This is a genomic window from Chitinophaga sp., assembly GCF_035538455.1.
Lineage (GTDB): Bacteria > Bacteroidota > Bacteroidia > Chitinophagales > Chitinophagaceae > Chitinophaga.
In genome coordinates, this window is the sequence record NZ_DATLKJ010000118.1 from 1 (window position 1) to 43,031 (window position 43,031).

A 43,031-nucleotide genomic window follows, 5' to 3' on the forward strand; every position below is an offset into this window, starting at 1 on the left:
ATCAATGGTAGTGTGGAACATGGCCCCCCTGATGCTCTGGATAGCAGGTCTGGCATAATCTGCCGGCAGGTTCAGTGTTTCCACGCCTGCCAGTTGTTTCATCCAGTAAGACTGTTGCTGCTGTAATACACCATCGTTTACATAGTTTCTTTGCCATATAGCAAAGTCGGCATATTGCACAGGCAGCGGTGGCAGCGCCACGGGCGTATTGTGGAGGTAAGCGCTATAGAGCGAAGTAAACTCCCGGACAATCACTTCTGCCGACCAGCCATCAGCAGCGATGTGATGCAGACAAATCACCAGCAGATGTTCTTCTGTGGAAACTGTGCTGACCGCCGCCCTCAGCATGTAGTCAGCTGAGAGATCAAAAGGTGTTGCAATAAAGGAAGCAACGGCGGTCTTCAGATCAGTGGCAGTATCCAACGCCGTAAATGTCCATTGTGCGGCATCACGTATCACCTGGCAAACGGTTTCCTCTTCCTGGCGGTATACCGTGCGCAGCACTTCATGCCGCTCCACTATTGTCTGCAACGCATGATGTAACGCTGTTTCATTCAGCGGACCTTTCATCCGCAATACCAGTGGTATATGATAATGCAGCGTACCTTCCAGGCGGTCAATGAACCACAGGCGCTCCTGGCTGAAAGACAACGGGAGCTGCAATGGTCTGGTCCCTGCTGTAATAGCTGGCAGTAAAACATGGCCGCCCTTCAGCTCACCGCTCTCCGATAAAGCGGCGATAGTGGGATACCTGAACAGGGCTTTCATTTCCAGCTCGGCGGTTAACTCTTTCCTGATTGCAGCCAGCAGCCTGAGGGCGAGTAATGAATGTCCGCCCAGCTCAAAGAAATTATCGTATATCCCTATCCGTTCTATTCTCAATAATTGCTGCCAGATAGCGGCAAGCGTTGCTTCGGTTTCATTACGCGGCGCAGTATATGCCGTCGTCTTCAATGCGGCAGGATCTGCATCTGGTAAAGCTTTTCTGTCTACCTTACCATTCACGGTCAGCGGCAATTCTTCCAGCACTACCCAGGCGGCAGGTATCATGTAGGCAGGCAGCTGTTGCTTCAGCCAGGCTTCTGTAGCGGCTTTATCGAAGTCATGCTCCGTCACTACATAACCTGCCAGGTATTTAATACCACGGTTATCGTGCCTTGCTGTTACCGCACACTGACGGATGCCCGGCGCCTGTTTCAGGATGTTTTCAATCTCTCCCAACTCAATACGATAGCCGCGGATCTTCACCTGATCGTCAAGCCGGTCTATAAATTCAATGTTGCCATCACCGCGGCGGCGCACCAGGTCACCGGTGCGGTACAGGCGTGCTCCCTTGATGAAAGGATGGGGTACAAATTTTTCTGCGGTCAGCTCCGGTAAATTCAGGTACCCTCTTGCCAGCTGCGCCCCACCCACACAAAGCTCTCCGGGCACGCCCACAGGCGCCAGATCCAGGTTGGCGTTGAGGACATACGTATTGGTATTGGAAACAGCGCGGCCTATCGGTGGCAGCGTTTCGTCCGCTTCTTCACCAAGGAAATAAGAGGTGGTTACAACGGTATTCTCCGTAGGCCCGTAGTTGTTACTCAGTACAAAAGACAATCCGGTTGTATCCACACGCTGCAACCTGTCTCCGCCTGTGAGCAGATATTGCAGGTCTGTTGTGCGGTGACGCAAAGCATCCAGCACATCCTCTACCAGGCCGGTAGCGATAAAGCTATGGGTGATTTGCTCGTTGGCATAAAACGCTGCAAGGCGTTGCGGTGCTGTTTTTATCTGATCATCGAGCAGCCAGAGACTACTGCCTGCGCAAAGGTAGGGCCACACTTCCCAGCCGAAGGCGTCGAAGCCTACGCTGGCCATTGCGGTAGCGCGGCTTTCCGGCAACACTTCATGGCTGTCGATATGCCAGTGCACAAGGTTCACCAGGTTCCGGTGCTCTATCATCACGCCTTTGGGGCGGCCGGTGGAGCCGGATGTATAGATAATGTAAGCGAGTTGCGTAACGGCCGGACGATCATTCACCGCATGCACCGGATGCTGCAACAGCACATCTGACGGTGCATCCAGGCAGATGACATTCATATCATTTTCTGCAAAGAAGTCAGCCGTGGAAGTCAGTGCAATAACCTGCCTACACTTACAATCGTTGAGAATATACTGGATACGATCCTGCGGATAGCCTGGATCAACCGGTACGTAGGCTGCTCCCGCCTTGAGGATGCCCAGCATCGCCACCAGCATTTCCGGGCGTCTGCCGATACACACTACGATCAGGTCCTCCGGTACAGTACCGGATGCTTTGAGATAATGCGCCAGCCGGTTCGACTGTTCATCCAATGTTTTATAACTCCATCGCTCGTTGTCACATACAAGCGCTGTAGCCTCAGGCGCCAGGACTGCCTTTTCTTCAAACAGGTCAAGCACTGTCTTATCTTCCGGATAATGCACGGATTCGCCGGCGAAGGTGCGCAGCAGCGGATAATGTTCTGCTGCCGGTAACACAGGGCAATCACTGATTTTCCTGTCCGGCTGTTCCAGGTAGAACAGCAGCGCATTGCTGAAATATTCTTCAAGCTGCTCCAGCGTTTTTTCCGATCTTAGTTTTTTCCTGAGACTATAGCTCACGGCAAATACACCGCCAGTGAGGTTCACCGTACAATCCAGGAACGTGTTGGTCAACTCATGGCCACTGAGTGCAATATTGTCTTCCTCATTTTCACCGGCGCCGCTTTCACCCAGCTTGCCATAGACGTGGAAGTTTACGAAGTTGAACAACGCATCGAAGAATGGATTACCTGCGTTCCCCTGTTCTCTAGTAATTTCAGCGATGGTCAGCAAACTGGTACGATCCACTTCTTTCAGCCGCAATAATTTTCTTTCTATCTCTTCAAAATACGATTGCCAGGTAGAACTGTTGACCATTGTAAACCTGAAGGGAACCGTATTGAGGAAACATCCGATCAGCCGGTCGCCATCTTCAGATAAGGGCCGGCTGTTGGTTACCAGCCCGATGGTAACATCGTTCTCATAAGTCAGTGCACTTAATGAATACAGGTAAGCGCCGAAGAAAATTGCTTTGAGGGAGATATTTTCCCTGCCTGCTTTCTCTCTCAGCTTATACAGGAAAGTATCTGCATAACGGCGGCTGAAGCGCTCCTGACAAGTCTCTTCTGTAAATATATCCAGGCGTTTGTATGCAGCCAGCTCCTGCTTCCAGAAAGCATGCGTGGCAGTGTTCCGCTTCGTAGCGATGCTTTCAATAATGTAATCGCGGTAGGAACTTTTAAGCGGCGGCACTACAGGAAGCGGCCTTCCTGCATGTATTTCAGTACACAGCTGATACAGTTCCGTATTGAGTGATGCCACGCTCCAACCGTCGAGTATAGCATGATGAAACTGGAAGACGTAGATATTATGCTGTTTTAACTCGAAGACCGTCGCTCTCCACAACGGTGCTTCATGAAAAACGAAAGGCTTGCTGCGCTCCTGTTCGAGGAATGCGCCGATCGTTTCTTCCACTTCACTGCTGGTCATCATGGTCAGATCAAAACTGCCCACCTTCACATCAACAGACCTGTATACTACCTGGAGATCGTGCCCGGCGGTATTCAGCCTGAAAGCTGTTCTCAGTATACTGTGCCTGGAAACGATGGCGGCGAAGGCTTCGCGGACAATCTCTGCGCTGAATGCAGCGGGAATGTTATATACAAACTGACCATGGTACAATGCTTCATCCGGATTCAGTACAGAAGAATATACCATTCCCTGTTCGATGTCGCTCATCGGGTATACATCTTCGATGAGCGCTGCATTTTCCAGCTGCGGCATTACCTCTTCCCTGATACCGGCGATTTCTGCGCCGATGGCAGCGTGCAGGTTATCTTCCGTATTGCCGGATACCGCCGCTTTTTCAAGCAGGGCAGCCAGATCAGCGATAGTAGCGGATTGGTACACGTCAAATACTTTCAGGTTTCTTCCGAAAGCCTGTTTAACCCGGCTCACTACTTTTATCACGCGGATGGAGTCTCCGCCGCGTTCAAAGAAATTATCGTATATGCCTGCCTGTTGTATGCCCAGCAGTTCTTCCCAGATGGCGGCCAGTTGCTGTTCTGTTTCATTGCGCGGCGCTACATATGCAGTGGTGTTAACGATTACGTCTTCCGGATCGGGTAAGGCTTTGCGGTCTACTTTACCGTTAACTGTCAGCGGGATCTTTTCCAGCGGCACCCACGCTGCCGGTACCATGTATTCCGGCAGATGCTCTCTCAGCCAGGATTGCAACGCCTCTTTATTAAACTCCGCTTTGGGTACTACATAACCCACCAGCTGCTTGTTGCCCGTTTTATCCGTTTTGGCGATAATCACACAGCTCTGCACCAGGTTACTTTTCTGTAATACGCTCTCAATCTCACCCAGCTCAATACGGAAGCCGCGGATCTTCACCTGGTCATCGATACGGCCAAGGTATTCCAGGTTGCCGTCTGGCAGCCACCTGGCGAGGTCGCCGGTCTTATATAACCGTTCACCTGCGATAAACGGACTGGGAATAAATCTTTCTGCCGTGAGCGCCGGTAAATTGAGGTAGCCCCTTGCGAGCCCGGCCCCGCTGATATACAGCTCTCCTGACACTCCCACCGGCACAGGCGTTCTGTTATTGTTCAATATATAGGCGTATAGTGTAGGGATTGTATGTCCTATCACACTCGCCGGATGTTCAAGATGTACAGGCAGCATCTCCTGGAAAGTCACGTGCACCGTGGTTTCTGTGATACCGTACATATTAATGAGGCGGCACGCAGGATAATGTTGCTTCCAGGCTTTGATCCTTACAGGATTCAGCGCCTCGCCGCCGAATATTACATATCGTACCGGTACAGCGTCTGCATGGCTCACCATATAATCCTGCAACACATAAAAAGAGGAAGGCGTCTGATTCAGTACAGTTACCTGCTCTTCCAGCAGTAACTGCCCGAACAGGGAACTGTCGATTGTTACCTGTTTCGGCACTACCACCAGGCGGCCGCCATAGAATAATGCGCCATACATCTCCCATACAGAGAAATCGAAGCAGAAGGAATGGAACATCGTCCATACATCTGATTCGTTAAAATCATACAACATAATGTCTGTCTCAAACAGACGCACTACGTTGTAATGCTCTATCAGCACGCCTTTAGGGCGTCCTGTAGATCCGGAGGTATAGATTACGTAAGCCACATGTTGCGGCGAACGTTGTATATCGGGATTGATAACAGGTTGCTGGCGGATGATCTCCTGATCGGTATCCAGCTCAATCATCCTGGCAGCTGAATAGTTGCATACAGCGCTGCAGCGGCTGTTGCTCACCACCACTGTTGCCTTTGTATCTTCCAGCATGTAGCGGATACGGTCTTCCGGATAGGCCGGGTCCATTGGCACATAGGCGCCACCGGCTTTCATGATGCCGAGTATCCCTACAATCATGTCCGTTCCGCGGTCGATGCAAAGTGGTACAAGCGTTTCTTCCTGCACGCCATGCGAACGCAGGTAGTGTCCCAGCTGCGTAGCTTTCCTGTCAAGCTCACCGTAGGTGAGGCTTTCATTTTCATAGGTCACGGCAATTGCATCCGGACGCTCCGCCACCTGTTTTTCAATGAGGTCGAGGATGGTGGTATGCTGCGGATAATTGACCCTGACGCCGGGGAAGTCCTGCAACAGCTGTTTTTCTTCCGCAGGCGTGATCATCGGCAGGCTGCCGGTCAGCTGTGAAGGTGCTGCCACCACAGATTTCAGCAGCTGCTCATAGTGTGCTGCCATGCGGGCAATAGTAGCTGCATTGAACAGGTCTGTACAGTATTCTATATCCAGCTGCAACCGTTTCTTCTCTTCAGTAATAGTGAAGGTCAGTTCAAACTTTGCCGTTTTATTTTCCGGCGCCACCATCGAGATAGTGGTATCACCCAGCGTTGCCGCTGTCATTTCAGGAATATTCTGCAATACGAACATCACCTGGAACAGCGGATGACGGCTGCGGTCGCGGTCCCTGGCCGCTACGTCCACTACTTTTTCAAAAGGAATATCCTGGTGGTCATAGCCTCCCAGCAAAGTATCTTTCACCTGTTGCAGCAATGCAGTAAATGGCTGGTCGTTGCTCAGGTCACTACGCAGCGCAAGAGTATTGGCGAAGAAGCCGATCAGGTCTTCCGTCTCGCGGCGGCGGCGGCCAGCTATCGGCGTCCCCACGCAGATCACTTCCTGACCGCTGTAGCGATACAACAACACCTTATACACAGATAAAAGGGTCATGAACAAAGTCGCGTTCTGTTCCTGGCTGAACCGGTGCAGATCCGCTGTCAAACCAGCGTCTATAACCATATGATGCATGGCGCCCCGGGTGCTTTGCACGGCAGGCCGCGGATAATCCAGCGGCAGGTTCAGCGGCTCCACACCTGCAAGTTGCTGCTCCCAGTAACGCTCCAGCTTATGCAATACCTCTCCCGACATGTAGGAGCGTTGCCACACCGCATAGTCCGCATACTGTACAGGCAATGGCTGCAAATCAGGCAGACGTTGTGTGGCATAAGCGCTGTATAATTCCACCAGTTCGCGCACCAGCACATTACCCGACCAACCGTCGGATGCAATGTGGTGCATCACCATCACCAGCAGGTATGCTGAAGGACCATCGTTCAGCAATGCGGCACGCAGCATATGATCCTGCGAGAGATCAAACGGCGCATGCAGTAATGTATGGATGGCCTCTTCCCTGCCGGCGCTTTCATCGATGGCCGACAAATGCCAACTGTCTTTTTCCAGGAAGTGCTGCCAGGCTTGTCCATCCTCTTCCCGCATCACGGTGCGCAACACTTCATGACGGTTCACCACTTCGCGGAATGCCTGTTCCAGCGCTGTGCTGTCAAGTACGCCCCGGAATTTCAGGACGGTAGGAATATGATAATGTACGCTTCCCTCCAGCTTGTCAATGAACCAAAGACGCTCCTGGCTGAATGATAACGGGATAGCCTCTCCGTCACGTTTCACAGGCGCGATAGTGGCGGTGAGACTGTCAGTAACTTTTTTATTCCGGAGATGATCAATGATGATACGTTTATACTCTTTGATCTCTTCTATGATCGTTTCATCTATATCCCTGTCTTCATCCGCTTCCATCACCAGCTTACCGTTTTCCAGTAACACAGTGATCCCGGAACGGCTGGCCTTTTCCAGCAGTTCATCAACATTAATTACATTCAGGTTAATCATACCAATATTTTTAGGGTCGCTTAATCCAGTATTATTCTTTTCCGTTTTTTTGTTTCAGCCGCTTGCTTTGTGATGATGAAGGCGGCAAGCGATTCGAGCGTAGGATGTTCGAAAAGCGTACGTACCGTCAGCTCTGTGCGCAGTGTTTCCAATATCGCCGCAGCCATGCGCATCACCAGCAGGGAGTGCCCGCCGAGGTCGAAGAAATTATCGTGTACCCCTACCCGTTCTACACGCAACAGCTCTCTCCAGATACCAGCCAGTGCTTCTTCTGTTTCATTGCGCGGCGCTACATATGCCACGGTAACGGTTTCTCCGGCTGCTATATCCGACAGGAATTTCTTATCGATCTTACCATTGGGGGTAAGCGGCATCTCCGCCAGCTCCATCAATGCAGGCACCATGTATTCCGGCAGCTGCTCCCTGAGATAAAGGGCAATTGCTTCCCTGTCGAACTGCCCCTGCGCCGGCACTACAAATCCTGCCAGCCATTTGATACCCTGCTGATCAGATTTAGCGATCACCGCACATTGCTGCACGCCCTCATGTTGTTGCAGGATGTTCTCTATCTCACCCAACTCTATACGATAACCACGGATCTTCACCTGTTCATCGATACGGCCCAGGTACTCAATAGTACCGTCTTCCAGCCAGCGGCCCAGGTCCCCTGTGCGGTACATCTTCTCCCCAACACGGAACGGATCTTTTACGAACCGGTCGGCAGTGAGGTCAGGCCGGTTCAAATAACCGCGCGACACCCCAATACCAGATACACAGATCTCGCCCGCTATACCCGGCGCGCACAACTGACCATAGCGGCCCAGCACATAGATATGCAGGTTCTGCACCGGACGGCCCAGCGGCACAATATGGCCTGCCGGCGCCTCATACATCAAGTGATGCGTAATATCATCCGATGCTTCCGTCGGGCCATAAGCATTTACCACCGGGATGCGCTGGTAATGCGGATGACTAAACCAATCTGTAAGCAGCGAAGGACTCACCGCCCCCCTGTTACCAGCAGGTAACGGAGACAGCTCAACGTAACGGAAGGATTTTCCTGTAATACAGCTGCGAGATAGGAAGGCACAAGTTCCAGTATGTTCACCTGGTCATCTTCTACCTGTTTTATCAGTGCGGATGGATGAAGAATATGATGATCGCCATAGATCACCGTCCGGCCGCCGCACAGCAAAGCGCTGAACATCTGCCATACCGATATATCAAATGTATATGACGCCGTGTAAGCCAGTATGGTAGCCTCGTTCATCTCCAGGTCGTTGATCTTCGCATACAGGTGGTTCAACATACCAGCATGTTCTACCAGCACGCCTTTAGGTTTGCCGGTGGAACCGGAGGTATAGATCACATAAGAAAGATCACCGGCAGCAGGCTGATAAGACAGTGACGTAGCGGGATAATCAGCCAATGCCGCTGCATCATCCAGGTTGATGATCAGCCCGGACCAATCCTGCGGGATGTTACCCTTGCTCTGGTCACTGCTCAGTATAATGTTAGTGCCGGTATCACTCAGCATGTAGCGCATACGTTCAGCAGGATACGCCGGATCAAACGGTATATAAGCGCCGCCAGCCTTCCATACGCCAAGGATACCAAGCAACATATTCAGTCCTTTCTCCAGGCAGATGCCCACCAAGGTATCTGCGTGCACGTTATGATGTTGTAACAGGTGCGCAATGCGGTTAGCTGCTTCATCCACGTCCCTGTAGGTCATGGTGCGGCTTTCATATACCAGCGCCACCGCATCCGGCCTGGCTTTCACCTGTTCTTCGAAGATCGTCACAACGTTCTTCTCATGCGGATAAGCTACCTGCTTCGCATTGAAGGTTTCCAGCAGCAGGGTTTGTTCTGCTGCCGTGAGCGGGTTAAGGTCGCCGATGGTCAGGTGGCTCTGTAAAGTAATCTGCGACAACAGCTGCTCAAAGTGTCCGGCAATAACTTTCACGGCGGATGTTGACAGCACGCTGTCGTTGTACTTGAATATCACCGTGATCTCATCTGCTACTCCAACGATCACTTCCAGCGGGAAGTTCGTCTGCTCGCTGATCACCACCTGCTCTACCTGCAACTGCCAGTTGTTGGATGCGATGATCGCATTTACCGGGTAGTTCTCAAATACCAGCAGTGTATTGAAAAGCTCTCCTCTCAGACCTGCCCACAGCTGGATCTCTTCCAGTGTAGCATATTGGAACCGCCTGCTTTGCAGCTGTTCCAGCTGCAACTGTTGCAACCAATCTGTTACAGCAGCATGTTTGTTGATGCCTGAACGGAATGGCAACGTATTGATGTACATACCTACCGCCTGCTCGATACCCGGCAGCTCTTCCGGTCTTCCGGAAACGGTAACGCCATAGGTAATATGTTCATTGCCGGTATAATAATGCAGGAGATAAGCCCAGATGCCCTGTATCAGCGTGTTTACGGTCAGGCGCTGCTGTTGTGCATACCGGATGATCTTATCGCTGAACGCTTTCCCGAATGGTTTTATCTCTTCTCTGAAGATGCCATCGTTACCGGCAGCATCGTCGGCGGCCTGCACAAACGGCAGCAATGTATTTTCTGTTACGTCTTTCAGGTATTGACGCCAGTAGGCTTCTTCCTGTTCTTTGTCCCTCGCTTCGAGATAACGGATGTGAGGTTCGAAGCGGTCTTCCTGTTGTTGCGGTACCTCTTGTCCGGTGGCGAGCAATTCGTAAGTATGCAGCAGCTCTTCCAGTATCACGGGCATTGACCAGCCGTCTATCAACAGGTGATGTATGGTCCATACCAGGCGGCACCTGCGGTCATCCAGCCTGATGAGCGTGAGCCGCATCAGCGGATGTTCTCTGAAGTCAAATCCCGTAGTGCGGTCTGTGGCCTCAAATGCTTTAACAGCTGCCTCCTGGCGGTCTTTCGTCATGCCGCTGAAATCCTTGATGGTTACCGGGATGGCGGTCTCTTTATATACACACTGCACCGGGATGCTGAAGGTATCGTAATAGAAGGCGCTGCGCAGTATGGCATGATGCCGGAGGATAACAGCCCAGGTATCGCGGAAAATATCTTCGCGCAGGTCTGTAATATCACAGCTCACCTGCTCCATATAGGCGGCAGACTGATTATCATATAAGCCGTGGAACAACATGCTCTCCTGCAGGCCGCTCAGCCGGTAAAGACTGTCGATCTGCTCCCTGCGCGGGCTGCCGTTGTGACCGGCATCCAGGAAAGCGTCCAGCTCTGTATAACTAATCTCTTGCTCCAGGGCATAATCAGATGGTGTGTATTGAGATACTTCCTGTGCAAAGCAATGTTTAATCAATGCTCTGAGGCGCAACAGATAGTCATTCGCCAGCTGTTCGATGTCGGTATGATCAAAATGCACCGCACTGTATTTCCACTGTAATACCAGTTGTCCGTCCTGGATGATACTGTCTACCGTCAGTTTTTCGTTCACCGGGAAGTTCAATCCTACGGCATCTCCACCCGGCTCCTCTGCTGCACCCAGCAATCCGTCTTTATTGATAACATTGCCTGCCTGTCCGAGGTAGTTGAAGATAACATCCCATCCGGCTGCCTGCTGTAAGGTAGCGGCGCGGTTGATATATTTCAGCATGCCATAGCCAAGCCCCTTACCGGGTATGCGGCGCAGTTGTTCTTTTACAGACTTCAGCATATCGCGTTCCGGCAAGTCTGCTCCGGCAGATAATAACACCGGGAATAAGCCGGTGAACCAGCCTACGGTACGGGTTACATCCATATGATCCGAGATATGCTCACGGCCATGAGATTCCAGCCCGATCAATACCTGTTTATCGCCGTTCCACGCAGCCAGCGTAAAGGCCAGCGCGCACAGCAGGAGATCGTTGATCTCTGTATGATACGCCTGTGCGGTATTATACAGCAGCTGGCCTGTCAAGGCAGTATCGAGTTTCACGGTCAGATTACGTATATCCGACACCGTTATCGCTGCTGTATGCTGCTTCGTAGTCCTTAACGGATGATGATGTTGCACAGCCTGTTCCCAGTAAGGCAGCTGTGCCTGTACGTCCCTGCGCTGGGCATGTACTGCCAGGGCGTTGTACCATTGGCGGTAAGAACTGGTTTTAGGACCCAGTATTGCCTCCGGCGTCTGTTGCTGGTTATTTTTCAGCAACATCTCAAGATCTTCCAGCAGGATACGCCATGAAACGCCGTCAACAGCCAGGTGATGGATGATGATAAGTAAACGGTTATCTTCTTTGTAGCCTGGCATCAGCATCAATACGGCACGGATCACAATGCCGTGCTGCGGCGAAAGGCTTTGCTGATACTTGTTGCTATAGCTGGCTATCATGTTGTCCAGGTCTTCAGCGGCTACGGCACGGAAGTCTACTATTTCTATGTGCTCATAATGATCTCCATAAGCCTGTTTCCAACCCTGATCATACTGATAGGTGAAACGCAGCGCATCGTGGTGGCTGATCAGGTGTTGTATGGCATCCGTCGCTACTGTAGTATTCACCTGCCTGCTGATACGCAGTAACACGCTCTGGTTGTAGTGTGTACCGGCTGCATCGTTGCCATCCGGCGCCACGTTATCAAAAAAGGCCTGCTGGATAGGCAGCAGGTTACTGTCGCCGGTAAGAACTCCCTGCTCTGTGTGCACATCCGCGTGTTGTCCGGATGCCGCCAGCAGTGCGGATAATCCGGCTATTGTCTGGTGTTTGAACAGATCTACGGGTTTCAACTCGTAGCCCGCACGCCTTGCACGGCTTACCACCTGTATCGTGATGATTGAGTCGCCGCCGAGTTCAAAGAAATTATCATGAATGCCTACCTGCTGAATACCTAAAAGCTCTTTCCATATGTTGGCCAATGCATGTTCTGCCTCATTCCGCGGCGCCACATAGTTATGCTGTGTTGCGCCGGTGTCTGCCGGTTCAGGCAGGGCTTTGCGGTCTATCTTGCCGTTGTTTGTCAACGGAATTTCTTCCAGCGGCACCCACAAGGCAGGCGCCATATATTCAGGCAGGCGGTCTTTCAACCACAACTGCACTTCGTCTTTATTAAATACGCCTTCCGGTACTACATAACCTACCAGTCGCTTATTGCCGTGCTTATCAGCTTTCACTAACACCACACACTGGTTGACAGATGCATGTTGCTGAATGGTATGCTCTATCTCACCCAGCTCTATACGGAAGCCACGGATCTTCACCTGGTCGTCGATACGGCCCAGGTACTCCATCGTGCCGTCTGGCAGCCATCTGCCGAGATCGCCGGTGCGATATAAGCGGCCACCGGAAGGGAACGGATTGGCAATGAATTTTTCCGCCGTAAGATCAGGCCGGTTCAGATAACCGCGCGATACGCCGATACCCGACACGCATATCTCTCCGGGCACGCCCACAGGATTCACCTGCATCGCGGCATCCACAACATACAACTGCAGGTTCTGTACCGGCTTACCCAACGGCACCGTGATACCGGTTGGTGTAGTGTGCATGATATGATGACAAATATCATCTGATGCTTCTGTAGGACCATAGGCATTCACCACCGGGATTGCCGGATATTTGCTGAACCACTGCGACACCAGGTGCTGACTCACCGCTTCCCCTGTTACCAACAAGTATTGCAGCGATTGTAATGCCACCGGTATTTCCTCCTGTAAAACAGATGATAAATAAGAAGGCACCAGTTCAAGTATCGTTACCTTACGCTGATCCACGTCTGTCATCAGTTGGGCAGGACTGAAGATCAGGTGTTCCGTATACACAACGGTGGCGCCTCCGCAAAGGAAGGCAGAGAACATCTGCCATACAGATATATCGAATGTATAGGAAGCTGTATAAGCAACGATGGAGTTGCTGTTCAGCTGCAGGTCATTCACCTTGGCATAAAGGTGATTGAGCATGCCCGCATGTTCCACCATTACGCCTTTGGGTTTTCCGGTAGAACCGGAAGTATAAATCAGATAAACCAGCTGACCAGGATGCGGTGTTGAAGACAATACCTCAACGGGTGCAGCGGCAATAGCATTTTTTTGTTCATCCAGCGAAAGGATCGTACCGCTGAAAATGCCGGACAATACAGCGCCGAGGCGCCGGTGTGTGATCACCAGCGCGGCGCCGGTATCTTCCAGCATGAAGCGGATACGCGATTCCGGGTATTGCGGATCTATCGGCACATAAGCACCACCGGCTTTCATAATACCGAGTATGCTGATGATCATGTCCGGAGAACGTTCCAGGAACAACGGCACATATGCTTCATCCTGAACGCCCTGCTGGCGCAGGTAATGGGCCAGCTGACCGGAACGTTCATCCAGTTCGCGGTAGCTCAGTACTTCATTTTCATAAATAACAGCCGGCGCATCAGGCGTGCGTAATGCCTGTTCCCTGAAGAGATCAACAAAGGTCTGTTCCTGGTTGCAGGCTACTACGGTATCATTGAAATCATTTACAACGGAAGTAACTTCCTCCTCCGTTATCAGGCGCAACAAACCGGTCTTCGTTTCCGGCGCTGATACGATGGATTGCAACAGTCTTTCATAGTGCCCTGCCATGCGGCGGATGGTGTCTTCGTGGAACAACGCCGTGCTGTATTCTATCTCCATAGCCAATCCATCCGCCTGTTCTGAAAGGCCGAAGGTCAGGTCAAATTTGGAGATATTATGCGCGATGGTTTCCTGCGACAACAACACATCACCCAGGCGGGTAGCATCGGAAGTTTCCTGGTTCTGCAAAATGAACATCACCTGGAACAACGGATGGCGGCTGCGGTCACGCTCCGGCGATACGGCTTCCACCATCTTTTCAAAAGGAAGATCCTGGTGCTCATAGGCTGCCAGCAACTGTTGCTTCAGCGATTGCAGCAAGGCAGTAAATGCGCTGTCTCCATCTACCTGCTGGCGCACCGCCAGCGTATTCACAAAGAAGCCGATCATGTTTTCCAGCTCCTGCAAACGGCGGCCCGCTACCGGCGTACCTACGCAAATATCTTCCTGACCGCTGTAGCGGTACAGTAATACCTGGAAAGCAGCTAACAGCGTCATATACAGCGTTACGCCCTGCTCATGGCTCAGCGATTGCAGGGAGGCTTGTAATACCGCAGGTATATGATAAGTAACTTTGTTACCGGCATTACTTTGTATAGCAGGACGGGGATAATCGGTGAGCAGGTTCAACGGCGCAACACCCGTGAGCTGGTCTTTCCAGTACTCCAGCTGAGCTGACAGCACTGTTCCGCTCAGGTAATCGCGCTGCCACAATGCATAGTCAGCGTATTGCAGCTCAGGCGCTGCCAGTGCAGGTATACGGCCGGTAGTAATGGCTTCATACAGCTCCGGCAATTCTTTCACGATCACGCCCATCGACCAGCCGTCAGACGCAATATGATGCATCACAATTGCCAGTAAATATTCGTCCTTACCTTCCTGTAACAATCCTGCGCGCAACATATAATCTTCAGCGAGGATAAAAGGTTTGTCCAGCCATGTCATCATCTCTTCCCGATCAGACAGTTGTTCCAGCTGCCAGGCATCTGCTGTACGTACCTGCTGCCAGGCTTTTCCTTCTTCTTCCACCATTACCGTGCGCAGTACTTCATGGCGCTGTACTACCTCCCGCAGCGCCAGTTCCAGCGCTTCGCGGTGCAGTGGTCCCGATAGTTTCAGCAGGGCTGGTATATGATAGTGTACGCTGCCTTCCAGCTGGTCAATGAACCATAAACGCTGCTGACTGAAAGACAACGGAATCCTTTCGGGACGCGGCAATGCTTTGATGGCAGGAACCGCCGTAGGCTCATACAGATGCAGCAGCGCAGACAGCCCGGCTATATCCGGATGCTTGAAAATACTTCCTACTGCCACTTCCAGCTGCATAGATTTACGGATAGCCGCAATCAGCCGCATCGCCAGCAGGGAGTTTCCTCCCAGCTCAAAGAAATTATCGTATATCCCTACCCGTTGTACCCCCAGCAACTCCTTCCATATTGCCGCCAGCGCGTATTCTGCATCATTCCGGGGCATCACGTAGGTATTTTCAGCAGCACCGGCGTCAGAAGGCTCCGGCAGCGCTTTACGGTCTGTCTTCCCGTTGCCCGTCAATGGAATTACTTCCAGCGGCACCCACAAGGCAGGTACCATATATTCCGGCAGGCGGTCTTTCAGCCATTCCTGCAATGCTTCTTTGTTAAATGTACCTTCGGGCACCACATAACCAACCAGTCGTTTATTACCATGCTTATCGGCTTTCACCAATACTACGCACTGACTCACGGATGCATGCTGCTGAACAGCATACTCAATCTCTCCTAACTCTATGCGGTAGCCGCGTATCTTCACCTGATCATCGGTACGGCCCTGGTATGCTATGTTACCATCTGGCAGCCAGCAGGCAAGGTCGCCTGTTCTGTATAATCTTTCCGCCGCATTCCAGGGTGCGGATACAAACTTCTCTGCGGTCAGTTCTGCTCTGTTGAGGTAACCACGCGCCACTTGTATACCACCGATATATAACTCCCCGGTAACACCCAGCGGCACTACGTTTCCGGCAGCGTCCAGGATATATAACTGCGTATTGGAAACTGGTTTACCGATCGGCACAACGGTAACTGCTTCGTCTTGTTTAACGGCTGGCCAGCAACTCACGTCAATGGCAGCCTCCGTAGGTCCGTAAAGGTTATACAGCCCGATACCATCCAGCTTCTCATGGAAAGAGTTCACATGCGCAGCCTGTAAGGCTTCTCCACTGCACAATACCCTGCGGAGCCGGGCGCCCTCCCCGGTTGAAATCTGTTCCAGGAATACCTGCAACATAGACGGTACAAAGTGTATCGTAGTGATCTGTTGCGCGGCAATTACATCGCTGATGTATGCGGCATCCTTCTCCCCTCCCGGGATGGCAAATACCAGCTTAGCGCCGGTCATCAAAGGCCATAACAGTTCCCATACCGATACGTCGAAGCAGAAAGTGGTCTTCTGCAAAACAGCATCCGTATGATCCAGGCCAAAGTAACCCTGTGTCCACAGCAGGCGGTTCAATAGCCCGCGATGCTCATTCATCACACCTTTGGGCTTGCCGGTGGAACCGGAAGTATAGATCACATAAGCCAGATGACCCGGCCGCGGCGGTGCCAATGCGTGACGCGGTGCAGCATTTATTTCTTCCTGCAATTCATCCAGTGATAATACGCTGCCGCTGAAAATGTCCTTCAATGTGGCTGCGTGGCGTTGCTGCGTTAATACCAGCGGTGCATTGGTATCTTCCAGCATATAGCGGATACGGGCCTCCGGATAATGCGGATCAACCGGCACATAAGCGCCGCCGGCTTTCAGAATACCAAGTATACCGATGATCATGTCGAAGGAACGCTCCAGGCACAGGGGCACCAGCACTTCCTCCCGAACGCCCTGTTCGCGCAGGTAACAGGCCAGCTGATGGGAACGTTCATTCAGTTCACGATAGCTCAGTATCTCGTTTTCAAAAACAACTGCCGTCGCTTCCGGCGTACGCAATACCTGTTCATTGAACAGATCCGCAAAGGTCTGGTCCAGGTTATAGGCAACAGCCGTATCATTGAAATCTTTTGTAATAGAGGTAACTTCTTCTTCTGTAGTCATGCGCAACAAACCGATCTTTGTCTGTGGCGCGGATATAATGGATTGCAGCAACACTTCAAAGTGCTGCGCCATGCGGCGGATCGTGTCTTCACGGAATAAAGCAGTGCTGTATTCTATCTCCATAGCCAACCCGGCGACCTGCGATGTCAGGCTGAATGTGAGATCGAATTTGGAGACGTTGTGCGCAATAATCTCCTGCGACAACAACACATCACCCAGGCGGATATCACCGGATGTTTCCTGGTTCTGTAAAATGAACATCACCTGGAACAGCGGATTACGGCTGCGGTCTCGCTCCGGCGACACGGCTTCCACCATCCTTTCGAAAGGAAGGTCCTGGTGCTCATAGGCAGCCAGCAGCTGTTGCTTCAGCGACTGTAACAACGCGGTAAAGGAAGCGCTTCCATCCACCTGCTGACGCACGGCCAACGTATTCACAAAGAAGCCGATCATATGCTCCAGCTCCTGCAGACGGCGGCCCGCTACCGGCGTACCAACGCAGATATCCTCCTGACCACTGTAACGATACAGCAACACCTGGAATGCAGCCATCAGCGTCATGTACAACGTGGTGCCCTGCTCCTGGCTCAGTGATTGCAGCGATGCTTGTAAGGCCGGTGGAATATGATAGTGAATGATGTTACCAGCAGTACTTTGTATGGCCGGACGGGAATAATCAGTGGGAAGATTCAGCGGAGACACCCCGGTAAGCTGATCTTTCCAGTATTGCTGCCGGGCAGATAACACCTCGCCGCTCAGATAATCGCGCTGCCATATCGCATAGTCTGCATACTGCACCGGCAAAGGCTGCAAAGCAGGATCGCGATGCAACGTATGTGCATTGTATAATTCCACCAGTTCACGCACCAGCACATGGCCAGACCAGCCATCAGATGCAATGTGATGCATGGCAGTGATCAACAGGTATTCATCAGTGCCCGTTTCCAGCAGCGCTGCACGCAGCATATGATCCTGCGAGAGATCAAACGGCGCGTCCAGCAGTCCGCGAACTGCCTCGTCCTGGCTAATGTGCTCTCCTATGGAAGACAAACGCCAGCCATCCGGTTCCAGCACATGCTGATACGCCTGCCCATCCTCTTCGCGGATCACCGTGCGCAGCACTTCATGCCGGTTTACAATACCACGGAACGCGGCTTCCAACGCCTGCTTATCAATGTTGCCTTTCAATTGCAACACATTGGGAAGATGATAATGCACGCTGCCTTCCAGCCTGTCAATGAACCACAGGCGTTCTTGTCCGTACGACAACGGCACACGCGCCGGCCTGCTCTTACGACCGATCTCCGGTATCTCTGCCGTTGGTGAACTGCCCTCCAGCAACATGGCAAAAGCGGCCACTGTAGGATTTGCAAACACGGACTTCACCGGCATGGATACCTGGAAACGCTCGTGTAACGCGGCAATAAAGCGCATGACCAACAATGAGTGACCACCCAATGCGAAGAAATCATCGTATATGCCTACCCGTTGTATACCCAGTAATTCCGCCCATATCTCCGTCAGTATCTGTTCTTTCTCTGTACGCGGCGCTACATATTCACCGGAAGCGGTAGCGCCGGACCCCAGCGCCAGCAAGGTTTTCTTATCCACTTTCCCATTGGAGGTAAGCGGCAGCTGGTCCAGCTCCACCAATGCCGCAGGGACCATAAAGGCCGGCAGCTTCTCTTTCAGATAAGCGGTTACCGCCTGCTTATCAATAGTACCCTGCGCCACAATGTAGGCTACCAGGCTCTTATTGCCGGAAGCCTCCGTATGGGCAAGTACCACACATTGGTCGATACGACCGTATTGGCGGAGTGTATTTTCAATTTCACCTGGTTCTACCCGGAAGCCACGGATCTTCACCTGTTCATCCGCACGGCCGGCGTATTCTATGTTTCCGTCAGGCAGCCAGCGGGCGAGATCGCCGGTTCTGTACATGCTGGCTCCTGCTACGCCGGAAAAAGGATCAGGGATAAATGACAGGGCAGTTTTATTATCGTTATTCAGATAACCGCTTGTTACGCCGGCTCCACCTATATACAGCTCTCCTGTAACACCTACCGGTACCGGCTTGCCGGCTCCGTCAAGGATATAGGCGCGCACATTCGCCAGCGGCCTGCCTACCGGTACGGATAATGCGGCAGTGGCATTACCTGTATACAAACAGGCAAGCGCCGTGATCGTAGTTTCCGTAGGCCCGTATACGTTATAGAACTGTACATACCTGCTCCACTGCGTCGCCAGCTCCTTCGGGCACATCTCCCCGCCACAGAGCACCCTCTTCAAAGCGCTGTAGGCACGGGGCGTGAGCGTACTGAGGAAACCCGGCGTTGCCTCGAGGTGACTGATCCGCTGCGTATCCAGCAACGCTTCGAACGCCAGCGGGTCCAGCTGTGTTCCTTCCGGAAAGAGAACCAGTGCAGCGCCATTGAGTAACGCAAAGAAGATCTGTTCAATAGAAGGATCAAAGCAGTAGTTGGAAAACAGCAACACTCGTTCATCTTCCTTTATAGCAAACTGTTGACTCTGACAGTAAACCAGGTTGACAACCCCGCGGTGTGTAGCCACCACCCCTTTGGGGGTACCGGTAGAACCGGAAGTATAGATGATATAAGCAGGACTGTCCGGAGAAACGGTTACGCCAACCATTTCATCAGCACCTGAATAGATAGCGGTATCGTCTGTCGCTATTACTTTTTGAGTAAACTTATGGCGATGCTTAGCCGTAGTAAGAACCAGCGCAGCGCCGGTATCTTCCAGTATAAATGTAATCCGCTCCGCAGGATAACCTGGATCTACCGGTACATAGGCAGCTCCCAGTTTAAGTACGGCGAGTATGGCGATGATCATCTCAGGAGATCGCTCCAGGCATAGTGCTACACGCGCATCCTGTCCGGTTCCCTGTTGCTGCATGTATAAGGCCAGCTGATTTGCACGGTTATTCAGCTCTCTGTAACTCAGCTGCTGCGCTTCAAATATCAGTGCAGTAGCATCAGGTGTAGCGGCTGCCTGCTCTTCAAAGAGCGCCGTAATACTTTTGTGCGCAGGATAAGAAACGCTGCTGCCATTAAAGGTCTTCAGCACATCCCTCTCTTCGTTCGTCAGGATGCTGATCTCATCAATTTTTATCTTTTCGTTGGCAACAAGCTGTGATAAGACCTGTCTGAAATGTCCTGCCAGCTGATGAACATAAAGTTCCGGCAGTAAGGCTGTATTGTAGTTGAAGTTAATATCTATCGTGTCTGTAGCCGTAATACTGATATTCAGCGGATAGTTCGTCTGTTCACGGATGGTAATATCAGACAATTGCAGCTTCCACTGCCTGGTAGTGATCACCTCATCGATCGGGTAGTTCTCAAATATCAGGAGGCTGTCAAACAGATCACCGGTAATACCATTCCATTGCTGGATCAGACTTAACGGCGTATGCTCATATTCGCGTGAGGCAATCTGGCTCTGTTGTATCTCAGACAACCATTGCGCAGCATCCATACCCGGCGCTGTTCTGGTGAACAATGGCAGGGTGTTGATATAAAGCCCTGCACGCTGCTCCACCTCCGGCAAATCACCCGGACGACCCGATACGGTAACACCATACACGGCTTCATGACGACCGGTATAATGCTGTAGTAACAGAGCCCATACACCCTGCATGATCGTATTGACGGTCAGGCCGCCGTTCTTTGCATACGCCTTAATGCGGTTGGTAAAATCTGCCGGAACAAGCAGATGATGTTCTGCGTAAGTACCAGCGCCTTTCGTTCTGCCTGTCGCATCAGATGCGATGAAAGGCAGCTGTGTACCAGCTTCCAGCCCATTCAGATAAGCGCGCCAGTAAGCTTCTTCCTTCCACTTATCCTTCGCGTCTATATACCTGATATAATCTTCATAACGATCTTCCTCCACAGCTCCCGGATCACCGCCGCCTGCCAGCAGCTCATAATGCTGCAGCAGCTCCTGTACCAGTACCGGCAACGACCAGCCATCCAGCAGAATATGATGGAAACTCCATACCATCCGGTACTGATCTGCTGTGAGGCGAAGCAATGCCACACGCATCAGCGGAGCCGTTTTGAAATCGAAGCCACGGTTTCTGTCTTCATGCAGGAAGGCTTCCACAGCCGCGTTGTCCTTATCCCTGTAATCCAGTATGGTGAAAGGCAACGCCGCATGATCATCCACAAACTGCACCGGAATACCAAGTGTAGTTGCATCGAATCCTGTACGGAGGATGCTGTGCCTCTTCTGCAAATACGCCCAGCTTTGCTGTAACAGCCGCTCATCGATATTGTCAAGGCCGCAAATGAACTGCTCCATGTAGGCATGCGTACCTTCATCATAAAGACGATGAAAGAGCATACCTTCCTGTAACCCGTTCAGCCTGTATACAGCACTGACGCCACGGTGTTGCGGCAACGACAGGAAGCGGTCCAGCTGTTCCGGTTTCACAATACCTGCCAGTCCGAAGTCTGCGGGCGTATGACGTTGTTCAGCGGTAAGGCAGTGAGCAATCAGTTGTTCCAGGTGAACGAGATACTGATCTGCTATAGCTGTTACGGTTGACGCATTGTAATGCCTTTTGCTGTATCTCCAGGTAATTTCCAGCTGGCCGTCTTTGACCATACTGTTTACTGTAATGAGATTGCGCAGCAGATGGGCAGCGCCCACATCCACCCCTGCCGGCTCAGACGCCATGCTCAGGAGATGATTACCTGCTGTAACATTATCCAGCTGACCGAGATAGTTGAAAACAATATCCCAGGGCATATTATGTTGTAAGGAGGGCGTCCGGTTGATATATTTCAACACACCGAAACCCAGCCCGTTATCCGGCAGTTCGCGCAGATTTTCTTTAGTGTGGATGATGAGCGAAGCATCATCTTCCGCTGCGTGTAACAACACAGGATACATGGATGTAAACCAGCCCACGCTGCGATCCGTATTGACAGCCTCGCCCAGGCTTTCACGGCCATGCCCTTCCATACCAATGACAATCTGATTCTCCTTCGTCCACACGGTAAGCGTGCGTGCCAATGCCGCCAGCAACAAATCATTTATACCAGTGTTATATGCGTGGTGCGCTTCTTTCAGCAGCTGACCAGTGAGATCCGCCGGCAGCGTCACCCTATAATCACGGCTGTCCTTAACCCGTACCAGCTCTTCACATACATGATCCACCGGCAGCGGCGCTGATGCATCCATCGCCTTTTCCCAGTAGCGGACCTGCGACAACAAACGCGGGCTGCCGCTGTATGCGGCAAGGTGGCCATGCCATGCACGGAAAGAAGCGGTCTTCATCATCACCGGCATCTCCTTTCCGCTGACAGCCGCTTCCAGCATGTTGCTGAAATCATCCAGGATAATCCTCCATGAAACGCCATCCACCGCCAGGTGATGCACGGTCACAAACAACCTGTTATGACTGGCATCTGCCGGAAGTTTCATCCACACCATGCGGATCACATCCCCGGTGGTAATATCCAGCGCTGTCTGATAGTGATTACAGCCGGAAGTGATAACTGCCGGCAGATACTCTTCAGGCACCGTTGTATAGTCTTCTACCGACAACACGCTGAAATGCGCACTATAAGCCTGCTGCCAGGTATTATTTGTCCTTGTATAAGCAAAACGTAAAGCGTCGTGCTGCTCCTGCAAACGGTGCAGGATAGCAGATAAGATATTTTCATCTACCCGTTTATCCAGCGACAGCAACACACTCTGATTAAAGTGGTTAATCGTAGCATTGTCAACAAATTCTTCTTCAAAAAACCACTGCTGCACAGGGATCAGGCCCGCAGTACCCTCCAACACTTCCTGCTCTCCGGCAGGAACGCTGCCGGAATTTTCCCGGTTCCATATCAATGCCGCCAGCTGGGCCACTGTCGGGAAGCGGAATACCTCCTTTACTTGTAGCTCCAACCCTTCACGCCGGATGCGGCTTACCAGCTGAATAGTGATAATAGAATCACCACCCAGCCTAAAGAAGTTATCGTGTATCCCTACCCGTTGTATACCCAGCAGATCCTGCCAGATACCGGCCAGCAATGTTTCGGTATGATTACGCGGCGCTACATACTCGCTGCCGGAGAGTGAGCGTACATCCGGGTCCGGCAGCAGCCGCTTGTCGGCCTTACCATTTGCTGTCAGCGGAATATTTTCCACTTCCACCCAGATACCCGGCACCATGTACTCCGGTAATTTCTCCTGCAGGTATTCCACCAGCTGATCCCTGTTGAATGCGCCGTTGTACACCACATATCCGATCAGCCGTTTCGTACCCTGCGCATCCTGCTTTGCAAGCACCACACACTGTTTCACCTGCTCATGCTGCAACACGGTATTTTCTATCTCTCCCAACTCAATACGATACCCGCGGATCTTCACCTGGTCATCGATACGGCCCATATATTCCACGTCACCATCAATTGTCCAGCGGGCAAGGTCACCGGTCTTATACAGACGGCCGCCTTGCAGGAATGGATTGTCAATGAAACGCTCTTTCGTCAGCTCCTCCCGGTTGAGATAGCCGCGGGCTACACCTGCACCGCCTACAAATAATTCACCGGTAACTCCCACAGGCGCCGGTCTTCCATCCTGATCGAGGATGTAAGCGCTCCTGTTGTTCAGCGGCCGCCCGATAGGCGTACTAGCAGATATGGTATTTCCTGTCATCAGGTAGCTTAAAGAGAAGGTCGTATTCTCCGTAGGCCCGTAAATATTGCGGATGCTGATGTGAGGATAGGTATCGCGGAATTTGCCGGCATGCTTTTCAGAAAGCTTTTCACCACCGGTTAATATCGCAGACAGTTTCGCGAAAACAGTGATGTCTGTGTCCACCAGCTGATTGAACCAGCTGGTAGTGAAAAACATAGTAGTAACACCGTTGGTATACAGTTCCTGCTTCAGTAAGGCAGTATCCAGCAAATTATTTTCAACGCTCAGCACCAGGCGGCCGCCATTCAGCAGCATGCCCCAGTACTCAAACGTAGTGGCATCAAAGGACAGAGAACCAGCGGAGAGAATAACATCCTGATTGGTAAGCGACACATAATCCGTGCCCGTTACAAGACTCACGATATTCTGATGTGTCACCATCGCTCCTTTAGGCTGGCCGGTAGATCCGGAAGTATAGATCACATACGCCAGATCGTCTGGTTTTATCGTAGCAGTAACAGCATGAGCAACATCCGGCAACCGGCCTGTAATTTCATCAACATAAATAACCGGTCCATCGAACAACTGCTTTTCTGCCAGCGTCTCTTTCAATGCAGTAGCAGACAGCAACAAAGTACTGTTGATGTCTGTCAGCATAAACCGGATTCGCTCCACCGGATAAGCCGGATCTATAGGCACATAGGCAGCACCTGCCTTTAATACCGCGAGGATAGCCGTCATCATCTCCAATGACCGGTTCATGCAAACCGGCACCAGCGTACCGGGCGTAACGCCCTGCTGTTGCAGATAATGCGCCAGCTGACCAGACTTCATATGCAGTTCGCGATAGGTCAGCGTTTGTGACCCGCATATAACAGCGATGGCGTCAGGCGCCAATGCCACCTGCGCTTCATACAGATCTGTTACCGTACTGTCTTTCGGATAATCGGTCTGCACACCGGCAAACGCATGCAACAGCTGTTCCCTTTCATGCGGGGTAAGCAGGTTTACATTTTTCAGACTGCTCACCATACTGGCTGCAAATTGCAGCAGCACTTCCCGGAAATGGCCCGCAATCCGCTCCACAAATGCGTCTTCCAGCAATGTACTGTTGTAGCTGAAAGTAATATTGATATTACCGGAAGAAGTAATGATAATGGTTAAAGGGTAGTTGGTTTGCTCTTTCAGCACAATGTCTGTAACCTTTAATTTCCAGTGATCACTGGAAATTACCTTATCAACCGGATAGTTTTCAAACACCAGTAAGCTATCAAACAACTCCTCCTGGATACCAGCCCATTTCTTAACCGTATGCAATGGCGTATGTTCATACTCCCTCGAACGGAATTGTTGTTGCTGGATAGCAGTGAGCCATGCCGCAATATCCGCATCCCCTTCCATCTTCAGGCGCAGCGGCAGTGTATTGATATATAGCCCCACTCTATTTTCTACGTCTGCTAATCCGGCGGGCCTGCCTGCAACGGTTATACCGTAAACAATATCCGCGGCGCCCGTGTAAGCATGCAGGAGATACCCCCATATCCCCTGCATGATGGTATTGATGGTAAGTCCGTGTTCCTTTGCAAAAGATTGTACCTGCGCGCTGACTTTTGCATCCAGCGGCAGTGTAAGGGTATGATATTCCCCCAGTCCTTTCGTATGTTCATCTGCTGCCTTAATGAAAGGTAATACGCTGCCTGCGCTTAGCCCGTTCATATATCCCATCCAGTATTGTTCCTCTTCCTCTTTATCCCGCGCATAGACATAGCGGATATAATCTTCGTATGCATCCTGCACCGTGGCGGGCATCACTTTCCCGGCTGCAAAGTGCTCATAGCTTTGCAGCAGCTCTTCCATCAACACTGCTGTGGACCAGCCATCCAGCAGAATGTGATGGAAAGTCCAGATCATCCGGTAAGTGGAAGGCGCTGTCTGCAGCAGCGAGATCCGCATCAGCGGCGGCTCTTTATAGTTAAAGCCTTTAGCCTTATCTGCTGCCGCGAAGGCTGCGATAGCTGCTTCCAGGGATGCAGCAGTATGATGACTAAAGTCTTCGATATTGATATGCAGTGGAACATTTCTGTATACGCATTGCACTGGTACGTCCAGCCCTTCGTAATCGAAGCTGCTGCGCAGAATAGTGTGGCGCTGCAGCAGGTAATTCCAGCTGCGGGCAAAAGCCTCCGTATGCAGGTCGGTGAGCGTACAGGTTAATTGCTCTGTATAGGCGCCCGCGTCTTTATCATACAGGCCATGAAACAGCATCCCCTCCTGGAGGCTGCTGAGGCGGTATACAGCTGTAATCTTCGTTGTCTCCGTTCTGCTGGAAAGATGATCTATCAGTTCCTGCTTGTGCTGCCTGATATAAGAAATAACAGCGGTGTCATTCTTTACGGCTGCGATCTGTTCATCTGTCAGCTTATTCCTGTCAGCCTGCAGGATGAGCTTCTCGTCCTTTACGACCAGTGAAAAATGAGTGTCTTCCAGTTTGGTAATAAAATCCTTTATACTCATTTCAATTTTTTTTAAAAGCTTATGATATCTTCCAGTTGTTCTTCGTTTCCATTGAGCAGCTTATCCATCATCTGATAGCTTACAGTACCGTCCAGCCCAAAGTCTGACGGCGTAAACACCTGGCCTTGTCTGGCCTGCTGTATACAATGCGCAATCAGTTCCTGCAAACGTGCTATGTATTGGGCGGACAATGCCTGCATGGTATCTTCTTCAAAGTGCAGGGTGCTGTAGCGCCAGTGCAACTCTAATTGCCCGTTTCTGACCATACCGTTAACAGTGATCAGTTCATTTACGGGATGCGCAGGGCTTACATCTTCGCCGGCCTGTTCTGTGGCGGCACGCAGCCACTGCTGCCCGCCGGTTACATTATCAAACTGTCCCAGGTAGTTGAACATAATATCCCAGTGTACGCCATGCAGAGAGGATGCCTGATTAATATACCGGTGCACGCCGTAACCCAATCCTTTATCAGGTATCTGCCGGATCTGTTCTTTGATGCTCTTTATCAGATCGCTGTTATTACCTGTACCAGTGGTATGCAGGACAACGGGATATATGGAAGTAAACCACCCTACGGTACGGCTGATGTCAAGCTGCTTTTTACCGGGTATCTCACGGCCATGCCCTTCCAGTCCGATCACGATCTGGTGATGGCCATTCCGGCGATTCATCACATCCGCCAGCGCTGCCAGCAGGAGATCGTTTGTATCAGTATTGAAAGCGGCGGCTGTGTCCTTCAGCAACTGTGCGGTAGCCTGTGTATCAAGACTAACGGATATTTCAGCGGTATCCTTCATCGTCACTACACCGGCGTATATTTTGTCTGTACGCAGACGGTGATACGATTTAACAGCCTGTTCCCAGTATGGTAGTTGGGAAGCCATCTTCTGCGATGCGCCATATTCCTGTAAAGCAGCCGCCCATTGTCTGCAGGAGGCGCCTTTCTCTGCATCCGGGATAGCACCACCGCGCAGCCACTCTTCTGCATCATCCAGCAGAATACGCCAGGAGACGCCATCTACCGCGAGGTGATGTATCGTCAGCAACAAGCGGTGACGGGAAACAGATGCAGGCATCTTCATCCACACCATGCGCAGCAGGTCGCCCTGCAATATATCCAGGCTTTGCTGATACAACCTGCAACTTGCGGTGATGGCTTCAGACAATGCAGCCACCGGGATAGCACTGAGGTCTTCTGTTACCAGCGGGCTGTATAGCTCCGTGTATTCCTGCGACCACCGGCCGTTTTCATGAGCGTATGAAAAACGAAGCGCATCATGGCGCGACAACAGGTATTGCAATAAGCCACTGAGCTGGTCTTCACTGATGGATTTGTCAACCTCCAGCAATACGCTCTGGTTGAAATGATGCACCGCCTCTTCGCGGGATACCCCTTCGAAGAACCAGGATTGTACCGGCAGCAAGGCAGCAGCGCCTTTAAGGATACCCTGTTCACTCAGCGCAGATGCATAACCGTTATCTTTCCGGTTATCAGCTACAGCAGCCAGTTGTGCAATCGTCTGTGAGGAGAATATATCTTTCAGTTGCAGGTGTACGCCCTCGCGTTTTGCGCGGTTGATAACCTGTATGGCGATGATAGAGTCACCACCCAGCCGAAAGAAATTATCGTGTATGCCTACCCGTTGTATACCCAGTAAATCCTGCCAGATATTCGCCAGCAGGTGTTCCGCGGATGTAGCCGGTGCGGTGTATTCATGCGAAGCCGGTAAGGTATTGTCTGGCTCAGGCAAGCGGCGGATGTCAGCTTTACCGTTAGCGGATAACGGAATGTTTTCTATCTCCACCCACAAAGCCGGCACCATGTATTCAGGTAACAACGCTTTCAGCCATGCCATTACCTGCTCTTTCTCAAATACGCCTGACGGCACCACATAGGCTACCAGGCGCTTGTGACCCTGATGATCCGGGCGCGCTGTTACCACGCACTGGCTTACCTGCTCATGCTGTTGCAACGCATGGCTGATCTCGCCCAGCTCTATACGGTAACCGCGGATCTTCACCTGATCATCGATGCGGCCCTGGTACTCTATATTGCCATCTGGCAGCCAGCGCGCCACATCGCCCGTTCTGTATAATCTCTCTGCAGCATTCCAGGGTGCGGGTACAAACTTATCTGTGGTCAGTTCTGCTCTGTTGAGGTAACCACGCGCCACCTGTATACCACCGATATATAATTCGCCTGTAACACCCACCGGCACTATATTTCCGGCAGCGTCCAGGATATATAACTGCGTATTGGAAACGGGTTTACCGATCGGTACAACGGTAACCGCTTCGTCTTGCCTGTTGGCCGGCCAGCAGCTCACGTCAATGGCAGCCTCCGTAGGGCCGTAAAGGTTATACAGCCCGATACCATCCAGCTTCTCGTGAAAGCGGTTCACATGCGCAGCCTGTAAGGCTTCCCCACTGCACAATACCCTGCGGAGCCGGGCGCCCTGACCAGCGGTAATCTGTTCCAGGAATACCTGCAACATAGACGGTACAAAGTGTATCGTAGTGATCTGCTGTGCAGCAATTACATCACTGATATACCCGGCATCCTTCTCCCCTCCCGGGATGGCAAATACCAGCTTAGCGCCGGTCATCAAAGGCCATAGCAGTTCCCATACCGATACGTCAAAGCAGAAGGTAGTCTTCTGCAAAACAGCATCCGTATGATCCAGACCAAAGTAACCCTGTGTCCACAGCAGGCGGTTCAGTAATCCGCGGTGCTCATTCATCACACCTTTGGGCTTACCGGTAGAACCGGAAGTATAGATCACATAAGCCAGGTGACCCGGCTGCGGCGATGCCAATGCGTGACGCGGTGCAGCATTTATTTCTTCCTGCAATTCATCCAGTGATAATACGCTGCCGCTGAAAATGTCCTTCAATGCGGCTGCGTGGCGTTGTTGCGTTAATACCAGTGGTGCGTTGGTATCTTCCAGCATGTAACGGATGCGGGACTCCGGATAATGCGGATCAATCGGCACATAAGCGCCGCCGGCTTTCAGAATACCAAGTATACCGATGATCATGTCGAAGGAACGCTCCAGGCACAGGGGCACCAGCACCTCCTCCCGAACGCCCTGCTGGCGCAGGTAACAGGCCAGCTGATGGGAACGTTCATTCAGTTCATAATAGCTCAGTATCTCATTTTCAAAAACAACTGCCGGCGCTTCCGGCGTACGCAATACCTGTTCATTGAACAGATCCGCAAAAGTTTGGTCCAGGTTATAGGCAACAGCCGTATCATTGAAATCTTTCGTAATAGAGGTCACTTCTTCTTCCGTAGTCATGCGCAACAAACCGGTCTTTGTCTGTGGCGCGGATATAATGGATTGCAGCAGCACTTCATAGTGCTGCGCCATGCGGCGGATCGTATCTTCACGGAATAAAGCAGTACTGTATTCTATCTCCACATCCAGACCATCTGTCTTTTCGGTAAGGCTGAAAGTAAGATCGAATTTAGATGCACTGTGTGGCATCGTTTCCAGTTCTAACAGCACCGCCCCCAATTGCATGGTGTCTGTCGTACCCTGGTTCTGCAAGGCAAACATCACCTGGAACAAGGGATGGCGGCTGCGGTCCCGCTCCGGCGACACCGCTTCCACCATCTTCTCAAAAGGGAGATCCTGGTACTCATAAGCAGAAAGCAGCTGTTGCTTCAATGATTGCAGCAAAGCAGTAAATGCGTTTTGTTCATCTACCTGTTGGCGCACAGCCAGCGTATTCACAAAGAAGCCGATCATATTCTCCAGCTCCTCCAAACGGCGGCCTGCCACGGGTGTACCTACACAGATATCTTCCTGGCCGCTGTAACGATACAACAGCACCTGGAATGCAGCCAGTAGCGTCATATACATCGTTACGCCCTGTTCATGGCTCAGCGATTGTAAAGAAGTTTGTATAGATGATGGAATATGATAAAGAACTTTACTACCTGCGGTACTTTGTACAGCAGGACGGGGATAATCTGTGGGAAGATTCAATGGAGCAACACCGGTAAGCTGATCTCTCCAGTATTGTTGCTGAGCCGACAATACGCCGCCACTCAGGTAAGCCCGCTGCCACAGGGTATAGTCTGCATATTGCAGCTCAGGCGCTGCCAGTGCAGCTGTGCGGCCATTGACAATCGCGTCATACAGTTCCGGCAGCTCTTTTACAATCACGCCCATCGACCAGCCATCGGATGCAATATGATGCAGCACTATAGCCAGTAAACAAGTATCTTCTTCTTCCTGTAATAACCCTGCACGCAGCATATAATCATCGGCTAATATAAACGGCTTGTCCAGGAACGCGGAGATCGCGTCGCGGTCTGTAATCCGCTCCAACACCCAGCTTTCAGCGGTACGGATTTCCTGGTAGGCCTGTCCGTTCTCCTCTCCGATTACAGTGCGCAATACTTCATGTCGCTGTACAACCGCACGCAGCGCCAGTTCCAGCGCCTCGTGATGGAGAGGGCCGGTAAGCTTCAGCAGCGCGGGTATATGGTAATGCAGACTGCCTTCCAGCTGGTCGATAAACCACAGGCGTTCCTGGCTGAAGGAAAGCGGCACACGCTCCGGCCGCAAACCCGCTGTGATAGCAGGTAAGGAGACATTCCCCGCATGCTCATTTATACGGAGTGCCAGCGCATGAATGTCTGACCCGGCAAAGAGATCGCTCACCGTGAGCTCTGTAGCCAGACGCTTCCTGATCATCGCAATCAAGCGGATCGCCAGCAGGGAGTGTCCGCCCAGCTCGAAGAAATTATCGTATACCCCTACCCGTGGTACGCCCAGCAATTCAGCCCAGATCTCTGCCAGCTGGCTTTCCAGCACTGTGCGGGGCGCTGTGTATACCTGCTTTTGTGCGGTACTCATATCCGGCGCAGGCAGGCTTTTTCTGTCTGTCTTGCCATTCGCGGTGAGTGGCAGCGATGCCAATTCCACCCACAACCCCGGCACCATGTAGTCAGGCAGGCGGTGTTGCAGGTATGCCTGTAAGGCGGATCTGTCCAGCGGGCCGGTGGGGACAATGTACCCCACCAGCCGCCTGATTCCTTGTGTATCGGGGGGCGCTGTTACTACACACTGCGCCACCTGCTCAAATTGTTGCAATACACTTTCTATCTCTCCCAGCTCTATGCGGTAACCGCGGATCTTCACCTGGTCGTCCATACGGCCCAGGTACTCTATATTACCGTCTGGCAGCCATTTCGCAAGGTCGCCGGTCTTATACATCCGGATGCCTTCCAGGAAGGGGTCTGTTACAAACTTTTCTTTGGTGAGCTCCGGGCGGTTCAGGTAACCGCGCGCCACCTGCACACCACTGATATGCAGCTCTCCTGCAACTCCCACCGGCGCCACGTTTCCGGCAGCATCCAGTATGCGGTAACAGGTATTGGCCAATGCCTTACCTATCGTAACCGGTTCTTCTTTCTTCAACGCCTTTGACGATGCCCAGATAGTCGCTTCTGTAGGACCATACAGGTTAATCACCTGCTGATGGCTGAGAGAAACAAGCTTATCTTTCAGCTCCGGCATAATAGCCTCTCCACCGGTAAGGATGGTCAGTTGCTCATCATTGTTCCAGCCCGCATCCACCAGCATCTGCCACGTAGCAGGCGTGGCCTGCATATAGGCCGGACGATATGAAGCCAGCACCTCCTTCAGTAAAAAGGCGTCCGCAGATTTTTCTCTTGGACAAATAATCACCGTATTCCCGCTTTGCAGGGGGAAAAACATTTCGAGGTAAGATATATCGAAGCAATACGTGGTAACGGCGAGTAAGCTGAATGCCTCTTCCGGACGGATCACATCCTGCATAGCCAGGAGAAAGTTCAGCAATGAACGGTGTTCGATCATTACACCTTTGGGCTTACCCGTAGAACCGGAAGTATAGATAACATAGGCGAGATGGTCAGGACGGGGCACAGATGGCAACGCCTGACGCGATGCGGCATTGATCGCTGTGCGATGGTCATCCAGTGAAAACACCGTACCGCTGAAGATGTTTGTCAGCGCAGCGGCATGACGTTGTTGCGTGATGACCAACCGGGCGCTGGTATCTTCCAGCATATAGCGGATACGGTCTTCCGGATACTGCGGATCTACCGGCACATAAGCGCCACCCGCCTTCAGCACAGCCAGTATGCTGATGAGCATATCGAAAGAACGCTCCAGGCACAACGGCACCAGCACTTCTTCCTGAACGCCCTGCTCACGCAGGTAATGGGCCAGCTGATTGGAACGTTCATCCAGTTCCCGATAGCTCAGTGTCTCCTTTTCAAAAACAACCGCAGTTGCTTCAGGTGTGCGCAATGCCTGCTCACTAAACAGCTCAACGAATGTCCGTTCCTGGTTATAAGCGGCAGCAGTATCGTTGAAGCCTTCCAGGATCAATACCGTCTCATCCTGCGTAATCATGCGCAACAGGCCCGTCTTCGTTTCCGGTGCTGATACGATAGATTGCAACAGCATCCCATAGTGCTGCGCCATGCGGCGGATAGTATCTTCACAGAACAAAGCGGTACTGTATTCTATCTCCACATCCAATCCATCTGCCCGTTCTGTCAGGCTGAAAGTAAGATCAAATTTGGACGCGCTGTGCGTCATGGTTTCCAGTTGCAACAGCACCTCTCCTAAATGTACCTTGTCAGCAGTTCCCTGGTTCTGTAAAATAAACATCACCTGGAACAGCGGGTGGCGGCTGCGGTCACGCTCCGGCGATACGGCTTCCACCAGCTTTTCAAAAGGAAGATCCTGGTGCTCATAAGCAGCCAGTAACTGTTGCTTCAACGATTGCAGCAAAGCAGTGAATGCGCTTTGTCCATCTACCTGTTGGCGCACTGCCAACGTATTCACAAAGAAGCCGATCATATTCTCCAGCTCCTGTAAGCGGCGGCCCGCTACCGGCGTACCTACGCAGATGTCTTCCTGACCACTGTAACGATACAGTAATACCTGGAATGCAGCCAGTAACGTCATGTACAACGTTACGCCCTGTTCATGGCTCAATGACTGTAAAGACGTTTGTATAGATGCCGGAATGCGGTAAAGAATCTTACTACCTGCTGTACTTTGTATAGCAGGACGGGTATAATCTGCCGGAAGATTTAACGGGGAAACGCCTGTTAGTTGTTCCTTCCAGTACTGCTGTTGAGACGACAAAACCTCTCCGCTCAGATAAGCACGCTGCCACAAAGCGTAATCCGCATATTGCAGCGCAGGCGCCGCCAGCGCAGATGTACGGCCACTGGCAATCGCTTCATATAGTTCCGGCAGCTCTTTCACAATCACCCCCATCGACCATCCGTCAGATGCGATATGATGCAGTACGATCGCCAGTAACCAGGTATTCTCTTCTTCCTGCAATAATCCTGCACGCAGCATATAGTCCTCAGCGAGGATAAACGGCTTGTCCATGAAGGCAGGGATGTCATCACGGTTCGCAAGCGGCTCCAACACCCAGTTTTCTGCAGTACGGATCTCCTGGTAGGCGTGTCCGTCTTCTGCTGCCATTACCGTGCGCAATACTTCATGTCGCTGTACAATCGTACGCAGCGCCTCTTCCAGCGCTTCTGGATGAAGAGGGCCGGTGAGTTTCACCAGCGCGGGTATATGGTAGTGGAGGCTGCCTTCCAGTTGATCGATAAACCACAGGCGTTCCTGGCTGAAGGAAAGCGGCACGCGCTCCGGCCGTAACCCGGCTGTAATGGCAGGTAAGGAAGCATTGCCCTTCTTACTGTGTATGCGTGCTGCCAGCGTATGGATATCCGGACCTGCAAACAGATCACCAACCGTCAGCTCTGTCGACAACTGCTTCCTGATCACGGCGATCAGCCGGATCGCCAGCAGGGAGTGACCTCCCAGCTCAAAGAAATTATCGTATATCCCTACCCGTGGCACGCCCAGCAACTCAGCCCATACTTCCGCCAACTGGCTTTCCAGCGCTGTACGGGGCGCTGTGTAGGTATGTGCCTGCGCCGCACCCATATCAGGCGCAGGCAGGTTCTTTTTATCAATTTTACCATTCGCGGTGAGTGGCAGCGATGCCAGCTCCACCCACAATCCGGGCACCATATAATCAGGCAGGTGCTGTTGCAGGTATGCCTGCAAAGCGGATCTGTCCAGCGGGCCGATGGGTACAATGTAACCCACCAACCGCTTGACGCCCTGCGTATCTGGGCGGGCCGTTACCACACATTGTGCTACGTGCTCATGTTGTTCCAGAACACTCTCTATCTCTCCCAGCTCTATACGGTAACCACGGATCTTCACCTGGTCGTCTATACGGCCCAGGTACTCTATATTACCATCTGCCAGCCATTTCCCGAGGTCGCCGGTTCTGTACATCCGTACACCCTCCCGGAAAGGATCGGTCACAAATTTTTCTTTGGTAAGCTCCGGGCGGTTCAGGTAGCCACGCGCCACGCCAATACCCGATACACAGATCTCACCAGGAACACCCAGCGGACATAATTGCCCGCGCTCCCCGAGAATATAGAGATGCAGATTCCGGATAGGCCCGCCCACCGGAATATTCACGGCATCGGGCGTATCATGCATGAAATAAAAACTCACATCATCAGAGGCTTCTGTAGGGCCGTAGGCATTCACCACCGGAATCCTGCTGAAACGAGGATGTGCAAACCACTGCGCCAGCAACGACTGACTCACCGCCTCTCCTGTAACCAGTAAATATTCCAGCGCATTCAGTTCCACAAGGCTCTCCCCCTGCAATATCGTAGACAGGTAAGACGGCACCAGCTGCAGCAGGGTAATGCCCTGCTGATCAACTGTGGCAATCAGTTTATCAGGTTGCAGCAAAATAGCTTCATCATAGATAACGGTTCTTCCTCCGCATATCAATGTATTCACCATCTGCCACACAGAAATATCAAAAGTATAAGGCGCCGTAAAAGCCAGTGCAGTATCCGCATGCATATGGAAGGTTTCCACCATCGCCAGCAAACGGTTCAGCAGACCGGCATGTTCCACCAGCACTCCTTTAGGTTTACCGGTAGATCCGGATGTATAGATCACATACGCCACATGCTGCGGCAGTGAAATGGTTCCGGTAAGCACTTCGCCCTCCGCATCATTATTCATGGTGATCACCTTCACCTCCACATCAGCAGGAATCGCCCCTTTCGCACGCTCACTGCTGATCACAATCTGCGCAGAACAATCTTCCAATATATACCTGATCCTCTCTGCCGGGAAACCAGGATCTACCGGCACATACGCACCTCCCGCCTTCCATATACCCAGCACCGCAACAATCATTTCCATACTGCGCTCCATACAAATGGGCACCAGCGAATCAGGTCCCACACCTGATTGACGAAGCACATAAGCCAGTCGGCCGGATTGTTCATCCAGCTCCCTGTAAGTCAGCTGCTGCTCCTGGAATGACAAGGCAACAGCCTCAGGTCTTATACTCACCTGCTCCGTAAAAAGATCATTGAACGTTTTTCCTTCAGGGAAAGGCATGTCCGTATTGTTGAACGAATCCAGCAACTGCTGCTCTTCCGGAGGAATAATGCTGAAATCCGCCACCTGCTTGTGGAATCCGTCTTTGAACTGCTTCAGGATATGCAGTATCCTGTGCGCCAGCAGCGTAGTATCTTCTTTATCGAAATAAGCGGTCTGATAATCTATTCTCAGTTCAAGCGGCTGATGCTGTCCGTAATCAAACCAGTAAAGCGCCAGCGGAAAGTGCAGGTATCCGTTGGGAATATTATTGGCGTTCACGCTCATCCCTTCCCCCAGATCCAGCTCAAAATCAAGCTGCGCATAGTTTACCTGTATTTCCGCCAGGTAGTCTTCCCGCACATTCACGCCGGCATCACGCGCCGCATCAGCCAGCATATAGTGCTGATGACGGTAGTCTTCACGTTGTTGCTGCGATATGGTGAGCAACAAGTCTTCCAGCCGGGTATCACTATGGCAGATACCTTTAAACGGAATCACGCCGGTAAACATACCGGCTATACCACGCAGCTGCTTATTCCGGCGGCGGTGCAGCTGAATACCGAAAATGAAACCGGTCCTGTCGGTGATACGGGAAAAATATATCATGAAAGCAGCAATGGTCAATTGCTGCAGATTTACTTTAAGATGTCCGTGCAGGCTCTCCAGCAACGCTCTTTCAGCGCCGGAGATATTCAGGATCAGCGTCTCTCCCACTCTTGATATGGCCGCATCAAACTGCCTGGCCTGCAACAGGCTTTCGGGCCTGGCGCCCAGCCTCTTTTTCCAGTACTCGCCTTCCTGCATGTATGCGGGCGAGCTATTATAAGCCGCAGCCCTGATTAATTCTTCCTTGTAGGATGGAAAATTGATCTGCCGGTCTTCTCCGGCCACAAGTGATTTATACTGGGAAGCGATATACTGATTGATGGCAGATAATCCCGTACCGTCAGTGATCATGTGATGGTATTTGAAGAAATACCAGTGTTCATGATCAGATAATTTAATAAGGTATTGTTCAAGCAATGGCCCGTTCTCTTCCAGGGAGAACGGCGTTCTCATACGTTCAACGAGCCAGGCGGCAATTTCATCCGGCGTTTTTGTGCCGGAGGAATAATCCAGTACCGGAATCTCCAGGTGCAGAAAATCATCATCAAAATAACAACGGGGGGTATGACCGCTAAAATCAATGCGCTGCCGGAGCACATCAAACACATGCGGTAAAGAATGGACGATAGAGACAAACAGGGGGCTGTCGAGCTTTCCGAAGATCTTCTGATAACCGCCGATATTGTAATACGGCTTATCCGGATTGATCAGTTGATCAATATATGCATCCTGTTGAGCAGGGTGAAGCGGGAGGAAATACGTTGACATCAATATAAAAAATTAGATACTGTCTGGTAAAATAATCGGATGTAACAAACGTGTTCTGACGCCCCGAACAGGCGCCAGAACAATAACTACTAACTTCGAACAATGACAGTGGTACTTTCTGATCAGTCAGGCAGCACGGTACCGATATTTTTACTGAGTGCTTCCCGGTAATAATATCCGCCTACGGCAATGTCGAAGATGGCCATACCCATAGGATTGAACATCACTACCGGATCAGTATAATCTTTTAAGGGATCTTTACAAATGAGATCAGCAATGGAAAAAGTATCTTCTTTCATCAGTCCTTTTTCCTGGTGCATCTTTTCTATATCTGTATTTTGTCTGCAAACCTCCTCCCAGTCGTCTACCACAATGACATCCATGAAATCCTTCATTTCTGCTTTATAGTCGCGCAGTGATACATTGAGTTGTAGTGAGCCTTTGGCGGGCGCTTTATCGATATAAGGCGCGGCAGACACGGTGCAGGTGATGAAGATATCAGCATCCGTATAGCATTCCTCCCAGGAGGCGGCCATCTTCACTTTGCTGCGGATCTCCCCGCCGATAAATGTTTCATCGATAGTTCCGATATCATGCAGGTATACATCTCCAAGCTGATCGCCAACAATGCTGCTTACCATACTAAGGTGCATTCTTCCGATGGGTCCGAAGCCGTTGATACCCACTTTCAGGTTTTTCTTTGCGCCGTTCTTCTTCTTCCACTCACGGATCATCAGCCCGGAAACCGCAGCAGTCCTGATCGCACTGATAGCGGAGGTATTGATCATGCTGATGGGAACGCCGCTGTCATGTTCATTGAGAATGGTAACAGAATTGGCGCGCAATTTATTTTTGTAGATATTATCAGGGAAACTAGCTATCCATTTGATCCCTGCCATAGGATGATCACCGCCGATATATGCCGGCATAGCAATGATCCTGTTCTTCAGATCTCCGTACCTCAGATACGGCTTGATAGGCTGTGAATAGTCTTCCTGTTCAAGCACATGGACTGCGCCGTGAATCACGTCTGTTAATTTGTCCCAATTAAGTCCTAAAGCGGTAATGTTATCGGCATTCAGATATAGCATAAGAAATATTTTCTATCGTGTTTTTATTGTGCGGAAGGCGTCAGTAATTTTTCTGCAAGTTGTTCTGTCCATGCTTTATCATAGATCGTATCCAGGTAAGTATGGCCTTTATCGGGGAAAATCAGCAGTGATGTGGGTTTTTCCGTATGCTCACTATACTTCGCATAGTTCTTGGCGGCGAGATAAACAGCGCCGGAAGAAGCGCCCGCAAAGATGGCCTGCTCATTCAGCAGTTCATGGCATCCTTCTATCAGGCTCAGCTGCGATACAATCACCACATCATCAATGATGGCATTTTCAATAATGGGAGGACGCTTACTGGCGCCAATACCGGATATATAACGTTTGCCGCCTTCATGGCTGAAGATGACAGAACCTTCCACATCCACGCCAACGATTTTAATATCGGGCCTTTTCTGTTTTATGCTGGTGGAGATGCCAGTGATAGCGCCGCTGGAGCTCACAGCAATAAAAATATAATCCAGCTTGTTGAAGGAAGTGAGGATCTCATTCCCAAGTCCGTAATAACCTTTATAGTTATTCGGATCACCGTACTGGTCAGCGATGAAAGCATTATCTATACCGGCATACAGCTCATTCACTGTATCGATCCGCGTAAGCAGGTAACCACCTGTATGATCCCTTTTGGTAACCTTCACCACTTTGTAAGAGATGAGATTCAGTAAGGATTCATACGCCTGATTGATATTGGGATCAATCACCGGTATGAACTTCAGGTGAAGTCTTCTGCAGATGGAAGCCACGGCTATCGCGAGATTGCCGGAGCTGGATGCAATGATCGTTGTACCTTCGTTGATGGCCCCCGACTGTATACCATGATAGATAATACTGAAGGCAGCACGGTCTTTGGAGCTGCCGGAGAAATTGTTGTACTCCAGTTTGGCAAACATATCTGCATGTTCGTTCTCCAAACGGATAAGGGGCGTCTGGCCAATAAAAGCTGCCAGCTTATTAAGTTCTGTTAACATTTATTCAGGATTTAACAATTAAACAACAGAAAACGGTTCACGGCATATTCTGGCAATAGGTTACCTGCTCTCGCTTTGGAGAGAGTAATCATAGAATACCTTAATCCGTTAATATTCCGGAGAGAGCGTTAGCCATATTGGGTTAGCAGGCTTACGCTCACGGCAGGTGCTTTCCTGACGGCACGATTATATATCAGGAAAGCTACAACCGCAATAGCAAATTATAGCGTTACTGGACTTTTCCATAAGATGTTGTTTCGGACTGACAATGTATATGAATGAACGAATGCAAGGATCAAATTCTCATTCTACCAAAAGCAGTACATAAAGGTTTCCTTTTTTAATACATGATGAAACAGCAATATCAGATTAGCGGAGGAGATCTGACATTAACCGTATATCATCATAAAATAGGCACAAACATGTTTCAGGCCAGACGCATGCTTTCCAGCGTCTGTAGACAAGTGTTCGTGACAGTTAAGGGCTTTACACTGATGCTTATAAACTGAAGCAAAATTATAACGGTATCGGGATCATAACAATACCTGAAAAGGGGCTTTTTCACCCCCCTGATTTCAGGGGGCTACATCAGGTTATTCTCTGTTGCAATTTTAACGACAGCCGCCATATTGTTCACCTTGAATTTCTCCATCATCTTTTTACGATGACCATCTACAGTATAGGTACTGATAAATAAACGGGAGGCTATTTCCTGGGAAGTATTACCATTGCCGATCAGCGACAGGATTTCCTTTTCGCGCCTTGTGAGATGAGGCAGTTGCAGATCCAGTTCAGGCTTCTTGCTGTTAAGCGCCTGCTGGCTGCCATAGCAGAAATAAATGCCGCCATCATATACTCTCTTAATAGCCGCCAGTATATCTTCCTGCAAAGCATTCTTCAGGATGTAACCGCTGGCGCCATTGCTGATGGCCGACAAAATAGTGCTCCTTTCACAACTGTTGCTGAATATGATCACACTGATATGGCTGTATTGCTTTTTTATTTCGGCACACAGCGTGATCCCATTCATATCGGGCAGCCCTATATCCAGCAATACAATATCCGGCCGCGATGTAATCAGTGCCTGCATCGCTTCATTGGCAGACCTTAGCTGCTTCTCGAGTTTCATGTCCGTACTCGCTGAAAGCAGGTTTCTCAATCCCTCCAGGACAATAGGATGATCATCTACAGTAATAACGCTAATCATAATTTATCTTATTAAACATTCTACGATAATAGTGGTACCTTTTCCCGGTGCTGAGATAATATCCATCTCTCCGTTGAGAAACTCTACCCTTGACTGTATATTTAATAATCCCGTTCCTTTCCGGTTGCCCAACTGCACTTTATCAAATCCCTTTCCGTCATCTTCCACCGTAAGGAACAACTTGTCGTCTGTTTCCTGTAACTCCACCAGTATTTCAGTGGCAGCTGCATGCCTCATAGCATTATTCACCAGTTCCTGCATAATGCGATACAATACCATCTGCCGGGTGATGTCCATTTTATTCTTATAATTGACCACATAGCAGGTGATATGCAAACCCGTTTCGCGCAGGGTATCACAATACGCTGTAAAAGCTCTTTCCAGGCCGAAGTTCATCAGTATTTCCGGCATCAGGCTACGGGCAATACGCCGCAGTTCTTCAGAAGCCTGATCCAGCCAACGCATACATCTCCTGACGATCTCTTCACCCTTATGGCCGGAAACCATCAGCGCCGCGCCGGACAATTCCAGCTTCGTGCCGGATAAGATTCCTCCCAGCCCGTCATGAAGATCACGCGCCAGCCTGTTCCGCTCCTGCTCCTGCCCTTCCACCATCGCATGCAACAGGGAAATACGATGCTCCTGCTGAATTTTTTCCACCTCAAAACGATGCAGGCGTTTTCGGTGCCGGAGCAGCAGATACACCACCATCAGTATCCCCAGCAACAGCGCCAACCCCGTCAGCAAAAGGTAGTTCAGGTACCGGCCCTGCTGCAATTCCAGTTGTTGCTGCTTGTTCCGGTTCTGCAAAGCCAGTATCTCTTTTTCCTTCACCACATTCTGATAACGCGATTGCAGGTCTTCAACTGCTATAGCTATCTCATCTTTTTTTATGCTGTCGCTCAGAAACTCATATCTGCGGAGATAATTATGTGCCGCTTTGATATTGCCGGACTGCTCTTCCACCGTAGTGAGGAGCTTCAGCGCCTTCAATTCATTCAAAGGCACATTCTCCGTTCCTGCCTTATGGAAAAACTGCAACAGGTATTTCCGGGCATCCTTATAGTCACGGAGAGAGATATACGTCTCACTCAATCCCTCCCATATACTGTTCAGCGCATATCCTCTTTTATACTTCAACGCAATATCTTCCGCCTGTAAATAATACCTGACCGCATCATTATAATGCCTGGTAACATGCGCATACAACCCTTCATGCAGATAGTACTCCGGCCACAGGTCGGAATTTTTACTTTCCAGGAGTATAGTATAGCTTTTATCGAGGTAATACCGCATTTCCCGGATGGAATCCAGCTGCTGCATGCACTCCACGAGGTTGATATATACAAAGGCAAGGCTCTCTTTAAGATTGGTATTGCTGAAGATGGTTTCTGCCTTCTTCAGGTAGGCATAAGCCTTCTGCGGATTATTGGTGTTCAGCAGCTCAGAAGCAATGTTAGCCACCACCACGCCAAGGGCGCCAGAGTCTTTGGTACGTTCAATGTCCGGCACCAGGCCGATAAGTAATTCCAGTTCCGCCTTGGGCTTGCGTAACTGCGCCATTACGTTGGCCAGGTTCCCGATAGCCCTTATATGTATATACCGTCCCATAACGGAGGTATCATTTCTGATAAGGCTATCCGCTAACTCAAAATGCGACTGTGCCTGCGGGAAATTGCCGACATCCAGGAAACACTCGCCCAATGAATAGTTAGCAAACGCCAGCCCCAGGGGATGATTCCGCTTACGGTATATATCCAGCGATTCATAAGCCATATTAAAAGCCTTCACCGAATCGCGGCCGGAATACGCCTGAGCCAGTAACCCCAGTACCCACGCACGGCCCGTATCTGTTTTTTTCTCAGCCAGTAATTTTTCCAGGCTGTCGATACGCCTTCGCTTGTCATTCTGCGCATATATAGACGAAAAGGAAATAAAGGAGCATAGGAGCAGTAAGAGGACAGCATACAGAGGATTTCTCATCGGGCAACATTAAATCAATCTACTAAAATGGGATTATTCACGCTAAAGGGTGATCAACAAGTTTCAATTCGGGTACAATAATAGGTCAAAAGGACTATTTACAGAAATTTTATCCCTATTTTCTGTCTCCCTGTTTACGGCGGCCCGCCATACACCTGCTATTGGTAAATAAAAACCCCTATTTTTCGGTATTTACATTTTCCGCTATTTCGCTCATCCCCAGGCGGGTATAACGAGGCTATAGCATAAGAAGCAGCGGCCATCTCCGGAAATGAGATGGCCGCTGCTTCTTATGAAAATATTTCTCTATGCGCTAAAATTATTCCTGGCCAAAGATGGCTTTGTTGTTTTTCTTCAACGTATAGCCCTGTCCGTTTTGCTCCAGCTGCAACGCCCCCTTTTTCCATTTATATTTCCCCTGCTGGCCAGTTCTGACAAGAACAACACTGGACTTAATACCAGGTGCAAATACCTCAGCCATTTTGTTATCATCACTGAAGATAACCGCCGCCCTGGATGTGGAGCTGCCCTTCGGATGGATCTCATTTAACTGAACCTTCTGCTCAAAGGTTCTGATACAATCTTTTTTTATCACCGAATAAGTATATCCGGCAGAACCGATACAGCCATGTTTGTCTCTATCCGATCCCAGCGCCTTGTTTTGCGCCTGAGCTGATACCGTCCCGGCAACAAAAGAAAGCGCCAGCATAAAAAGAAAATTTCTTGTGTTCATATTCTCGGATTTGCGTTAATAATAAAAGGCCAATGGATTAATGCATACCAAATATACGGGAATCATCGCATTTGCCAGGGAATGATACATCAATACCATAAATAGAAAACAGCGAAACCAATTGGTTTCGCTGTTTTCTATTTATGGTATTGATGTATCATTCCCTGGCA

The 43,031-nt window shown here is 50.8% G+C and carries 9 protein-coding genes; all 9 read right to left on the reverse strand.

Annotation, left to right across the window (positions count from 1 at the left end; all coding sequences use genetic code 11):
- A partial coding sequence (locus VM802_RS14365) for a non-ribosomal peptide synthetase (protein WP_325531617.1) occupies positions 1-7,245 on the reverse strand: 7,245 nt, incomplete at its 3' end.
- Positions 7,246-7,265: 20 nt separating this feature from the next.
- Positions 7,266-8,249 (reverse strand): non-ribosomal peptide synthetase, encoded by a 984-nt coding sequence (locus VM802_RS14370; protein WP_325531619.1) that lies wholly within the window; start codon positions 8,247-8,249, stop codon positions 7,266-7,268.
- Complete coding sequence (locus VM802_RS14375) at positions 8,246-26,020, reverse strand: non-ribosomal peptide synthase/polyketide synthase (RefSeq protein WP_325531621.1); 17,775 nt, start codon at positions 26,018-26,020, stop codon at positions 8,246-8,248. Before VM802_RS14375 ends, VM802_RS14370 begins: the two co-directional genes overlap by 4 nt.
- A gap of 11 nt (positions 26,021-26,031) precedes the next feature.
- Complete coding sequence (locus tag VM802_RS14380; RefSeq protein ID WP_325531623.1) at positions 26,032-36,858, reverse strand: non-ribosomal peptide synthetase; 10,827 nt, start codon at positions 36,856-36,858, stop codon at positions 26,032-26,034.
- 122 nt (positions 36,859-36,980) lie between these two features.
- A complete protein-coding gene (locus tag VM802_RS14385) occupies positions 36,981-37,949 on the reverse strand; it encodes a 2,3-diaminopropionate biosynthesis protein SbnB (protein ID WP_325531624.1) in 969 nt (322 codons plus the stop codon).
- Between the two features lie 23 nt (positions 37,950-37,972).
- Positions 37,973-38,938, reverse strand: coding sequence for a pyridoxal-phosphate dependent enzyme (locus VM802_RS14390; RefSeq protein WP_325531626.1), 966 nt, complete (start codon positions 38,936-38,938; stop codon positions 37,973-37,975).
- Between the two features lie 583 nt (positions 38,939-39,521).
- Entirely contained in the window at positions 39,522-40,145 is a 624-nt protein-coding gene (locus VM802_RS14395) for a response regulator (protein WP_325531628.1), read from the reverse strand.
- Between the two features lie 3 nt (positions 40,146-40,148).
- On the reverse strand, positions 40,149-42,128 hold the full coding sequence (locus tag VM802_RS14400) for a sensor histidine kinase (protein WP_325531630.1): 1,980 nt from the start codon (positions 42,126-42,128) through the stop codon (positions 40,149-40,151).
- A gap of 319 nt (positions 42,129-42,447) precedes the next feature.
- Positions 42,448-42,861 (reverse strand): hypothetical protein, encoded by a 414-nt coding sequence (locus VM802_RS14405; RefSeq protein WP_325531632.1) that lies wholly within the window; start codon positions 42,859-42,861, stop codon positions 42,448-42,450.
- Positions 42,862-43,031: the final 170 nt, after the last annotated feature.

Coding starts and splice junctions, on each gene's coding strand:
- VM802_RS14375 (WP_325531621.1), bottom strand. CDS start 26,020: ATGAGTATAAAGGATTTTATTACCAAACTGGAAGACACTCATTTTTCA.
- VM802_RS14380 (WP_325531623.1), bottom strand. CDS start 36,858: ATGTCAACGTATTTCCTCCCGCTTCACCCTGCTCAACAGGATGCATAT.
- VM802_RS14385 (WP_325531624.1), bottom strand. CDS start 37,949: ATGCTATATCTGAATGCCGATAACATTACCGCTTTAGGACTTAATTGG.
- VM802_RS14390 (WP_325531626.1), bottom strand. CDS start 38,938: ATGTTAACAGAACTTAATAAGCTGGCAGCTTTTATTGGCCAGACGCCC.
- VM802_RS14395 (WP_325531628.1), bottom strand. CDS start 40,145: ATGATTAGCGTTATTACTGTAGATGATCATCCTATTGTCCTGGAGGGA.
- VM802_RS14400 (WP_325531630.1), bottom strand. CDS start 42,128: ATGAGAAATCCTCTGTATGCTGTCCTCTTACTGCTCCTATGCTCCTTT.
- VM802_RS14405 (WP_325531632.1), bottom strand. CDS start 42,861: ATGAACACAAGAAATTTTCTTTTTATGCTGGCGCTTTCTTTTGTTGCC.